Here is a 56879-nt window from a genome sequence, read left to right as displayed (position 1 = left end):
TCGTTTAACGCTTCCACCGTTGTTGTTGTCCGTCCATCCTTCGTTTCTTTTGCAATAAATAAATGCGTATCCGCCATCGCTGCCACTTGTGGTAAGTGCGAAATGCATAATACTTGCGAATGGCGTGCCACGCGATAAATTTTTTCCGCAATGGCTTGAGCGACGCGACCGCTTACACCGGTATCGACTTCATCAAAAATAATAGATGTGACACCTTGATGTTTAGAGAAAATGCTCTTTAAGGCAAGCATCATGCGCGACAATTCTCCACCTGATGCAACTTTCGCAAGCGGTTTTAACGGTTCCCCTGGATTCGTTGAAATGTAAAACTCCACTTCGTCCATTCCGTCTGCTTGCAACTTTACAGGCGTTCCGTCAAGCAATGGATCATCGTACGTTCCTTGCCTTTTTCGAAAAACAACATCAAACGTCGTTTTTTCCATGTATAAATCTTTTAGTTCTTGATGAATGTCGTCGATCAGTTGTTTCGCATATTGCATACGCAATTCGCTTATATGTTTCGCTTCAACTAATAAATCAGCCGTAATGGATTGAAGTTCGGTCTGCAATTTATGAATATGATCATCGCGGTGTTGAATCGTTTCAATTTCTTCTTCCACTTTCGCCGCATATTCTAAGATGTCACGTACTGTTTGGCCGTATTTGCGTTTCAAATGGTTAATTTCATTTAAGCGACTTTCAATTTCATCAAGTCGAAGCGGATCGTATTCTAATTGATCTAATTGCTCACGCAGTTGATGGGCCACTTCTTCTAACAAATAATAACAGTTCGATACAACTTCTTGGGCTTGTTTCAACGATGAATCGATTTCGCTCACATGATCTAAATGATTCATCGCTAATCCAATCCAATCAAGTCCGCGTTGCTCCCCGTAAAGCGCTTCATAGCTACTTTGTAACGCCTCGTATATTTTCTGGAAATTAACGATTTTTCGCCGCTCTTCCATTAGCTGTTCATCTTCATCTAACTGTAGCTCTGCTTTTTGAATTTCATCTAACTGAAAAGTTAATAAATCTAAACGATGCGCCATTTGTTGCTCATTTTCATTTAACTTTTGCAGTTGACGCTTGACTCGCTCGTATGCCGCATATAAAGCTTTATATTCCTCTAATGCGTCGCGAACACGCTCGCCTCCATATTCATCTAATAAATATAAATGCTTATTTTCATCAAGCAATTCTTGATGCTCATGTTGTCCGTGAATATCTACAAGTGTGGAGCCAATTTCACGCAATGTCGCGATCGTGACTAATTTTCCGTTTACGCGACAGACGCTTTTTCCGTTTATCGTTAGCTCTCGACGAAGCACAATCATCCCATCGCTTATATCGATGCCAAGCTCGGCACATTTGCTGTAACACGGGTGATCATCTTGTTCAAGCAAAAAAAGACCTTCGATTTCTGCTTTTGTTTCACCGTATCGAACAAATTCTGCTGAGCCGCGTCCGCCAATTAACAAATGAATGGCATCAATAATAATGGATTTTCCCGCTCCCGTTTCTCCAGTTAAAACGGTTAATCCTTTTTCAAACGAAAGCGAAAGGGATTCAATAATGGCAAAATTTTTGATAGATAACTCCGCTAACATCTTACGCTCACACCTTTATTACAGCATGTCCAACAATCGTTTTGAAATAACTTCTGTATCTTCTGGCGTGCGGCAAATAATTAAGCAAGTATCATCACCACAAATCGTGCCAACAATTTCATCCCATTCTAAATGATCGAGCAGTACACCGATAGCATGCGCATTTCCCGGCAGCGTTTTCATAACGAGCAGGTGACCTGCTCCATCAATTTTTACAAATGCATCCATGAGCGCTCGTTTTAACTTTTGGAGCGGATTAAATCGTTGATCGGCAGGTAAGCTATATTTATATCGCCCATCCATCATCGGCACTTTTACTAAATGAAGTTCTTTAATGTCACGAGACACCGTTGCTTGCGTGACGTTAAAACCTTCTTTGCGCAACATATCAACAAGCTCATCTTGTGTTTCAATATCATGATTTGAAATAATTTCACGAATTTTAATATGACGTTGTCCTTTATTCAACGAAAACACCTCTTTCGTGTGTATAACATATGCATATTTATACTTCTATGTTACCGAACGACAGACGAGCAAACAAGAGGGAATAACCGATCGTTATTCCCCCGCATGTTCTTTATTTTCTTTCAACTCGCTGTGTGCCCTGGCAACTACTTCTTCTGGAGAAACAGTCAAGCGATTTTCTCCTACTTCTTTGCCTTCCCAACGTAAATGAAGCAAAAATTCAATATTTCCGTCACCGCCTGTAATCGGCGAGTGGGTTAGCCCAATAATGTCGTACCCTTCTTGTTGCGCAAATGCAGTAATTGTTTCAAGTACGTGCACATGAACACGTGCATCGCGGACAATCCCCTTTTTTCCGACAAACTCTTTTCCCGCTTCAAATTGCGGTTTGACTAAAGCAACGATATCGCTATGCGGCACTAAAATCGTTTTTAAGACGGGTAAAATTAATTTTAATGAAATAAACGACACATCGATCGTTGCAAAGTTTGGTAAGCCGTGTTGAAAATCACTCGGCGTCACATAACGAAAGTTCGTCCGCTCCATGACTACAACACGTTCATCTTGGCGCAGTTTCCATGCGAGCTGATTGTATCCCACATCAAGAGCGTACGACAACTTCACTCCATTTTGCAACGCACAGTCCGTAAATCCGCCTGTCGATGCACCAATGTCAACCATAATCTTATCTTTTACTTCAAGCGCGAACATTTGTAACGCTTTTTCAAGTTTTAGCCCACCGCGACTCACATACGGTAGCGCATTTCCTTTCACCGTTAGCGGAATGTCCACGGGAACTTTTTCCCCTGGTTTGTCAAGCCGCATTTCGTTTGAATACACAAGGCCAGCCATAATTGTTCGCTTCGCCTTTTCGCGCGTTTCAGCCAATCCGCGTTCGACAAGTAATACATCTAAACGTTCTTTCTTCCCTTTCATCTCTCATGCCCTTTTTCTTTTTTTCGGAGTCAATAAACAAATTCGTTCCATTACATGTTCTGTCGTTAGTCCAATTTCTTCAAGAAGTTGCGACACACCGCCATGTTCAATAAAACGGTCCGGAATGCCCATTCGATCAATAATCGCCCCATGATACCCGTGATCATGAGCAAATTCAATTACAGCACTACCAAATCCACCTTGAAGTACCGCTTCTTCAATTGTAAGTAACGGCATGTTTTGTTGCAGTAGCGTATGCAACATCGCTTCATCAAGTGGCTTAATAAAACGGGCGTTGACGACTTGTACAGAAACGCCTTCATTTGCAAGACGTTCAGCTGCTTGGAGCGCCATCGGAATCGTCGTACCGAACGTTAGAATGGCAACGTCTATTCCTTCACGCAACACTTCCCACGTACCGATCGGAATTTTTTTCAATTGCTCATCCATCGGCACACCAAGACCGTTGCCACGCGGAAAACGCATCGCAATCGGGCCGTCATCGTATTGAATGGCCGTATATACCATATGTTGCCCTTCATTTTCATCTTTTGGCATCATTAATACGATGTTTGGAATGTGGCGTAAAAAGGCGATGTCAAACACACCTTGATGCGTTTCGCCGTCCGCACCGACGAGCCCTGCACGGTCAATACCAAGAAACACGTTTAAGTTTTGGCGACAAATGTCATGAACAACTTGGTCGTACGCCCGTTGTAAAAATGTTGAATAAATTGCTAAAAACGGTTTCATTCCTTGCGTCGCTAAACCAGCAGCCATCGTGGCAGCATGTTGCTCAGCAATACCGACGTCGTACATACGATCAGGGAATTCGCTTGCGAACGCTTCTAATTTTGAACCAACAGGCATCGCAGGCGTAATGGCAACAATGCGATGATCTTCGCGCGCTAATTTGCGCACCGTTTCACTCACAACCGCACTCCAAGATGGAGCAGATTGCTTTGATTGGATGAAATCACCCGTTTCAATTTTATACGGTCCTGTTCCGTGCCACGTTCCGACTTTGTCGCTTTCCGCTGGGTGATATCCTTTTCCCTTTTTCGTGATGACGTGAACAAGAACAGGGCCTTTCGCCTTTTTTGCATAATGTAAGTTTTCAAATAAGTCTTCAAAGTTATGGCCATCTACCGGTCCAAAGTACGTAAAGCCGAGTTCTTCAAAAAATACGCCCGAAACGAGCAAATATTTAATGCTGTCTTTGACACGTTCCGCTGTTGTAGCAAGCTTTCCACCGACAGCTGGAATTTTCTTTAACAACATTTCTAATTCATCTTTTACCCAATGATACTTTCCAGCTGTTCGCAGGCGACCAAGTACATTATGAAGCGCCCCGACGTTTGGAGCAATCGACATTTCGTTATCGTTTAAAATGACAATCATATCTTTTTTCTCATGTCCGATATGGTTTAACGCTTCTAGCGCCATTCCCCCGGTGAGCGCGCCGTCCCCAATGATCGGAACGATATATTCGTCCGTTCCTTTTAAGTCGCGTGCAATCGCCATACCCATTGCAGCAGATAACGATGTCGAGCTATGCCCCGTTTCCCATACGTCATGTTCGCTTTCGCTACGTTTTGGAAAGCCGCACAATCCTTTATACTGTCGCAACGTATCAAATTGACTAGCACGCCCAGTTAAAATTTTATGCACATACGACTGATGGCCAACATCCCAAATGAGTTTATCTTTCGGGCTATCAAACACTTTATGAAGCGCAATCGTCAATTCAACGACTCCGAGATTCGGACCAATATGCCCACCTGTTTTCGATAATTTCTCAATTAAAAATTGTCGAATTTGCTCGCTCAATTGAACGAGTTGTTCATTTGACATTTGCTTTAAAAATTTTGGGTTTTGAATCGCTGTAACATCCAACGCGATCACTCTCTTTCATGTAAGCTAAAACCTGATATCATACAATTTTATGTATTTTAATTATACAGATAAACATGTTTGTACGCAAAAAAGAGCCGCTTACACGAACGTGTGAACGGCTAACATTTCTTTTCCACTATACCACATGTTGCTTCTTTCCTCAACGCTATTAATGATCGCGTGTTTCGACAATATCACAAATATAATGTAATAGCGATGCATCAATTTTTGCTTCATCAAGAAGTTTGCGCGCTTCTTTCATATGATCGGAAAGTTTTTTCTTTGCTCCATCAAGCGTCAAAAGAGAAGGATATGTCGATTTATCATTTTCAATATCGCTTCCTACTTTTTTTCCGATCTTTTGTTCGTCTCCTTCAATGTCTAAAATGTCGTCGCGAATTTGAAACGCTAAACCGAGATGATCGGCAAATAATGTTAACAACGTTAATTGTTGTTCTGTTGCTTCACCTAATATCGCACCTGCTCGAACGCTATATTGCAACAACTTTCCAGTTTTATGGCGGTGAATGTATTCTAATTGTTGCAAACTAATTGTTTTTCCTTCTCCTTCAAGGTCGGCTACTTGTCCGCCAACCATTCCTTCGGGTCCAGCTGCTTTTGCTAATTCAGAAATAAGACGAACTTTTACATCCGATGAAATGGTTTTGTCATCTGCAACTACTTGAAAAGCGTATGTCAGTAACGCATCGCCTGCTAAAATCGCATTCGCTTCACCAAATACTTTATGATTTGTCGGTTTACCCCGCCGTAAATCATCGTTATCCATGCTCGGCAAATCGTCATGAATAAGTGAATACGTATGAATCATTTCAAGCGCACAGGCAACAGACATACCGATGCCAATTGGTTTACGAAATGCATGTAACGTTGAGAGCAACAAAAGAGGGCGAATCCGTTTTCCTCCTGCTCGCAACGAGTAGAGCATCGCTTCTTTAATTGTTTGAGGTGCTTGCAACGATTCAATATACGTCGGTAGCTGCTGTTCAATTTGCTCTTTATATTGTCGCAATAACCGTTCCACGTTTATTCCTCCTGCACTGTAAACGGTTCAAGCTGTCCATCTTCCCGTAAAATAAATTCCATTTGTTTTTCCACTTGTTGTAGTTTGTCGTGACAAAACTTCGATAATTTCATGCCCTCTTGAAAAAAATGAATCGCTTCTTCAAGCGGAACGTCCCCTTCTTCTAACTTTTGCACAATTTCTTCAAGTTTGTTCATCGCTTCTTCAAACGTCATACGTTCTCCTCCTCAGTATTTGAAACAATACAATGTGCGCGCCCGTCTTGAAAGCGGATTTGAACACGATCCCCTGTTTGCAATTGTTTTACTGTCTTAATGAGCGTTTCTTGCTCATCATACGCGAGGCTGTAGCCACGTTCCATAATTTTTAATGGGCTGAGCGCATCGAGCTTCGTCATCGTTGTTACAAGCGACCATTTTTTTTGTTTCATCACATCGTTCATATTACGAACAATTGTTTGTTGTAACGTACGAATGCAATCAGCCGCTTTTTCGATTCGCGATTGTGGATGATGTGCAAACAGTGTCAGTTGCAACTGTTGGAGTTTATGTTCTTTTTGTTTTAACATATCGTTCATTTGTCGTTGCAATCGGTCAACAAGCATATCTAACTGCTGCTCTTTTTGTTCGTAAAGCCGTTTCGGATAGCGAAACGCATACGATGAACGCAACGATTGAAGCCGTTTTTGTTCCGCATTTAACCGTTCTTTCGTCGCTCGAATGAGACGAGCTTGTTGGTCGGATACACGCGAAAGCAAATCTGCGACATGCGGCACAGCAAGTTCCGCCGCCCCTGTCGGCGTCGGCGCACGCAAATCCGCAACAAAATCAGCGATCGTATAGTCTGTTTCATGTCCGACGGCAGAAATAATCGGAACGCGCGAGGCAAAAATCGCCCGCGCCACGATTTCTTCATTAAACGCCCAAAGTTCTTCAATCGAACCTCCACCGCGTCCGACGATGAGCACGTCAATATATCCGATATCATTTGCTTTTTGAATCGATTGAACGATCGATAACGGAGCTTGCTCCCCTTGAACGAGCGTCGGAAATAGAATCACCTTTGCGAGCGGATAGCGGCGGCGAATCGTCGTTAAAATATCGCGAATCGCTGCCCCCGTTGGCGATGTTACAACACCAATATGTTGCGGGAATTTCGGAATCGGCTTTTTATGCTCTTTAGCAAATAGCCCTTCCTGCTCTAGTTTCTTTTTTAACTGCTCATACGCTAAATAAAGCGCACCAACACCATCCGGTTGCATCTCTTTTACGTATACTTGATACGTTCCGCTTGGCTCGTATACGGAGATTTCACCGCGAACAAGCACAGTCATTCCGTTTTCTGGTTTAAATGTTAGTTGGCGATTATGCCCTGCGAACATAACGGCTTGAATGCGCGCTTGTTCATCTTTTAACGTAAAGTACATATGTCCACGAGAATGATATGTAAAATTAGAAATTTCACCTTTAATCCATAAATCTTGTAAATGAGGATCAACTTCAAATTTCCGCTTAATGTATTTCGTTAATGCCGCAACCGTTACATACCTCATGTCTGCCACAAAAATAACCTCGCTTACTTATGTTGTTCACGCGCTGCTTGCACTGTATTGTGCAACAGCATCGTAATCGTCATCGGTCCGACACCTTTTGGCACAGGGGTAATATAGCTTGCTACTTGTTTTACATCATCAAAATCGACATCTCCGCATAACTTTCCGTTTTCTAGTCGATTCACACCGACGTCGATTACAATTGCTCCTTCTTTCACATAAGAAGACGTAATAAGCTTCGGTTTGCCGACCGCAACAATTAAAATATCTGCTTGGCGTGTGATCGCTTCTAAATCGTTTGTTCGGGAATGGCAATATGTGACTGTCGCATGTTCGCGCAAAAATAGTTGACCGACCGGCTTGCCGACGATATTACTTCGTCCAACGACAACGACATGTTTTCCTGTAATATCAACTTGCAAAGATTGAACCATATATAAAATACCATATGGTGTACAAGGCAAAAACGTTTGTTGCCCCGTCATCATTCGTCCGACGTTTAACGGATGGAAACCATCGACATCTTTTTCGGGCGCAATGGCTTCAATCACATGTAGCTCATTAATTTGTGGTGGCAACGGCAATTGCACTAAAATGCCGTGTATTGAGCGGTCTTTGTTTAGACGAGCAATTTGCCCTAGCAAAAACGATTCGGATATGTCATTTGGAAAAGTCAGCAAAACAGAACGAATTCCAATTTCTTCACATGCCTTTTGCTTCGCTTTTACGTACGATTGTGAAGCAGGATGATCTCCAACAAGAATAACAGCTAACGCTGGCTCAATACCTTCTCGTTTTAACTGTTCGACTTCTTTTGCTAACTGCGCTCGCTTTTCTTTTGCTAATTCAAAACCGTTAATGATTTGTGCTGCCATAAATCCTTCTCCCCCTTATTCTTTTAAGACAATGTTTCTTTTATTTTTGCAAGCACGCCGTTAATAAAGCGACTTGATTTTTCATCGCCAAATACTTTGGCTAACTCAATAGCTTCATCCATACTTACACTCAACGGGATATCATCCATATATTTCATTTCGAATACAGCCATACGTAAAATCGAGCGATCGACGTTTGCGACACGCTCTAACGTCCATTTTTCTAAATGTTGGCGCAATAAATCATCAATTTCTTTTTGGTATTTAACTACACCAAAAACAAGCATCTCCATAAACGGATCTGTTTCTTCTTCAATGACGTTCGCAACCGCTTCGTGTGGCTCAATGCCTCCTACGTCAATTTGAAACAATGCTTGTAACGCTTTTTCTCTTGCTGTATGCCGCTTCATGACCAAAACCCTTTCTATCATATTGTCGAAAATTATATCATGATCATAACATATTTCGACGAAAGAAAACACTCACCTATGGAAAAAGGGCGATCCCGTAAACGAGATTGCCCCCTCTTCTTTATTCGACTTCCGATTCTTGTTTCGATGACTCGAATTGAACGCCGACAATATGAACGTTCACTTCAGCTGTCTCTAGCCCTGTCATCGTCAACAATGCTTGACGAACGTTTTCTTGAATTTTTTGTGAGACGGTTGGAATGGACACACCAAAGTTCATGACACAATAAATATCAATGATAATGCCGCGGTCTGTTAAGTCGACTTTTACACCTTTACCGTGATTTTTTTTCCCTAATCGCTCTACAACACCGGCAGCAAAGTTGCCGCGCATTTGTGCTACACCCTCAATTTCAGATGCCGCAATGCCGGCGATGACTTCAATCACTTCCGGTGCAATTTCTACTTTTCCTAGACCGTTGTGGCCATTTTCCATTTCCAATACGTGTTCAGACATAACAAATGCCCTCCTTTATCATTAAGAGTTCATTACATCGTATGTTTCTAAAAACTTTGTATTAAAGTTTCCTTCGACAAACTTTTCATGCTCGAGCAATTTCAAATGAAACGGAATCGTTGTATGAACTCCTTCAATAACAAACTCACTCAATGCGCGTTTCATACGTGCGATCGCTTCTTCGCGCGTCGGTGCATGAACGATCAGTTTGGCAATCATCGAATCGTAATACGGCGGAATCGTATAACCTGGATAAGCAGCAGAATCCACCCGCACGCCAAATCCCCCTGGAGGCAAGTACATTTGAATTTTCCCAGCCGATGGCATAAAGTTTTTCGCAGGGTTTTCCGCGTTAATACGGCATTCGATAGACCAACCGTTAAACGTCACATCTTCTTGTTTCAGCGTTAATTTCTCACCAGAGGCAATGCGAATTTGCTCTTTAATTAAATCGACACCTGTCACCATTTCCGTCACAGGATGTTCTACTTGGATGCGCGTGTTCATTTCCATAAAATAAAACTGGCGATTGCGATAATCGTAAATAAATTCAACTGTTCCTGCTCCTGTGTATTGAACGGCTTGCGCTGCTTTGACAGCTGCTTCCCCCATTTTTTGCCGCATTTCTTCATCAAGTACAGGAGATGGAGTTTCTTCTAGTAATTTTTGCAAACGACGTTGAATTGTACAATCGCGCTCACCAAGATGAATCACATTTCCATATGAATCGGCTAACACTTGAATTTCCACATGACGAAAATCTTCGATGTATTTTTCAATATACACCCCTGGATTTCCAAACGCTGTTGCTGCTTCTTGTTGTGTGATCGTAATTCCTTTAATGAGCTCTTGCTCATTTCGAGCGACTCGAATGCCTTTTCCACCGCCACCTGCAGTTGCCTTAATAATAACAGGATACCCGATTTCGTTCGCTAGCGCAATTGCCTCGTCAATGCTTTCAATAATTCCTTGTGAACCAGGAACAATCGGAACTCCAGCTTGTCTCATCGTCTCACGTGCAACATCTTTCGTTCCCATTTTTGTAATCGCTTCCGGACTTGGTCCGACAAACGTTACGTTACACTCACGGCATAGCTCAGCAAAATCAGCATTTTCAGCTAAAAAACCATATCCTGGGTGAATGGCATCACATTGGGTTAACGTTGCCACACTCATGATGTTTGTGAAATTCAAATAGCTGTCTTTAGACGTTTTTGGACCGATACAATATGCTTCGTCTGCTAATTGAACATGAAGCGCTTCACGATCGGCTTCTGAAAATACAGCAACCGTCTCGATGCCAAGTTCTTTGCACGCCCGAATAATTCGAACAGCAATTTCCCCACGATTGGCGATTAACAATTTTTTTATCATCTCGATCGCTCCTTTATTCAGGCTTCACAAGGAATAAAGGTTGTCCATATTCAACGAGCTGGCCATTTTTCACAAGCACTTCTACAATTTCTCCATCGACTTCTGCTTCGATTTCGTTAAACAATTTCATTGCTTCAACAATACATACGATCGTATCTTTTTTCACTTTATCGCCAACTTTTACGTACGGTGCTGCATCTGGCGATGGCGCTGCATAAAACGTACCGACCATCGGCGAGGTAATCGTATGTAAGTTTTCTGTTGCAACAACTTGTTTTTCCGGTCTCGCTTCTTCTTTCACTTCCACCTTTTCAACGACTGGTGTCACCGGCGTCTGTTGTTGAACGACAGCTGCCGGCGGCACGTCTACTTTCGGTGGAGCAACGACGACTTGTTCAGCTGCTCCAGCTTTTTTCATTTTAATTTTGGAGCCATCGTGCTCGTATACAAACTCCACAATGTTTGACTCGTTTACTAATCGGATTAATTCGCGGATTTCTTGAATTTTCAACATCGACTTACACCCCTCGCCCCATCATTTGTAGAAAAGATTATACAATACCATGATACGACACACCTTTTCCATTATTCAATAAAATGATAAGAAAATGTTAGAAAATTTATATCTGGTCATAAAAACAATTATTATTATATAGTATTATAAAATTTATTTTCAACCGAAAAAAAATAACCGGATTTCCGGTTATTTTTGGAAACGAACAGCTACGTCTTGTACGCGGCCGAGTTCGCTTTGAACGAGCTGAATGATTTCATTCGCGGCTTTTTTCGAATGTTCTTTTGCTTTTACTGTAATATGCACTTGATTTTCGTGAACGCGAACGAGCGCATCGTCGTATCCTTTCGATTTAATTAACGTTTCTAACACTGCTTCTTTTTCTGCAATGTTCGATAGTTGTTGCAACTGATCAATCGCCTTGCTTTTTTCTTCGGCAGATACGTTATTGGAAGCGACAATGGCATTGAGTTCTTGACGTAACTTGCTTCGCTCATCCTCAATTTCGAGTCGAAGCGCCGTAAATAGATCGTCGCTTCCTGTATTCGTTTGTTCAACAGTCACGTCTTCCTCATTTGCGACTTCTTCTTTCATCGCTTCATCCGTCGGTGTTAAACCTTTTTCATTGTTTGCCTCTTCCTTTTGTTCAAACGCTACTTGCTCTGTAAGCTGAGGACTTGTTACATAATACACCGATAAAACGACAACTAAACTAAACATAGTTAACAACCAAACCGTTTGTTTTTTCAACATATGTTCTCCCCCTTACTTTTTTGGTAAAACAGCAACGCGATGACTTGGAACGTTCAACGTTCGCGTCACTGCTTCGACAATCCATTTTTTCACTTGCACTTGATCGGCTCCTTTCGCAACAACAAGCACACCACGAATTTCCGGCTTTTTCGTTTGCAAAACGAGAGGTGTTTCTTCGTCCCCTTTGCGCACGATCACAATTTTTTCGTCTGTTGATTCATCCTCGATTTGACGCTTTCCTCCTTCTTTATCTTCTTCCATCGTTCGCTTTTTTTGAACGGTTGCATTTTTTTCAAGTACGTTTCGCTCTGTGGCATCAACATTTACGATCACTTTTACTTCACCAACGCCAACAATCGCTTCAAGCGCTTCTTTTAGTTGTTGTTCGTATCGTTCTTCATAGTCGGCAATTTGCTTTAATTTTTTTTCTTCATCTGATTGGCGAAATACAGCTTGAGTTGCTTCTTGCTGAACTTGTTTGGAAGAAGAAAAGTTGAACACGTTGCCAAAAATCATAAACGATAAGCCGAAAACGAAAAGGATGGCGATCAATCCGTTTTTTTCAATCCATTGTTTCACCCCTCCCTACTCCCTCCTTTCTAGATGAATCGTAATCATCTCTGGATCCACTTCCCACATATGCGCTAAAAAGCGGGCAATGTCGTCATGTTGTTCCGTTGTTGATGGTGATGATTGAATGCGAATGGGCTTGACAACAGAAGTCGCTTCTTCTGCCAACTCTACCGTAATTGCCTCAATCGGAGGTGGGATTTGGTCTGATTCCCCAATCGTTAATGAAACGTCCGTCACCGTTAACCCATATGTGCGCATCAACTCCTCAGCCGCTGTGTTCTTTAGCTGGACAGCCATTTGTTCTAAAATATATGCACGTTGCGAGGCTTGTATTTCTTTTTTCTTTCTTTCAATGTCATTTTCAATCGTTTCGTTTTGTTGTCGCTGAATGGAAGCAAACCACGTATCTACGTTCCCGTGAAACAAATGAAGAAGCGGAGAAAATAAAATGAAAATAAACAATAGGCCGACGACCATTTTTACATACTTTTGAAACGAACCGTTTGGTAAAATCAATTCAATGACAACGGCTAGCAAAATAAATGTAATGAGATGAGAAATCCATTCTGTCAAGAGTCCCACAGCGTCCATTCCCCTTTCAGCGAACCATCATCGTTAAATTTCCTGCTGCAATGATGACGGTCATACTTAAAAAAAACATAAGCGATACGATCATCAAAGCAACAAGTACATACATAATGCTTTTGCCCATGATGCTTAAACAGGAAATGACGATGCCGCCTCCCATCGGTTGTAATATAGCAGCTGCTAGTTGATAAATAAGCGCGATGACTAAAATTTTGATCGCTGGAAACGCTGCAATTAAGAGCAATAAAGCGACTCCGAACAACCCAACTGTATTTTTTAATAAGACGGAGGCAGTGACGACGGTGTCAGCAGCATCAGTGAACATTCGTCCAATAATGGGAATGAAGTTTCCTGCGACAAATTTAGCCGCCCGTATCGCAATTCCATCGGCAATGGCGGTTGTCGCTCCTTTGACAGACAACACGCCGAAGAAAATCGTCAACATGATCCCGAGTGAACCGACGCTAATGTTGCGCAACAAATTTGCTAGTTTTGTTACTTTATAATGTTCGCTCAACAAGCTAACAATGCTTAAAATTGTCGCTAAAAACAAAAGCGGCAATGAAAAACGCTCAACGACCGTCCCTGTTATATTCATAAAAAACAGCACAATCGGATGGAAAAAGGCAACAGATACAACTCCCCCTGATGACGCCATAAGCGCCAGTAAAATGGGTAAAAGCGCAATCATAAAGCTTGTCATCGTCTGAATAGCTTCTTTCGCATACGTCACCGCAACATGAAAACTATTTAATGCGATAATCATAAGCACCATATACACAACCGCATGCGCCACTTTGCTCACAGCGTGATATGAAAATGCGTTTTGTAACGATTGTAAAAATAAGCTAAATATCGTTAGTAAAATAAGCATACTTAGCAATTTTCCATTCGCCATAAGCTCATACAATAAAAACTTTATAAACGCCTGCAACCATTCGCTGAGCGACAGTTCTTTTTCCCCGTTAATAAACTGCCAAAACGATCCTTTTTGACTTTCCGGCAGTAGCCCTCCGTATTGTTGAACGATATGATCCCAATATTGCTTGATCGACTCTACCCCAACTTGTTCTGCTTGTTGTTTGACTAGCTCATTTGTTGGCGGTGAAGCTTGTACAATAGAAGGCAAGAAAAAAAGAAGAAAGAAAAATAAGATCGGAGCGCGCTTCATGTCATCACCCCTTCATCGGAAGAAAACTCAAAATGGTTTCGATTAGAGCAGTTAAAATTGGGATGGCCATCGCTAAAATTAAAATTTTCCCACCAAGTTCAATTTTTCCCGCAATCGCTCCCTGTCCTGCATCTTTTGAAATTTGTGCACCAAACTCCGCAATATAGGCAATGCCAATAATTTTCAAAATCGTTTCAACGTACACCGTTTGAACGTGTGCTTCATTCGCTAACGTTTGAACCATGCGAAAAATGTCTTGGATGCGATCAATTAAGAATAAAAAAATAACTGTTCCGACAAACACAGTCAGCAAAAGCGAAATATTCGACTTATGTTCGTTTAAAATCGTCACTAAAAACGTGGCAATCAATCCAAGTCCAACAATTTGTAAAATATCAATGGGTATTCCCTCCTAACTTTGAAACAAAAAAACGGATTTAATTTTTTGAAATAAGTCTTGGACGATCGAAATAACTAAAAATAAAATATAAATAAACCCTAGTAATGTAACCCATTGAGCATATTCCTTTTTTCCGAATCCTTCTAACACCGTATGCAAAAAAGCAACGACAATGCCTACACCAGCAATGCGAAAAATTAAATCAACGTCAACGCCCATTTTGAATGTCCTCCTCTACATGAGTAAAAGCACGATGAGAATGCCCGTTAACACGCCTAAACTTTTCATCATTTTTTCATAGCGCTGTTGTTTTTCAATGGCATCCCCTTCTTCTCTCTCTAAATGCACCATCGTTAAGCGAATGTAATTTTGTTGAATTTCATGATCGTACTGTCCAAGCGTCTCGCCAAACTGCTTCATAATTTCCAATTCCCCTTCTTTTAAAGCGGTCATTTTCCATATTTCATGTAAACTTTCTTCCCAAGCTTGACGTGCGTTCATCGTTCCTTTTTGCAACTTTTGCGCAAACGATTCAAACAACCATGACAACGGTTTCGATAGTTGCTGGGATAAGCGAAAGGAGGCGTCTATTAACGGTGTATGCCCGTACATAATTTCTGCTTCAAGCGCCTGTAACGCCATTTTTAACTGACGCAACTGTTTTGTACGCTCTCGTAAAAGTCGCGATGCTTCAAAACCGGACCATGTCGTTGCTAATATGATGCATAATGCTCCGATCCATTTCATTTACATCACACTCATCTTTCGATATACATCACGACCGCTTGAATCGCGAATGGCTTGAATCGTCCCAGGACGTCCGATATTCGTCAATTCAACAAAGCGCTCAAATACAGCTTGTTCTATAATCGGACGCAGCGATGGACGCTTCATTAAATCGTCCAAATGGCGACCGTGCGCTGTCATAAATAAGCCAACTCCTGCATGAACCGCTTCTAAAATAGCCGTACAATCCGCTTCGCTTCCAATTTCATCGACAACAAGAACGTCCGGGCTCATCGAACGAATCATCATCATCATCCCTTCTGCTTTTGGGCATGCATCGAGCACATCGACACGGCATCCGAATGTAAATTGCGGAATGCCTTTGACACAACCGGCAATTTCTGATCGTTCATCGACAATGCCAACTTTTCGAGGAGCAATATGTTGCTCTGTCACTCCACTACTGACGATGCGCGCAATATCGCGAAGGAGTGTTGTTTTTCCTGTTTGCGGTGCGCCAATGATGATCGTATTCATCCATCGTCCGTCGTATAAGTAAGGAAGAAGTGGCTCAGCTATGCCGATTTGTTGACGGGCCATTCGGATGTTAAATGACGTAATATGTCGAATCGCTTTTACTTTTCCGTCTTCTACAATCACTTTTCCGGCTAAACCAACGCGATGCCCACCTTGAATGGTGATGTAGCCTTTTTTTAACTCTTCCTCGATTGTGTAAAGAGAATATTGACTTAGTTTATTTAATAGTTCGACACCTTCTTCCGTTTGTACAACATGCGGACATATGTACGACCTCCCACCAGCAATGACTTCCAGCGGCCGATGAATACGAATGCGAATTTCTTCAATCGTAGACTGGGGAAAAATAGAAAACGATTGAATGGCATCAACAAGCGTTTTAGGCAATATATTCAACACTGCTTGCATTCTCTTCCCCCCTCATTTCACAACATAAATACCGATCAATATACATACAACTCCAGCGCCGATCCATGCGAGCTTAAATAATGATAGCTCATTCGCTACTGCCACAAGCCCAATCATCATGACAACGAAAAAAATCGTCGGACCGACAACCGCAAGCAATGTGTTGACCGCAAGCGCCTTTTTTACGTCGTTGAACGACAACATAACGATCGCTGCGCTTAACTCAATCGCCGCAGATAAAAACCGTAAACCTGCCATCGTCCAAACAGTCGCATCAATTTTCATCGCATCCTCCTTGTACAACAGTGCTAGTACAACGTATGCAGAAATGAGACAATTCAGAAGTATAGAGAGGAAAATTTGTGGGGGATGTACAAATAAAAAATCGCCCTGCTTTTTTGCAGGACGATTACTTTTTATTATGCACGTGATACGTATGTGCCGTCTGTTGTGTTAATAATTAATACATCGCCTTCGTTGACGAAGAACGGTACTTGAACGACAAGACCTGTCTCTAACGTTGCTGGTTTAGAACCACCTGATGCTGTATCACCTTTAATACCTGGCTCTGTTTCAACAACTTTTAACTCAACGGTGTTTGGCAATTCAACACCAATCGTTTCACCTTGGTACATCATAATAAATACTTCCATGTTTTCTTTTAAAAACTTTAATTCATGTTCAATTTGTTTCGCAGGTAGTTCAATTTGCTCGTATGATTCCATATCCATGAACACATGTTGATCGCCGTTTGCATATAAATATTGCATTTTGCGGTTGTCGATTTGTGCTTTGTTTACTTTTTCACCGGCGCGGAACGTTTTTTCTTGAATCGCGCCTGTGCGCAAGTTACGAAGTTTTGAGCGAACGAACGCTGCACCTTTTCCTGGTTTCACATGTTGGAATTCGATGACGCGCCAAATGTCACCGTCGACTTCAATCGTTAAGCCTGTACGAAAATCGTTTACTGAAATCATGTTCATTTCCTCCTACGTCTATAAAATGATGAGTTCTTTTGGTGAAAGAGTGAGCCGCTCATTGCCGTTTTCTGTAATGACGATGTCGTCTTCAATGCGGACACCGCCTAATCCCGCTATGTAAATGCCTGGTTCGACAGTCACAACCATTCCCGGCTGTAGTACTGTATCCGAACGCATCGAAAGCGCCGGCATTTCATGCACTTCCATGCCAAGACCATGACCAGTAGAATGCCCAAAGTATTCGCCAAATCCACAAGCAGAAATGTAATCACGTGTGAGCGCATCTGCCTCTCGTCCTGTCATCCCTGGGCGAATGTGTTCAACACCACGAAGCTGGGCTTGCAGTACGACATCATATATGCGCTTTAACTCGTCGCTTACATCTCCAACTGCAACCGTTCTCGTAATATCAGAGCAATATCCTTTATAATATGCGCCAAAATCAAGCGTGACGAGCTCACCTTTTTCGATGACTTTCTCTGTCGCCACCCCATGTGGCAATGCTGAACGCACACCAGAAGCAACGATGATGTCAAACGATGAACTTGTCGCTCCTTGTTTGCGCATAAAAAATTCCAACTCATTCGCCACATCTATTTCACGCACACCCGGGCGAATAAAATCGAGAATATGGCGAAAAGCGGCATCGGCAATCTCGGCTGCTTCCTTTAATATCTTAATCTCTGCTTCCGACTTAATCAAGCGTAACTTTTCAACCGCGCCGGAAACAGGAACAAGCGTTGCTTTAATCGCTTTTTCATATGCTGAAAACGTTGCATATGAAAGATCGTCTTGTTCAAATCCGAGCTTTTGAATGCCTAATCGCTCGACTTGTTTCGCCACTTCTTCAATGAGCGTCTGCGTATGTTGCACAATTTCATATCCTTCAATTTGTCTTGTCGCTTGTTCAACGTAGCGAAAATCTGTAATAAATACGGCGTCTGTTTCGCTAATTAAAACAACACCTGCCGTTCCTGTAAAATTCGTCATATAGCGACGGTTATATTCATTTGTAATGAGAAATCCGTCAATGCCGTGTTCATTAAATTGTGCGCGAAGCTTTTGTAATTTATCCAACGTTATTTCCCCTTCCCTTCAACTATATCAAGCAACGCTAAAATCGCCAATCGATATCCGTTTACGCCAAGACCGACAATTTGCCCGGCTGTTACGGGAGCGATGACAGAATGATGACGAAACGGCTCCCTTGCGTGAATATTTGAAATATGTACTTCGATGACTGGCGTTTGTATGCTTGCAATTGCATCACGCAAGGCATAACTGTAATGCGTAAACGCTCCGGGATTGAAAATGATCCCGTCATATAACGACTCCGCCCGATGAATTTGATCAATTAACGCGCCTTCATAATTGCTTTGATAGCACGTTAACTCTACTTCATATTCACTAGCAAATTCTGTTAGCTGTTTTTCTAGTTGTGCAAGTGTCGTATGCCCATAAATGTGTGGCTCCCTCATGCCGAGACGATTTAAGTTCGGACCGTTTAAAAGGAGGAATCGAACCATTCCCCCTCTCCCCCCTTTGCTGATGAAAATACATATGGTTATTTTACCACATCGGCCTGTTTTTGTCGCCTCATCTCTGCTACTTCGAATGAAATGGAATAACCGATAAACATTCCATATAGAATGTAAAAGCATACCATCGTAACAACCGTATTTCGCTCAAGTTGTGGAACGGCTTTTAATTGAGGAAAAATCGGATTTAATACGTAAAAAACAAGCACCCATAACCCGATGCCGAAAGCGACGCCTGGCCAAATACCTTGACGATTTTTTAAAAAAGCATAGTATACAAACGCGGCAACGACAGAAGCAATCCCAATGAACAAAATCGCAATCGTCTGACCGAGCGCTCCGTTTTTCCAATCACCGATTGCCCATGGTTGCAAAATGAAATTTGGCGCTACTTCTGTAAAACGGAAAAAATAAGCACAGTATGCGAGGAAACTCCAAAACACACCTCCAATAAAACCAATCAATGCAACTTTTGCTAAAACAGGCATTGGCTTTTCTCTTTTGTTTTGTTCTAGTTGTGCATCTTGTTTCATTTTTGTTTGCACAGCAATCACCTCCGTTTTTATCTTGTCCAAAATGTTGCATCTCATGTGTATCGTTTCTCATTTTTGGAAACAATACGAATACAAACGATACATCGACCTAGAGGTTTTTATCGTTTTCTTGTAGAATATAAGAAAAAAGAAAATAGGTTGGTGTCTTCTTATGAGCAAAAACGTATATGGTGGGCAGGCGGTCATTGAAGGTGTGATGTTTGCTGGACGTCATCATTCTGTCACAGCCATTCGTCGCAAAGACGGTTCGATTGAATATTTTCATGTTCCACGTCAAGCAAACAAAACGCTTTCCTCGTTAAAAAAAATTCCGTTTCTTCGCGGCATCCTTGCCATTATTGAAGCAAGTGCAAACGGATCAAAACATTTGCAGTTTTCAAGTGAACGATATGATCTTGATCCACATGAAGATGAAACTTTGCAAGCGGAATCGCCATCGAAATGGACGATGATTTTAGGCGCGGCGCTAATCGGTGTTTTATCGTTCCTATTTGGAAAATTTATTTTCACACTTATTCCTGTATTTTTAGCTGAATTAACGAGACCGATTTTCCCGTCGAAAACGGCACAAATACTTGTTGAAGGCTTTTTTAAACTTCTTTTGCTTTTGGGCTATATTTATTTTATTTCACTCACTCCACTTGTCAAACGACTGTTTCAATATCATGGAGCTGAACATAAAGTAATTAATGCCTACGAAAATGGTTTGCCATTGACCGTTGAGCACGTACAACGACAATCTCGTTTTCATTATCGTTGCGGTAGCAGCTTCATTTTATTTACTGTCATCATTGGCGTATTCGTTTACATGTTCGTTCCAACCGAACCGCTTTGGGTGCGCGTATTAAATCGCTTAGCGCTCATTCCTGTTGTATTAGGACTATCGTTTGAAGTATTACAAATTACAAACGCGGTGCGACATGTTCCAATGTTACGCTGGTTCGGCTACCCTGGTTTATGGTTACAACGATTAACAACGAAAGAACCGACTAATGATCAAGTAGAAGTAGCGATCGCATCATTTCAACGGTTGCTTGAGTTAGAGGGAGAAGCGACGAAACAGCAAGAAGAAGTGGTGTAATGATGAAGGAGGTGGATCGATTGCGTCGGCGTCCATTCCCACTTATTACTTTGCTTATTGTATTAGCTATATTTGGCTTGACTTATCGTTTATGGAACGATCCGATTCAATTGTTGAAACAAGCGATGATCATCGTGCTCATCGTAGCTGTTTTTTACGCCATATACAAATGGATACAAAGACAGCGTTTCGATCATTCATATCAAAAAGCGGTAAAACAATCGAAAAAGCTTCACCATCAAAAAACAAAGCCGACGTCGAAAAAACAAACGCGCCCAACCGCTTTAAAGAAAAAGCACGCCACTCATTTAACAGTCATTGAAGGGAAAAAAGGGAAGAAAAAAAATCGGGCCTCTTTTTAACCCGATTTTTTTCTTTTAATACGTCCACATTTTTAAAAATTGTTCTGTCCGCTCTTTTCCAAACGAAATAAGCTTCTTTTTTTCTTCGTCCGTCACTGAGAAATCGGTGGCAATGACATGTTTGACAGGAAGGAAAACGATGTTTTTTTCATGGCGACGTGAAATGTACCGTTCATCGTGCGCCTCGCGCATCGTTTGAAACAACGCTTCATACAAATCAATGGCATTATTAATTTTCTTTTTGGCTTTTTGCGATTGTCTTGCGCTTAGTTTGATGCCTAGAACAGGTCGTTTTTTCCGTTCTTCATCAAACAAAAAAATCGGAAAATTGCTTAGTAAGCCACCATCAACGACAATATGCTTCCCTTCGTCCGTCTTTAACCGCACAGGCTCAAAAAAATAAGGAATACCGACACTCATTCTTACTGCTTTTGCGACGGAAAAGCGGAGAGGATCAATGCCATATTTCGGCAAGTCATCTGGCAAAATAAGCATTGTCCCATTCGTTAAATCGGAAGCGACGACGCGCAATCGTTCATGTGGCAAATCAGCAAACGTGTACACGCCTTTTTTACTTAACTGCTCGGCGATCCATCGTTCAAGCTTTTCTCCTTTATATAACCCCATTTTCCAATAAAGGACGAGCCATTTTAACCATGCATACGGAATGATTGTATGTCGCTCATCGAGAAAGTCCATTAAATTCATCTCTTCCATCATGTCCACGATTTCCTTGCTTGTAAATCCCGCTGCAATAAACGAAGCAATGAGCGCTCCTGCGCTCGTACCAGCAAGCCGTTTAAAGCGAAAACCTTTTTCCTCAATCGCTTCATATGCTCCAATTAGCGCAAAACCTTTGACGCCACCACCGGAAAACACACCGTCAATCTCCATCCTCTTCCCTCCTCGCCATATATGTATGAAAAACGAGAAGAGTTGAGCATAAAAAACAAAAAAGAACAAGCGTTTATGCCTGTTCTTGCTCGTTCTGTCTTTGAATGTTGCGAAGCGCTTCAAGACGTGACCGATCTTCTTCAAAATATTGTACTAAATCGCCAATGCGATCAATCGCATTCCAGCTTAAATGATGTTCGATTCCCTCAACATCACGATAAATATTTTCTTCATCTACACCAATGAGACGCATAAATTGTTCCAGTAGCTCATGGCGATACACGAGCCGCTTGCCGATTTTTTTGCCCTTTGGTGTAAGGACAAGTCCACGGTACTTTTCGTATACTAAATATTCGTCTTTATCGAGTTTTTGCACCATTTTCGTCACAGAGGAGGGATGAACGGACAATGCCTCGGCAATATCTGATACACGGGCATATCCTTTTTCTTCAATCAATATATAAATTTGCTCAATATAATCTTCCATGCTTGGTGTTGGCATACGTTTCCCTCCTAAACAAACATCCGTAATCATTATGATTATAACATGTTTACCAAGCATGACAACTATTTACGTAAATTTGCATGTAATCGTTCAAATAGCTCAAAATACCCTTCTTCCCAGCCGTCATGCATGTAAATTGGCGCGACGATAAAGCCGAGCGGATAATGAAGCGCTTCGGACTCAAAATAAACAAGCTGAGGAATACATGATTTCATTCGATCACCTCAATGTTAGTATGTTTGATTGTCATGAGGTGATGAAATACAATTTTTGTTATTATTCATAATAAAATAAGGAACGGGTTTTTCCCGTCCCTTTTTCCATTATAAACCACATTTTAATTGCGCTCCGCAACTTGTGCACGTGTTGCAGCCACCGATTTCTTCGACCGTTCCTTCACGGCATACCGGGCAAATGTTGCCGACTTCTGAACCGATCGTGACGTCCGTTGCGCGTAAATCTGGAATTGTTTCAACAAGCGCAACAGCCCGTTTTTTCGGTTCTGCTGGAAGGAGCTCCAGTTGTTCTTCAACCGCATGTTCTTCCGCTTTTAATGTTAATACTTGCGCATCGCGGCTACCGTCGACATAGACTGTTCCACCTTTTGCGCCGCCTCGCCATAACCGCTCGTACACTTTTTGTACTTGCTCAACCGTATAGCCGCGCGGGGCATTTACCGTTTTCGAGAGACTTGAATCCACCCAACGTTGAATAATGCACTGGACATCGGCATGCGCTTCTGGCGATAAGTCCATGGCGGTTACAAACCAATGCGGCAAGTTGTTCGGATCCGCTTCTGGATGTTTATCTAAATATTCTTGAACGATATCCGCCTTCACTTCAATAAACTTGCCTAGACGGCCGCTTCGATAATAAGAAAAGGAAAAATATGGTTCAAGCCCTGTGGACACGCCGATCATTGTCCCTGTGGATCCAGTCGGAGCAACCGTTAATAAATGCGAGTTGCGAATGCCGTATTTTAAAATATCTTGGCGAATATCGTCTGGCATGTTTTTCATATAACCGGTGTGAATGAACGCTTCGCGCAATTTCATCGTTTCTTCTTCCGTTTCGCCAACTAAAAACGGAAAGCTTCCTTTTTCTTTTGCGAGCTCAATGGACGCACGGTATGCCGTTGTCGCAATTGTTTTAAACAGTTCGTCAACTAACTGATTGCCTTCTTCCGAACCGTACTCTTTTTCGCAATAAATGAGCAAATCAGCTAATCCCATGACGCCAAGACCGACGCGGCGCTCCCCAAGCGCTTGCTTTTTATTTTCTTCAAGGAAGTATGGGGTTGCATCAATAACGTTATCTTGCATACGGACACCAACTTCAACCGTACGCTTTAATTTTTCATAATCAACGACTTTCTTTTCTTTATCGACCATATTTGCCAAATTAATCGCGGCTAAATTGCACACAGAATAAGGTGCGAGTGGTTGTTCCAGTTATGTTACCCTAGGGGCTTTTTATCCCCTAGTTCTAACGGTTCATTTCCCGTTAGCTCAGCATACATCTTCATTGCACACGCTTTTCATAAATTTAATTAACTCTTTCCTTCCCCGATCTTCTCCAAATACTGATTTTGAGATGACTCTGAGATCTTTAACTTGAAATTCCCTTTCAATATCCCTAATTAAGGATTGAATAGTAGTTTTGATTTTGTTTAAAGGTGTTTTAACAACTATATCTGAGTTTTCTCTTGACCATTTAATAATATATTCCCGTATATTATGGTGTACCTCACTTCTTATTTCAACATATGTGTTTGTGGCATGCCTAATTGCCCGATGACCTGCACAAGTTCGACTGCAAAACTTTTGTTTTGAAGTAATGATAACTTTAAATATCTTTCCACACTCTTCACAAGTTCTGGTTTCTCTTGGCTTTTTTATTTTTCCTTTCTGAGCTAAACCTGACTTTTTTAATCCTTCCAACATTCTTTGTTTTGCTATACCATTAGATAGCCATAAGCTTCTAGTATGCTCTCCTATTTTCTTTTTAGTTTCCTCGTCATGTTTTAAATTATAATGACCATTGAGTTCACCATAAGCGACTTTACTAATAGTGGTATTTTCTGATTTTATCCATTCCTCAATAGTTGATGTTAAAGAAAAAGGCAATGTTTTATACAAGTCAAGCAGCTCTTCATAAGAGATTAGTTCACACTTTATATGATGCTGTTCCTCAATAATATTCAATGCTTCTCTCGCATTCTTTTTTGCGTCTTTACTTCTCGATTTAATTTCCACTATTTTAACAAGTTTTCCTTTTTGATCATATAAGAAGAAGTCGGGTTTATACAATTTATATCCAATATCAAATACACAATCTTCGTAGCTCCAAGGAATTGAGTGATGATCAAGATATTTGGCATACGCATATTCATATGAGCTTCGTAAATAATGTCCTTTATAAAAACCTGCATATCCCCTGTTCATAACGCCACCTTAATTCTCTTTAAATACGAATAATAATTAAAGCGTGTGCAATGCTGCGGCCTCGTGGGTGGATTATATTCTGCTTTCGCAGGTTCACCACCTATGCGTTGCCCCTGACTGAGTTTTTAGGCTCAGCCTTCGGTTCGGGTTAGCATCTCAGCCTCCCCGCTTAATTCCGCAGTTTTTTACGTGAGGCGATTATTCACCACACGGATTTGTTGCGACTACTTTTTGTCCGTACGCTCTTGCATTCGTCATGTCGTTGGCGTTGTCGATAAAGAAAATGCCTGGTTCTGCTGAATACGTTGCGCAAATGTTAATGAGCTTCCATAGCTCTCGCGCGCGAATTTTTCGATAGACGCGAACGCGATAGCCCATTTTCTCCCATTCGCGCACATCGCCGACTTCGTGCCATTTTTCGTTGTAGATGCGCATTTCTTCTTCTGAATACGTTTCAACATCTGGGAAGCGCAATTCGTATTCTTCATCGTTTTCTACTGCCTGCATAAACTCTTTCGTTAAGCAAACAGAAATGTTCGCTCCTGTTAAAAAGTCCGGATTATGCACGCTGTACGTGCCGCCTGTCCGCAACTTTTCTTCCGCGTCTTTAATTATTTTTTCCGTGAAACCACCATAACCTGGTATGTTTTTGTAATTGACAATCCCTTGATACATCGCGCGCTCTTGTTCGGTAAGCGGCGTAAACTTTAATTTTTCTCTCGCTGCTTTTTGAATGCCTTCATCCTCTGTATTTTCAAGCAAGTAGCGCAAAATGCGCGGATTTTGCATTTTCGAAATAATGAATTCAATGATGTCCGGGTGCCAATCGGCTAGCATAATCATCTGAGCGCCACGGCGCGAGCCACCTTGTTCGACAAGATGGGTTAGTTTTGCAATGTCGTCTAGCCATGACACCGATCCGGACGATTTTCCGTTCACTCCGCGCGCGAGTGTATTGCGTGGACGAAGAGTCGAACCGTTCGTTCCTACACCGCCACCGCGGCTCATAATTTCCATCACTTGTTTTCGATGTTCAGAAATGCCTTCGCGAGAGTCTTTCACAAACGGCATGACGTAACAGTTAAAGTACGTCACTTCTGTCCCAGAACCTGCTCCGTACAGCACACGTCCAGCTGGAACAAAATTCAGGCTGACGAGCTGTTCATAAAACTTTTCAAACCACTCTTTTCGTTTTTCTTCTGTTTTTTCAACAGCGGCTAGCCCGGTTGCGTTCCGCTTCGCAATTTGTTCATAAAAAATTTCGAGTGGCTTTTCAATGACATCGAGCGAGCGAACAACAACGCCTGTTTTCGCTTCCTCTCCTTCCAACACATGACGATATTCTTCTTCAACGAGCACGTGTGCTTTTTTATTTTCCCAGTCCAGCTCAACGATAAATCCAAGGCCACGCGCTGGAAACTTCGGATCTTCCTTCACGGTTAAAACGACAAAATCTCCGACGCTTAACGTCAACTTTTCCGTATCTTTAAACGAATAGCGATCAAGCATCACTAAACGCGACACACCCTTATATGTAATGTGCATCTCAGGGGTAATCGGGTGCACTTGTGGAAAGAGACGAATATCTTCGTTCAACTTGTCCACATTCACCGTCATTTTTTCAGAAAACGCAACCGTCATTTTTACCTCTCCTCTACCAACATAATCTTACTACATTAAACTACCATATATCGACAACAATAATCAATAAAAAAATCAATATGTAGTATGATTTTTTTAAAAACACATACTACATATTGATAATTAAGTCAAGCATTTTTTACTTGTCAAGAAAAAAATTTACCGTTTAAAATTCCATTCATCTGTTTCGTATTTGTTTTTCGCAAGTTGCTGAACGTAGAAAAGCTCATCATCTGTTAATTCATATCGTTCAAGCTGAACATTTAACCCTTTTTCAAATCCTTTGAAAAACGCTTCTTTTGCCTCATTGATCGTAATGTTTCGATCCGTTAATTCATTAATGGCGACTGCTTTGTTTTTAAAGTTTTGCCTTAATCGTTCTTTCACTCTTTCATTCGGATACTTAAATAGACTAAAGAGCATGTCTTCGTCTAAATCTAATAAAATCGATCCGTGTTGTAAAATGACACCTTTTTGCCGCGTTTGTGCACTGCCTGCTACTTTTCTCCCTTCAACAACGAGCTCATACCAAGACGGTGCATCAAAACAAACAGCCGATCGCGGATTTTTTAAATCTGCTTTTTCTTCTTCTGTTTTCGGCACTGCAAAATACGCATCAAGTCCGAGAAAACGAAATCCTTCTAAAATGCCTTGCGAAATGACGCGATACGCCTCCGTCACCGTTTGTGGCATGTTTGGATGCGCTTCAGACACGATGACGCTATACGTCAACTCTTGATCATGAAGCACGCCACGACCACCTGTCGGCCGTCTTACAAAACCAAGACCATACTTTTTGACCGCTTCCATATCAATTTCTTTTTCCACTTTTTGAAAATAGCCAATCGAAAGCGTCGGTGGATTCCAACCGTAAAACCGAATCGTCGGCGGAATTTTTCCTTCGCTATGCCATTCTAACAACGCTTCATCAAGCGCCATATTAAACGCTGGAGAACAATTGCCTGAGTCAATAAAACGCCATACTTCTTTTTCCATCTACTCCACCCTTTCCTCTATCATTTTATAGTGTAACAAACATAATAAGTCAATGGAAAATGCTTTGCTTCTTGCCTAAAACATTTATATAATAGACATGGCAACGATGAAAAAAAGGAGGGGCATCATGACAATCGCTCTTATTATTCTCGGAGCAATTATTGTGTACGCGGTCATTACATACTTTTACCAAAAGCGAATCGTTCAAACGTTGACGGAAGAAGAGTTTCGCGCAGGCTATCGAAAAGCACAACTCATCGATGTTCGCGAACCCGATGAATACGCGGCAGGTCATATTTTAGGAGCTCGTAACATTCCGCTTTCTCAATTACGTTTACGCATGAAAGAATTGCGTAAAGATCAGCCAATTTACTTATATTGCCAAAGCGGAATACGTAGCAGTCGCGCGGCACAAATGTTGTATCGCAACGGCTATCGGGATTTATACCATTTAAAAGGCGGATTTAAAATGTGGACAGGAAAAGTAAAGAAAAAAGGATAGCAATCAAATGGAAAAAGGATAGACCAAGCGGAAAATGGCTTGATCTATCCTTCTCTGTTGTCTGTTCTTTTCCATTATGAAAACTATTTCTTGTGTGCGAAAGTTGAGCATTAATTAAGAAAAAACAATATGAAAAACCATAAAAATGCCCGATATCAATAATAAACCCATATGGGTTGCGCGAATAGAAGAGTTTCTTTTATTTTTGGCAAGTACCATACCAACAACAGCAGCAGCGGTCATCAATCCAACAGCAACCATCCCCACATATTCGTTAGCCGTTAATTCTCCCTCTGCCATGTACATCAAAATTCCGTGCGCAGCAGCTAATGTAACAGCAATTGCGCCAATTGATATATGCCATTTTGTTAATAACCGTAATAGCTGAATAAAAAATGGTTTCCCATTAGGCATAATCTTTGTGAAAAAACTAACTTTCCGCCGCAAAAGAAATAGGGTTCCCGCGGCTGCTGTGGCGGCAACCGTTCCCCATCCTAACACTTCTCCGCCTTCTTCTACAGCTTCATTTTCTTCCTCCAACTCATGCTCTTCATATTTTCTGTACTCATCATCGTCAGCAAAAACAGGCTGTTTGAAAACGATAGTAACCATTAGAATCAATCCAATCATCATCATTACTTTTCTCATAAAACTCCCTCCCATCGAAAATTATTGAATAGGTTGTGGCAGCGTAACGATAAAACAGCTTCCTTTTCCTTCTTCGCTTTGTACGCTAATCGTTCCGCCATGAGCATCAACAATCCATTGCGCAATCGAAAGTCCAATCCCATTTCCCTCATGCTGGCGCGATCTTGCTTTGTCCACGCGGTAAAAACGTTCAAAGATGCGATGCTGATGTTCTAACGGTATGCCAATCCCCGTATCACTTACTTCCATCTTTATGCTTTCCGCTTCACGCCATATATTCATCCGAACCTGTCCGTTCTCCACGTTATATTTTAGGGCGTTATCGAGCAAAATAAAAAGTAATTGCTTAATCCTTTCTTTATCGCCAAATATCGTTATGTTTTCTTGGATATTCGTAAGGAATTCTATATTTTTTTGTTCCGCTAAAGGATGGCATTTTCTTATAAGCTCACTAATCATTGGTTCCAACACAAACCATTCTTGGTTTAACTGAACAACATCGGCATCAGAGCGAGCAAGCAGCAACAAGTCATTAATTAATTTCGTCATTCTTTTCACTTCATCTTTCATGTCATACAGTATTTGCAAGGAAAATTCACTCATCTTCTCTACTTCCTCTGCTTCGATCACTTCGAGGGATGATTGAAAAATACTGATAGGTGTACGCAGTTCATGAGACGCGTTGGCAACAAACTCTTTTTGCTTCTGAAAGGACCTGACAATCGGAACCATCGCTTTTCCAGACATATAATAGCCAAGCAAGGCAGACAATCCTATAAATACGAGAGAAATCAAAATTAATATGATTAGTAGAGTTTTTACAATGTAAATTTGCATCGTAATATTGGTTCCAGTATAAATGGTTCCGATATATATACCATTTTTAAAAACGGATTTACCGGAAAGCAGCAATGATATCGTCTTTCCGCCTTGCACTTTGATTGTTTCGCGACGTACTTCTTCATTTTTCGGAATCCACTTGCGAATGATTTTTAAAATATCTTTACGCAAATCTGGAAAAGATTCATCTCCATCCAATATTTTTCCATTAGGTGTTATAACATAATAAAAGAAAGGAGCTTCCGGATTGTACTCAAGATAATCATTTCTTGCTTTTTTGCTTCTCTCATTCTTTGTGTAATAATACCAATAAAAAAGATCGTCTTTATGTTCGGCATATTCCGCTTCAGCTAATGCAATCACTTGCTGTTTTTGTTTATTTGTAATCAGTGATAACAGCAGACTATAGCTTAAGACAGTGAACGATATTAAAAAGATGACAATTAAACCTGTAAAAAGAAGAGTGAGCCGAAAGCGGATTTTTTTAAACATTTTGTCGTTCATCGCTAAGTTTATAACCTACCCCTCGAATATTTTGAATAAGAGTGCCATCGTCCCCAAGTTTTTTTCGTAAAAGACGAATAAAAGAGTCAATATTATTGCTTGTAATATCGGCATCTAACCCCTAAATGCGTTCAATAATCAGTTCACGCGGCAAAATTTGATTTGGATTGCGCATGAAAAGCTCCATTAATTGAAATTCACGATTCGTTAATTGAATCCTTTTTTCTCCTCTTTTTATGGAATGTCCGTTTAAATTAAGAGTCAAGTTTCCGATAGAAAGCTCTTCTGTTTGAAACGGTTTTGTCGCTCTTCTTGATAAAGCGCGAATTCGGGCAAAAAGCTCGGAAAACTCAAAGGGTTTTACAATATAATCATCTGCTCCTAAGTCTAGGCCGGTAACGCGGTCTTCGAGAGCATCTCTCGCTGTCAACATGAGAATTGCGCCGCTAAAGCCTTCATTGCGCAATGTCCTGCAAACTTCCGTTCCTTCTTGAATCGGCATCATCCAATCGAGAATCAGTAAATCATAGTCTGTTTGTTTTGCGAAATAATATGCGTCTTCCCCATTTTGCACCCAATCAACAACATGATTCTCTTTTTTCAGCATATGGACAACCATTTTGCCAAGCCGTACGTCATCTTCTGCCAAGAGAATATACATCTCTCCCACCTTCAATTTCAATAATTTTCAAACATCTTTTTCGATTTTGCAAAAAACCGAAAAAAATTCAATAGTAAAAAAACAAATATCGCGCTTGCATAAACGATTTTACTCCATGTTTCATCTGTATCGCTTCCGATAAAAAATCCATGTAAGCTGGCAAGAATAAAACTTGGCAAAATAAGAAGATGAATGATTTTCCAAACATTTCTCCCGACTTGTTTCAATAAATCGGTTGATAGAAATATTAAAAACATCGAATAAAAAGAAATGATTCCCAAACCTGTAAAAATCGGTTGATATTTCGATTGGAAAGGGATAAAAATTTCCAATATTGAAAAGGGCTGATAATCATCAAAATAGAGCAAAAAGCCGTGAAAAAACGCTAACAAAAAAGCGAACCATCCAGCTGTTTGATGTGCAATCAACAAATATCGGCCAATGCTTTTAGAAATGAAGCCCATCTTCTGCATCATCCCGAAGCAAATCGATATGAAAAGGAGAAAATAGGCGCTCCATCCAGAGGCGCGAATCCATTCCCAAGTAGAAAATTCGGTCATGGTTACATCACCATTCTTTCAACATATCGCGAAATAGAAGGAGTAATCAGCAATCGGCTGTTTTGGGTAACGATCATACACGCTGACTGTGGGAAATTTCGTTTTAGCCATTGAATGCCTTCATCAGAAGGAAGCATGCAAAGCACTTTTGCAATCACCTCCGCTTCGGTAACGCATTCAGCAAATGCGGTTGCTTGCACGACGTCGCTGTTCGGATTTTTTCCTGTCCGACCATGAATAATATGATGCCTGGTTTCTCCATTTATTTTCCATCTGCGATAAAGAACATTCGATGTCGCTACTGCACCGGAAGAAATAAAAAATTGCGCAATATCTTCATTTTCATTAAAAGGATTCGTCACCCCCACTTTTCTACCGACATCTCCCCAAATCAACATATCTCCCCCAGCATCAATGATTCCTGCGTTGATTCCTAAATCTTTCAACAGATGATACACTTGATCGACGCTCCATCCTTTACCGATTCCTCCGAGGTCTATTTCCTCGGTTGTATGTTTCATAACTGCTTTTAATGCAGGAAAAAACGATAAACTTTTTTCAGATGGAACACGAAATAAACTTGCACGCTCTTTATGCTCGCGCAAAATACCTTGTTTATGAAAGGAGTCCGCATAGCCGATATTTTTCATGACCGTTCCCACAAATGGATGAAAATAAAAATTTGTCTTTATCGCATATTCGAATGCGGCTTGTAGTACGTCATACAAAATAGGATGAATTTGTATCACCACGTCCACTGGAGACTGATTCAATTTTGTTAATTCACTATCATTCAAGAAACGAGAACAAACCTTTTCAAACATAGTAAACCAAGTTTGCATCAGTTGCTTCCAATTGAGCGATTGCTCATCCCCCGTTACTTGCACTTTAATAACGGTTCCCATGCCATTCATTATTAAAAATTGTTCCACGTTCATCACTACGATCTCCTTGTGCGGTTTTCTGCCGGTTGCAATCGGGAAGTTTCCGTTTTTGGTGTCGCAATAATGACTTCATTGGAATATTCGACATCCCAATTTCCTTCATTCCAATCCAACGACAAAAGTTGTTGTTCCCGCTGCTGTTTTGCCTCTTCCGTTTCATTCTGAAATGAAGCCGTTTCTTCTTTTAACATCATTTCGTTTTGTTTATTGTTTTCTTCTGAATCATTGACGAGTTGAAGAAAACTTGTAAATACAGTAATACCGCCAATTCCAATCATCCATTTTATCCACTTGTTTCCTTTCACAAAAATTCCTCCTCATTCATAAACGAATATTTGCTGATTTTTCCATGTTACTTGAAAACCTAATCCATTAGTTAAGACACTAATTGGAATATAGAGCTTTTCATTTTTCTCAAAGATTGGGTGAGGCATCGGTGTCTTTTTCATATTTTCGTAAACAGCCCTTGAACCGTTCTTAACAATCAATAATTTGTCGTTCAGTTGGATTTCAGCGATTTTCGAGGCTGGATACAAAATGACCGAAGCTCCCAAGTATTGCGCGGTTTCCTCGAGCGGAACAAATAACTGTCCTTTCATTGGAATAACATTTGTATAAAGCGGTTCCTTCTCTTGAAATTGTATTGGCACCGTTTTTTCGGAAGAGATCGGTGTTTCAGCATACTTTTCAGGTATATCAGTAGAGCGAGACCACTTGTACCAATATTCTTGCTTGATGACAATGGGTTTTTGTTGAGCGTTTTGGTTCCGCTTGTCCTCTCTACCGAACTCTTCATCATGCTCATCTTCCATTTCATATTTGTGTCGCTCTTCCTCTTCGTGTTCGTAACGTTCTTCATCGTAATGATCATTTTCGTCTTCATGATCGTACTCTTCCATTCTTTCTTCATATTCATCATCGTCAGCTAAAGCAAATAGGCTATTTATGCTGTATGCCGTAACAAACAAAAAACAGAGGCTTAAAATTAAAATAAACTTTCGCATGGAAGGCATTGCTCCTTTCTACTCTTTCTGCGTTCATTTTAGAGAGTTTTTCTGAAAAAAAAATGAAAAATAAAAATTAACCAAAAAATTTTTTGTAATATTAAAAAAGGATGACCCAAACGTAACAGGCCATCCCTAACACTATAACTACATATTGCGGCTATGCCTTTTCAAGAGAGACGAACTTTTTGATTGACTTTCTTTTTTCATTTTCAATTATTTTTGATAGCGCAAGATTGGCTTGCGTGCCGCAGTTGTTTCATCTAACCGCTTGACAACGGTTGTGTGCGGAGCTTCTTGAACGATCTCCGGATTTTCTTCCGCTTCTTTTGCGATTTGAATCATCGCATCAATAAATGCATCGAGCGTCTCTTTTGACTCAGTTTCGGTCGGCTCGATCATCATGCACTCTTCGACGATGAGCGGAAAATAAATTGTCGGCGGATGGTAACCAAAATCAAGCAAACGCTTCGCAATATCAAGCGTACGTACCCCTAATTTCTTTTGTCGCTTTCCTGACAAAACAAATTCGTGTTTGCAATGACGGTTGTATGGCAAGTCGTAATACTCAGCCAATCGGCGCATCATATAGTTGGCGTTTAATACCGCATATTCTGTCACTGCTTTTAAGCCATCCGGCCCCATCGAACGAATATACGTATACGCACGAACGTTAATGCCAAAGTTTCCATAAAACGGCTTCACACGCCCGATCGCTTGTGGTCTATCGTAGTCGAAATAGTAGCCGTTTTCTCCCTTTTCCACCGTTGGCTTCGGTAAAAACGGAATGAGATCCGCCTTCACGCCGACAGGACCTGAGCCAGGACCACCGCCACCGTGTGGACCAGTAAACGTTTTATGAAGGTTTAAATGCACAACGTCAAAGCCCATATCGCCAGGGCGTGCTTTGCTTAACACCGCATTTAAGTTCGCGCCGTCGTAATACAATTTTCCACCTGCATCGTGGACAATTTTGGCCATTTCCAAAATATTTTCTTCAAAAAGGCCAAGCGTATTCGGGTTGGTGAGCATCAATGCCGCTGTATCCGGGCCGACGACGCGGCGTAAATCGTCTAAATCGACAAGCCCTTCTTCCGTCGATTTCACCGTAATCGTCTCAAACCCTGCGACCGTAGCCGAAGCAGGATTCGTACCGTGAGCCGTATCAGGAACGATCACTTTTGTGCGATTATAATCGCCATTCGCTTCATGATAGGCGCGAATCATCATCAGTCCTGTCCATTCGCCATGTGCTCCGGCCGCAGGTTGTAACGTCACCGCATCCATACCGGTGATTTCTTTTAAGTGCTCTTGAAGGTCATACATCAATTCAAGCGCGCCTTGTACGGTTTCTTCTGGCTGAAGCGGATGAATATGCGCAAATCCAGATAGGCGGGCAACGTTTTCATTGATTTTCGGATTGTATTTCATCGTACAAGACCCAAGCGGATAAAAGCCGGAATCGACCCCATGATTGCGCTTCGATAACGCTGTGTAATGGCGCATAATATCAAGCTCCGACACTTCTGGAAGCTCAGGTGCTTCTTGACGAATGTAATCGGTTGGAATGACTTGTGCAACATCGATGGCTGGCACGTCTAGCTTCGGTAAGCTATACCCAATTCGCCCTGGCTTACTTAATTCAAAAATAAGCGGTTGGTCTTTATGCATGACAATCCCCCAATTCTTTTACAAGCGTGTCGATTTCTTCTTTCGTGCGTAGTTCCGTCACTGCAATTAACATACAATTTTGTAGTTCTGGATAATCACGCCCGAGATCATAGCCACCAATGATTCCTTTTTCCAATAGCTTTTTATTTACTTCTGCTATCGGTTTGTTCAAGCGGATGACAAACTCATTGAAAAACGGTCCTGTGAATACGACATCAAATCCATGATTGACAAACGTCTCTTTTGCATAGTGTGCTTTTTGAATATTCATCGTTGCCATTTCTTTTACGCCGTTTTTACCAAGCGCAGTCATTGCCACCGACGCTGCAAGCGCGTTTAACGCTTGGTTCGAGCAAATATTCGATGTTGCTTTGTCGCGGCGAATGTGTTGCTCGCGCGCTTGTAATGTCAACACAAAACCGCGGCGACCTTCTTCGTCTGTCGTTTGTCCGACAAGACGTCCCGGAATTTTGCGCATGAGCGCTGATTTCACCGCAAAATAGCCGCAATGCGGACCACCAAATTGCGTTGGAATACCAAACGGCTGCGCATCGCCAACGACGATGTCCGCCCCGAATTGGCCTGGCGGCGTTAATACCCCTAATGCAAGCGGATTGCTGGCGACAACGAACATTCCTTTATGCGCATGAGCGATTGGCTCGATGTCTTTTAGCGGCTCGATTTGCCCGAAAAAGTTTGGATATTGCACGATGACGCACGCGACGTCTTCATTCATTTCTTTTTGCAAGGCGTCCACATCCGTCACGCCGTTTTTGTACGGAATTTCTACTACTTCAAGCCCCGGGCCTTTCGCGTATGTTTTCACGACGTCGCGGTATTCTGGATGCACCGCGCTTGATAACAACACTTTTTTCTTTTTCGTATGCGCCGCGCTTAATAACGCTGCTTCTGCTAGCGCTGTTCCACCGTCGTACATCGATGAATTTGCCACATCCATGCCTGTTAGCTCGCAAATCATCGTTTGAAACTCGAAAATGGCTTGCAATTCCCCTTGCGAAATTTCTGGTTGATACGGTGTATATGCCGTATAAAACTCGGAACGTGAAATGACGTGATCCACAATCGTCGGAATGTAATGATCGTACACCCCTGCTCCTAAAAACGACGTGTGTGTCTTCATATCCGCATTTTTTTCCGCTAGTGCCATTAATTCTTTCATTAACTCCGGTTCTGATTTTGCCGGCTTAATGTTGTACTCTCCTTGAAAACGGACGCTTTCCGGGATGTCAGAAAACAATTCGTCAATGGACTGTACCCCGATCGTTTGTAACATTTGCTGCTTATCTTCTTCTGTCATCGGCAAATAACGATGAAGCATAACTCTCTCTCCTCACATTATTTTGTACGCTTGTAAAACGGTGTTGCCACCACTCTTGCTTTTAACCGCTTCCCACGAACGTCTACTTCTACTTCCGTATCAAGTGCCGAAAACGCAGTAGAAATAAGCGCTAGTCCGATATTTTTTTTAAGCGTTGGCGATTGTGTTCCGGTCGTGACGAAGCCAATTTGCTCATTGTTGACATACACCGCATATCCGTGACGCGCAATGCCTTTGTCAATCATTTCGATTCCGACAAGTCTCCGTGGCGCTCCTTCTTCTTTTTGCTTCTTCAATACTTCTTTTCCGAAAAAGTCGACATCTTTATTCGTTTTTACTGCAAATCCAAGCCCTGCTTCAATTGGGGTAATGTCTTTGGCCAGTTCTTGTCCATATAGTGGCAAGCATGCTTCAAAACGAAGTGTATCGCGTGCACCGAGCCCGCACGGAAGTACCCCTTCTTCTTTTCCTGCTTCTAAAATGGCGCGCCAAAGCGTTGGGGCATCTTCTGCTCGACAATATAGCTCAAATCCGTCTTCTCCTGTATATCCTGTTCGGGACACGAGCGTTTGAACTCCTGCAACATCAACATGATCTGCAAAAGCGAAAAACTTCATCGTAGATAAATCGACCGTCGTTAATTGCTGTAATACTTTTTCCGCAAGTGGGCCTTGTAGCGCAAGTTGCGCAATATCGTTTGAAATATTGACAAGTTCGACATCCCCAACAACATGCTCAGAAAGCCAAGCAAAATCTTTCCCGATATTGGCAGCGTTTACGACGAGAAGATAATGATCGTCCGCTTTTTTATAAACAAGTAAATCATCAACGGTTCCCCCATCTTCATAACACATCAACGTGTATTGGGCGCGACCGTCCGTTAACTTCGCAACGTCGTTTGTCATCATTTTTTGTAAAAAAGCAAGACTATCTTTTCCTTTCACTTCAAACTCGCCCATATGGGACACATCAAATAACCCTGCACGCGTTCGTGCAGCTTCATGTTCTTCTTTAATGCTAGAAAATTGCACAGGCAACTCCCAGCCACCAAAATCAATCGTTTTTGCGCCATACTCTGCATACAGAGGAAATAGCGGTGTTCTTTGTAACATATGCTCCCTCCTTGTTCATAAAAAAAAGACAGACGACCCCCATATTGTCATATGGTAGTCTCTGTCCTTTCACCTGAAAGTTTCCCTAAGAGTAATTAGGTGTCCTCGTGGGTGGTTCACGTTTGTGAACGCTCTCCAGAGCTGCGTCAAACAAGAGTTCTTTTGCCTGAGAGATTCGTGTTGCCACTTGCTCCTTCGGCGCTACATGCTGTAGTCTCTCCCCTTGTTCTCATCCGCCCGTATACAATTGTCATTCTTGTGCCACACTATATGTGAACACATCAATGAAGGAATTTTACAAACTTTCTTACGTTTTTTATTATCTTATAACTTCTCATTTGGCGCAATACCTTTTTATAAATAAAATACGTAAGTTTATTTAGTTTCAAACAAAAATGTTCGGAAAATGAGGGATGCTTGATGAACATCACCATGCATTGGGAGAGAAGCTGGAAAGATGAATTTGCCAAACGTATTGAACGTGACGGCCCGTGGTCAAATTGGGAATTATATGAGTTAGCGCTTGAAGCAACGAAATCGTTAGCTATCCCTCAATTTGATGGGCTACAAGCGCCAAATCATTTACCACATGTCACCATTTTACCTCATCAATACGACGTTGCCCGTCAAGTCGTTGAACAAATGAACGGAAAAGCCATCTTAGCTGATGAAGTTGGACTCGGGAAAACGATTGAAGCAGGATTGATTTTAAAAGAGTATATGATTCGTGGACTTGTGCAGAAGGCGCTTATTCTCGTTCCAGCCTCTCTCGTGTCACAATGGGTGCAAGAATTGAACGAGAAATTTTTTATTCCTGCTGTTGCCCAAAGGAAAAGTTACGTATGGGAACAATGTGACATTGTTGTTTCATCCATTGATACGGCAAAAAAACAACCACATCGGGACATCATTTATGGACAAACGTACGATATGGTCATTATTGACGAAGCACATAAGTTAAAAAACAATAAAACAAAAAACTATGAATTTGTTCAAGGACTGAAAAAAAAGTTTTGTTTACTATTGACAGCAACACCGATTCAAAATCGTGTAGAGGAAATTTTTCATCTTGTCTCTCTACTGAAACCAGGACATTTAGGAAATGCCGAACAATTTCAAAAAAAGTACGGAAAATTGCGGACATTACACGATGACGCCCATTTAAAAGAGCTCATTCGCAAGGTAATGATTCGTCATCGTCGCCATGATACAGGTATTGGGTGGACAAAACGGCACGTTGAAACGTTTTTTATTGATTTCTCGGAAGCGGAGCGAAATGTATATGAAACGATTCAACAGTTGAAGACTCATTTTTCAGATACATCGCTGTCACATATGACATTGTTGCGTGAAATATGTAGCAGCAAAGAAGCACTTTTTTGCACGTTGAAAAACATGTTTGAACAAAAACCTCATCTCGAAACGACAATCGGGGCATTGTTGCAAAAAATGAACGACATCACCGACCATACAAAAGCGAAAAAAGCGTTAGAGCTTATTCAAACAATAAACGATAAAGTTATTGTATTTACAGAATACCGCGCCACACAGTTTTATTTGCAATGGTTTTTTAAACAGCACGGCATTTCTTCTGTGCCGTTTCGCGGTGGGTTTAAACGAAGTAAAAAAGATTGGATGAAAGAGTTGTTTCAACATCGCGCACAAGTGTTGATCGCAACTGAGGCAGGAGGGGAAGGGATTAACTTGCAATTTTGCCATCATGTCATTAACTACGACTTACCATGGAACCCGATGCGTCTTGAACAACGAATCGGGCGCGTCCACCGTCTCGGACAAACGAAAGATGTCCACATTTATAATTTTGTCGTGCGCAATACGATTGAAGAACATATGTTTACGTTATTGTACGAAAAAATTCAACTATTTGAACGAGTCGTTGGTGAGTTAGATGATATTTTAATGAAATTACAATCTCCTACATTTTCAAATCATTTAGAACGCATAATTGCTCAGTCGAAAAGCGAAGGAGAGCTAAAAATTAAAATACAAAATTTTGTAGAAATTTTTACAAATATGGAGGATAATGTACATGCAGCAACATGACATTCAATCTTTTCTCGAACGTTTTTTTACCGCTACCCATTGCACAATTTTAGAACATAGTGATGGTCATATACGCGTTCAACTTACCGTCGATATGGATAAACAATTAATGAATCGTCCTTTTTATTGGCATTATGTTGAACGCATCGGAGCCATAGGTGAACCACTGCAATTATCGCTTATGACAAGACAATCAGCTACGAAAGAAGGGGAATATATTCATTTCGGTTCACCGCGGCTTCACCAAATTTTTTCAATCGCCAAAATGAACGGACGATTCGTTCGCCTTTATGAACAAGTATGTGAACGTTCTGTTGCGCTTCATCCGTGGCTTCATACAAACATATTGCTCTCTTATGAGTGTGATCGAAAACAAGATCGTTTATTATCGTTAGGTATTCATCTCATTAGTGGAACGATTATTGAATCATTTTACGACGTGTTAAAAGAAAAACAGTGGACGGCAACAGTCCCTGATTACTGTTTTACCATTTCTCCACTTATTAAACCGCTGAGCGGACTTGCCCGACTTGAAGCTTTTGTGGAGCGTCTCATCTCCTCTGAAACACATCATTGGGCGGATGAAGCGCGAGCACGCTGGAAAGAAGAACTAGCATTATTGCAACATTTTTACGAAGGCGTAGAGGAAAAACGAGAAGAATATGAAAAAGAAAAAGAAGCATTGCGACAAAGGTATGAACCGAGAATTCACATATCCATTATCAATGGCGGTTTATTTTATTTGCAAGCGAAATAAGGCTAACGTGAGCCTTATTTTCGCTTGAATAAAAGGATAACAGCATACGGAATGACGCCGAACCAGCGATATAAAAACGGTTGCTTTTGTTGTTTTTTAAACTCTTTTTTTTGTTGTCTTTGTTTTTTTCGTTCGTCTCTCGGTTGGTCTAAATATTTTACGACTTGTTCGGTCATAAATTTCACATAATCGTTTCCTGCCATCGTTCATCACCTCGATGCTAGTATCGTCAAAAACGAGGCGTTTTAAGCAAGGAGACGATGTTTTCTACGATGTCATCTATTGTGCGATTTGTTGTATCAATGGTCATATGCGCTTCTTGATAAAACGGAAGACGCTGTTCAAATAGCTGTTTCATTTGCTTTTGTTTATTTCCCATCAGTAACGGTCGGGTCTCATCATCAGCTAAACGCCGAAACAATTCATTTAGCTCACAATGCAAATAAATGACGATTCCATGCTCGCGCATAAATTGACGATTTTCTTCTTGAATGACAATCCCGCCACCTGTTGTAATAATCACATGTTCCTTTGGAAGCTTCTTTAATGCGTCTCGTTCATACGCTCGAAACGTCTCTTCCCCCTCTTCTGCGAAAATCTTTGTAATCGTTTTTCCGACTTGCTGTTCAATATATGCATCTGTGTCAATCACAGGCAATTGCAATACTTCTCCTAAACGTCTACCAACTGTCGTCTTTCCTGCTCCCATAAATCCTGTTAAATAAATCGCTTTCATGTTCCCTCTCCCTTCTAGTATACTTCTCGCCACACTGATATGTTGTTTGTTGAAGCATCGAATTGAAATTGGACGTCGTAACGAAATTGTGCATTCGTTATGCACGATACAGTTACAGACCATACATCAGGCTCAATACGTGTTGCGCGATATGTTGCTTGCCCATGAACAAATGAAACCGTTTGGGTTAATGATGACACGTTTTCTGGTGTACTGGCAAGCGTTTGTTTCACATAAGTAAGCGCTTGTTTCATTAAGTAATCTGCTTCGTACCATTTCTTTTCTTCTTCAAAAAATTGTATTTCTGTATGATACAATGCAACAGCATGCAAAAAAAGAGCGCTCATGAATAACGCACACATGACGGTAAAGGGAAAAACAACTCCCCGTTCATGTTTCAAGCGAACGAAAAGATGGAATGAACGCTTCATATGCATCCCCCTTGTCTGTCAATACACGAATACGGATGCCTGCTCCCTCTTTTTCATATGATATTTGTTGAATAAACTGAAGCATAATTTCATGACCGGTATCATTCACACGTCGACGAATGATCGTTCCGTACTTTTCATACGTTACGCGCTCCCCTGTCCATTTATCGAATTGAATCGTCGTTCCGTATATACGAACATCTTTCGATTCCCTTAGTTCCATTTTTGCTTGTTGAATAAAAACAAGCCATTCAAAATAGTGAAAGTTTCCACGTTTGGCTGTATAGTTTGCTGCTAGATGAAATGCGGGTGTCAATAAAGATAAAATGATGAACAAAACGATAAGAGACATGAGTATTTCGATTAATGTGAATCCTTTCTCTTTTTGAATCATTGTCCTAACGACTCACATCTTTCTTTTGTTCGTTTCAACCTATCTTCCCACCGCACACATTGCTCATTTGAACGCATAAACAGTGAAAATGTATGTGTACCTCGCACCACGACCGTTTCGTTTCCAATCTGCCCGTTCATCATCACCTCATATAAAATTTGATTGGCGATCGTTTCCGCTTTTTTGTTTTCTCGCTCTATCATAATGATTGTCCAATGAGCGATGATCATAACGATTACCCCACTCCACACACTAAGCGAAATAAGCAGTTCAAAAAATGTAAAACCTTTACAATTTTTGTACATACAATCGCCCTTTCCCTAATTGAAAAACGATTTTATATTTTTTGCTTCCATACGCAACAAGCAATGTTCCCGCCTTATTGATATTGCCATTTGGATAATAAAACAACGGTGGAGATAGTGTAGCCATTTGAAATCGAAAAGGGGAAGGGAAGGAACGAGCGATTAATTCCTTCCCAAACGTCCCACCTTCTTTTACTTGATAGCGACATGTATCGAAATAAAACATAATCGCTACCGTTTTCTTTCGACTAATCGCATATTGTTGGGCATATAACATATCGTTACTAAACTGTTCTAAAAAATATTGTAACTGCCGCTCAGCTAACGTTTGTTGAAGCGGTGGAACGGTAAAAACCATGATCGTTGTGACAATAAAAAGAACGATCAACATTTCTACAAGCGTAAACCCTCGTTCATTCACCTTCTAAAACGTCTCCTTCATTTGTAATAACAATCTCTTTTCCATTTGGGCAACGGTTGCTCTCAATATATTTTCCATCTACTAATTGTTGCACAGTCGGGATTGTACCGTGCTCCATTTCGTATGCTTTCACTTGGGATTGAACCATTTTTATAAAAGCCGAACACCCTTTGTTGTTAATCATGCTGTTATGTTTTGTCACATTTGGAATCGTAATTAAAATTAAAATTGTGATAACCATTAGCACAATTAACATTTCAATTAATGTAAACCCTTTCTCATTTCGCATATACATCCCCCATTATATGTGATTTAACAATTGAAAAACGGGCCATAGCATCGCCATATACATGAGAATAACGAAAATACCAATGAAACTAAGCAACAGTGGTTGAATGATATATATCATTTTCTTCAGACGTTTTTCTAGTTTTTGCAATGAAAACTGACTATAATGCAATAATTCTTGAACTAATTCTCCATTCGACTGACCGTGACGAATGACGAAAGGTAGTTCCTTCTCGTAATATTTCCGCTGTTCGATGATTTCATCTAATTTTTCACCTGCGCATAGCTGTTGTTTCATCAATTTCGCTTCCTCTCTCAGCAACGGAAGGTGAGATTGATGCTCAAAAATTTGGATCGCCTCATAAATCGATAGTCCCCCTTTCAACAAATGGCTTAATTGCAATGAAAATACTTGCGTATGAAAAGAAACGATCCACGAGCGAACAATTGGGATGTTCATAAATAGATTCATTTGTCTATAAATAGGCCATGAACGAACGACAAAAAAGTAAAACAATACGAAGAAAATGAACACGATGAGCGCAATAGAAAAAATGCGAGGAAGCCATACCGCAACAGAAAAAATGAACGTAGAAAAAGCAGAACGAGCATGAAATGAAGAAAGAAGATGAGAAAACTGTGGAGCTAATACTTGTTGAAATATGAAAAACATGGCGATACAAAAACTAAAAAGAAACAATGGGTAGCGTAACATACGCTTCACTTGCTCAACGTAATGTGCCCGCATTTGTCCGATTTCCCCCGCTTCAATAAACCCGTGAGCAAGTTGGCCGTGTTGTTCAGCGAAAAATATATATCCTAAAAGATGAGAATGAAATTGCATGCGTGAAAAAGTTTCATGAATCGGTACACCGGCTCGCAATGCTTGCATGCAATCATCTAAATCTTTTTGTTTTACTACAGGTTGCTGAATTTGTAAAAACTCAATCGCCTGAGCAAGCGAATACCCTTTACTGAGCAATTTTCCAAGTTGGATGAAAAACGAACTTTGCTCTTGTAACGACCAATTACGACGTCGCTTCATCTAACAACCAACTTTCAATGACATGCTCGTGTAAAAAACCGAGCGCAATGCCTTTTTTAATCACATCTTTTAACCGAGTATACACGTATGTCGCTTGCTCCCCTTTCGCTGCACGCATCGCTTGTGCCAGTTCACTTCCGTATAATAATTCATAAACACCGACTCGACGAACAGGTCGATACTGTCGGCAAAAAGGTGAGCACTCCGCTTCACAAAACGGACATTTCAATTGCACAAGACGTTGGGCTGTCACAGCGACTAACGTTTGCGCCATTTCTTGAAATGGTACACCAAACTCAAGAAGACGATAAATCGCTCCAACCGCATCCTTCGTATGCATCGTTGTTAGCACAAGATGTCCTGTAAGCGCTGCGCGTACAGCTATTCGTGCCGTTTCGGCATCACGAATTTCTCCTACCATAATCACATCGGGATCGTGTCGCAAAATCGCTTTTAATCCTGCAGCATACGTAATGCCAGCTTTTTCGTTTACTTGTACTTGCAACACATCTTCCGCCCGCTTTTCAACCGGATCTTCTAACGTAATGACATTTCGTTGAAAATGATGGCGACATACGTTTAACAAACTGTATAACGTTGTTGTCTTTCCCGATCCTGTTGGTCCTGTGAAAATCATAAGCCCATGGGAATAGTTTAATAGCGCGAGCAACTTTTTTATCGTTGAAGGAAATAATGCGAGTTGCTTGAGCGGAAGAGATGAATGTAACGGGAGCAAGCGGATAACTAAGCTTTCGTCGTAAATCGTAGGCAATGTCGATAAACGAAGATGGACAGTTGTGTGGGCAACGTTCATTTCCATTGCTCCGCTTTGCGGGCGGCGACGTTCACCAATATCCATATCAGCGAGAAACTTGAAATGAGCAAGCAAACGTTCACACATTTGTTTAGATAGCACATGCTTTGTAACAAGCATCCCTCCTAACCGAAATTGAACAAGCGCATCTTGCTTACGCGGAACGATATGAATGTCAGAAGCTTGAAGAATATACGCATCCTCAACGAGTCGGTCCGCCAATTGCTCGATTGTTTGCAAAACGATCCTCCTTCCTCCATTTTCTCGCCATCATTATTCAACATCTTTCGTCAAATTCCTGCTTCATTCACAAAAAAATTCAAAAAAATATTTACCCATAGGGTGAATGTTACGAGACAAAAACACGACGATATTTTTTCGCGATGTTTTTTAATGGTAAGCATGGAGACACACCCCTCTCTTCACTTTTTATACATGTTGTATAACTTTTGTTTAATTTTTGTGCATTAATTTGTTTTAAAACTTTGTGAACATTGCAAAAGAGATAGAAAAAAAGACCTATATATGCATTTCCATTGTGGAAATACATGTATTATAATGTAAATGAATGAACATATAGGAGTGAGACATAATGGACCAAGTACTGAAAATTACAAGCGTCCTTGCTGATCCGACTCGTTATGAAATCTATCAGTATATCACTAGAAAACATCAAGAAGTAACCGTTCAAGAAATTGCTGATGCTTTTCATATTCACCCAAACGTCGCGCGTCTTCATTTAACAAAGCTAGAAGATGTAAATATGCTTGTATCGGAAACAAAAAAAACAGGAAAAGGTGGAAGACCGAGTCGATTATACCGTCTATCTGACGATGTGATTCAGCTCCATTTTCCGTTTCGCGACTACCAGCTGTTATCAAAAATTGCAATCCATGCGATGATGAAACTTGGAGAAGTAGGGAAACAAGCGTTGTATGAAACAGGAAAGTTATTTGGTCAAGAACTTGTACAACAACACGTCCAATCGATGCAAGCGCTTGAACAGTTAAGTGTGGAAGAAAAAATGAACATTTTACAAAAAGCAGCGGAAGCCGCTGGATTTTATCCGACATTCCATTACAGTGAAAATCAAGGGAAAATTTACTTTGAAATTTTCAACTGCCCGTTTAAAGAACTCGCATTTGCACATCCAGATTCTGTCTGTTATATGCATAACGCCTTTTTAAAAGGAATGTTAGAAGTATTATTTACAAACGCTGAACTTGTGACTGAAGAAATTATGCCATCAGGCTGTAATTCGTGTACGTATCAAGCCATTCTTAAAAAATAGAACGTTTACACAACCATTTCGAGTACATTATAATAAGTAAGGGAAACGGTCAGAAAAGGAGGGATACATATGGATCGTATGTTCCGCGTCTTGTCATTTTGGACAGGAATTTTTGCTGTCATGTTCTATCTTGGCCATATGCATACAACATCATTATTGTTCCTCGGCCAAACAGGATTCTTTCTTTTGTTAAGCTACTTAAAATTAACAGAAAGAATGTACATTTACATTTTCGGTGCGTACTTAACGGTCTTTTTTGCCGGATTTACGTACTGGACAACCTTTATGATGGTTCCTGGTATGGGCGAATAAAAAAGCGATGAGTGTACCTCATCGCTTTTTTATGTAAAAATAGGAATATTCATGTTTTTTTGTTGCACCATCACATGAAACGCCCTGGCGATATCGCTCATGACTAGCGAGCGAATAGCACGATTATGACGCTGTTGCTCAGAAAACGGATTTGGATCATGGTGGGCCATCAAATGATTTAAAATGCCTGCCTGCAATAAAAATTCATCTTGGCGCCATAAATGAGTATATGTCCACCCTGCTTGTTCTCCATAAAATCGTAACGCATCCCATTGAATGTGTGTGGTGAGATCCATCTCACCTGGATAACGAAGCGCATTGTCGATGAGCTGATGACGATAATAACCGCGCAAGCTCCCACGTTTTCGCGCTGGGTGTTTCCATTCCTCATCCGTATATCCATAATCTACTGTAAAAATAATTGCTTTATCGATTACTTGATTGAGCTGAAAAATAAACTTTTTCATCGCTAACGGAATTTCAAATCGCTGCCCGTCAACGAGCTGAATATTCCGTTCAACGATATATTGAGCAATTTGCTCATTTTCAAGCGGAACACATTTCTCAACAAGCTGATCGTTTTCTACTTCAATAAAGCACTCGTATATGTGACCTTCTCGTTTCTCAATGACATGAACAGGAAACGCATCAAATAGCTCATTGCTAAATACAATACCAGAAAAAGAATCAGAAAGCTCAGCAAAACTGGAGATGATACGAACGTAATCAATAAACGGAGCGAGCGTTTCCGCTTGTTTTTCCCGATGGTACGGACTTGCTTCGATCATTATATATTGTCCTTGTGAAAACGTTTTAGATGATTGACGTTTCCATTGTTCTAAAACAGCATAAGCAAATCGTCCTGTCCCCCCACCGATTTCACAGATGAGCGGTGGAACATGATACGTTTCTATCAAGCGAACAAACACATCTGCAAATACATGCCCAATGATATGCCCAACGTTACTCGTCGTAATAAAATCCCCTTCGCGTCCAATTTTTTCTTTTTTTCTCATATAATATCCATACTGTTCATCGTACAATGCTAATTCCATGTATTGTGCATACGATAAACGTTTATTTCTCATTTTTTCTAACATTTTTTCATTCGCACCCTTTTTCACTATTGACATAGTGTTAAATTTGTTATATCGTTAATGTAGTAGCTTAACTATATCCCCTCCCATTATAGGAAATAAAACATCCCCCAAACCCCCTTCTCTGTATAGAGAAGGGAATTTTTTTGTCTAAAATCCATTTAAAAAAGGGTTTGTATCCATTTCCGCTCCAATCGTTGTTTCTGGTCCATGTCCACATAGTACAATCGTTTCTTCAGGGAGAACAAGCAACTTACGATGTATACTTTGTAGCAATTGTTCGTAATTTCCTCCTGGTAAATCGGTGCGACCAATACTTCCTGAAAACAGTACATCTCCTGATACGATCACTTGAGCGTCTTCGATATAGTATGATACACTACCCGGTGAATGCCCTGGTGTTTCGAACACTTGAAGTGAGAAATCGCCAATCGTCAACGTTTTCTCTCCTTCAAGTAACACATCGGCATCATTTGTAGTAATTGCTTCTCCCATAAATAATAAAGAACCATTTTTCATTGGATCAGTTAGCCAATTTTTTTCTTTTTTATGTACATACACAGGAATGAACCACTTGTTTTTTACGTCGTCAACCGCTCCAATATGATCAAAATGAGCATGTGTAAGCAACACCGCAAGCGGCGTCCAGCCGTTCGTTTCAATATAATGAATGAGTTTTTCTCCTTCGCTGCCGGGATCAAAAATTAAACATGTCCCATTTTCATGAACAAGCACATACGCATTCGTTTGTAACGGCCCTAATGGGATTCGGTTCCATTTCATTTTATTTCCTCACCTTTCTCCTATATTCTATTCTCATTGTACACGAACAATATACGTTTTGCACCTCGACAAACGTAACAAAAACGATTACAATGAAAAAGGAATAATCGGTGTACATAAGGAGGGGAAGTTATGCCGACAGGAGTTATTTTGGTTGTGATCTTTACATTAGTTACGTTGCTTGCCGCTTACGGCACGATCCGTTCATTACGTGAGAAAAATTTCCTTGGTGTGCTGTTCGGAATCGGAACGGTTGCTGTATTTGGTTGGTTTACAATTATGACTGTCATTCATCACGGATATCCAGTTGCCCATTAAAAAGACGCCAATATAGTGGCGTCTTTTTACGTGCGGGCAAGAGCTGTCACAAAAATACCGATGCTGTCTTTATAAATATTATGGAATTGAGAGAATGGAAGCGGATTTACCCCTTCACCAAGTTCAATCGTATACCCACATCGCTTCCAATTAAAAATAAACCAATCGCGATATCCAGCATGGCTATCGATATACCGAACAGGTACATAACCGCTCCATTTCGCAAATTCATTCACTTCTTCTTCTGCTTCGGGTGGCTCACATCGTTCATATCCCCAATAAATTTCTTTTCCTTGTGTATGAAATGCGAGCACCTTAAAAAAATCACGTTCTTTTGTCAACGTTGCTATCGCTTGTGCTTCTGGTTCGGTTAACGGAGAAAATCCAGGAAAATCACGCGGTGCGGGTGCTTTTGGAATTTTTCTTTCTTTCTCCACTTCCCATTTCGCAGGAAATTGATTGTTTAAATCAACCCCGCGAATATTTGCTTTCCATTGTGAGAAATCTTCACTTCCCCCATTTATGCGTACCACTTCATCTTCATAATGTTGTGCCGCTTTTTTTCCGTGTAATACAAGATCCACTCCATCGGGATTTACCATCGGAACAACGGATAAAGTCGTTCTTTTATACAATTGTTGTACATCATAGCCACAAAGATGCTGTTTGTTCTGTAGCGCTTCCACATATTCACGAACAAACGCCATCACAACTGCCGAAGTAATCCACTCGTTCGCATGAAACGAGGCATTCATATGCACATATGTTTCACCTTCTCCAATTTGTAACTCAACAATCGGTTTTTTTAACACACTTTGCCCAATTTCTTGCGTGCGGACGAACGAATGACACCGCAATTGATCGAGATCATGCATTAAAGTTGAAAAATCGTACATCGCTCTCCCCCCTTGTTTCATCGTATGAACAGTACATTTGTACATATGTATGTAAAAAAGCTAGCTCTGTCACAAGAGCTAGCTTTATCGTTTGTTTTCTTGTTGTTTATTGTAGAAACGCAATAAGTCACCATATACAATTTTGTCGGAGTAATCAAGCTCCTGACGTGCTTTTTCCATATACGGTTCACAATGAGACGCGTCGACTTCTACCCCTGTTTTCTTATCGTAGCATGCGTTTTTCGTATATACATAATCTTTTGTCACGAAGCTACCATCACGAAGAACAACGAAGTCCAGCTTATCTTTTGAGAATAAATCTTCACCAAAATGAATTTGGTTGCGTGTATTAATGCCAAGCAAATGAAGCAATGTCGGTTTCACATCAATTTGCCCTGATACTTTTGAAATGACTTTTGGATGCTTATCTGTTACGCCTGGAATATGGATGATCAACGGAACGCGTTGCAATTGAACGTGATCAAATGGCGTAATTTCATCCCTACCTAAATATTGAGCCATCGCTTTGTTGTGATTTTCAGAAATACCGTAATGGTCTCCGTAAAGGATGATAATAGAATTTTCATACAATCCTTCTTTTTTCAGCTGCTCAATAAACACTTTCAGCGCTTCATCCATATATCGAACCGTCGGGAAATAACGGTTTAACGTCCGACTATTTGACGTGTACTCTGGAACCATTTTATCCTCTTCCCCTAATTCAAACGGGAAGTGGTTCGTTAATGTAATAAACTTTGTATAAAATGGCTGCGGCAACGTTTTTAAATGTTGCACAGATTGCTCAAAAAACGGAATGTCTTTTAAACCCCAACCAACTGAATTTTCCTCCGTAATGTTATAGTCCGTCATCGAGAAGAAACGATCGTACTTCATCGATTGGTACATTACATCACGGTTCCAGAAACTTTTATTATTTGCATGGAATACAGCTGAATAGTAACCGTAGTTTTTCAATATTTCTGGCGTTGCGTTATACTCGTTTGTCGCATGTGTGAAAAAGACCGCACCGCGTCCAAGAGGATATAACGAGTTTTCAATAATAAACTCCGCATCTGATGTTTTTCCTTGTCCTGTTTGATGATAAAAGTTATCAAAGTAATAACTTTGTTTAATAAAGTCATTCAAAAACGGCGTAATTTCTTGTCCGTTCACCGTATTGTTAATAACGAAGCTTTGTAATGACTCCATCGACACAATGATCACATTACGGCCTTTGGCAATACCAAATAACTCTTTATTCGGCGCTTTTTCATTCGCATTAACGTAGTTTTGAATATCCGCCAATTCGCTACTATCCGCTAATGCACGTTGCGCTTTAGAGCGCGACTGTAAAATAATATCATATACATGGTAATTGTATATACCTAAGTTTTTAATTAACATTTCACGGTCAAACGTGCGCGTTAACAGCTCTGGACGTTCCGTTTCCGCTAATCCTAAGTTAAATAAAGCAATGGCTACTGTTGCAAGGAAATAGGTGCGGCGAAAGCGTTTTGTCGCTGGTACGTATTGCGCAATAGACACTTTTTTATACGCCATCCAAGCCAGCAATGCGACATCAAGGAAAAAGAAAATATCCGAAACATTCATCAATTCAAACACACTATTTCCTAAATCACCCATGTTATTCGTTTGGAACAGCACAGGAATTGTAATGAAATCGCTAAAAAAGCGATAAAACATGACGTTCGCATACAAAACAAATGAAACGATAAAACTCGTGATGACAATATAGCGATTCCGTCGTTTTTCGCTCATAAATAATGCAAGCCCAAAAATAAATAACAGGAAGCTTAACGGGCTAATGAACAAAATAAACTCCTGCTTCCATGACTCAATTTTTATATCAAAACTATTTTTATAGACTAAATACGTCTTTAACCATAAAAGCAATACCGTTAACAAAACGAAACGGTAGTTTTTCATATACTCCCCCTCCTTTAATCCATCCACATCTGTCTATTCTATGCTGTATGAGGTACATACGTTTTTTTACATTTTTTTATCTTAACCATAGACAATATTAATACTTTCTTAATAAAAAAGCAACTGTTATCTTAAACTATAAACGGTATAATAGACAAGTCGCACGTCCACATATGACTGTTTTACACCTTTTCTTCTGAAAATGCAAGACGTTTTTTTCCGACAAATTTTCGACAAAAAAAACAGACGAGCGCTTCGTCTGTTTTTACAACATATTTGTTTTGACTAGCCATGCGCCACCGATCACACCGGCATCGTTTCCAAGCGTTGCAATGACAATTTCAGCCGCTTCAGCAACACGCGGAAATGCAAATCGTTTAAAATGACGAGCAACTGCTTGTGCCAACATGTCCCCTGCTTTTGATACGCCCCCACCGATGACAATTTTCTCTGGATTTAAACCGTTCGCTAAATGAGCGAGTGCTAAACCGAGATGAAACGTCACTTCATCAACAATTTGTAGCGCTAATGCATCGTTTTCTTTCGCGGCATCAAACACATCTTTCGCAGTAACGACTCCTGTTTGTTTCCATACGTCGCGCAACCGGCTTGGCTCATCGGTTTGTTGCAAGCGCTCTGTCGCGATACGTGCAATACCTGTTGCTGAAGCAATCGTCTCTAAACATCCTGTTTTGCCACAATTACAAGATGCCCCTCCTTCTGGAATGGACGTGATATGGCCAATTTCTCCACCAGCACCGTTTGCCCCATGCACGATTTGACCGTTTACGATCACACCGCCACCAACACCTGTGCCAAGCGTGACGAGAATTAAATTTTTCGCGCCATTGCCCGCCCCTTTCCACATTTCTCCGATCGCTGCAATGTTCGCATCGTTATCAACAACGACAGGAAGACCTGTTTCCATTTCCAACCGATCTTTCAAAGGGAAGTTTTTCCATCCTAAATTTACTGCTTCATAAATATCTCCTGTCGCCATATTAACAGGTCCTGGTGCACCGATGCCAATGCCGATCAACCGTTCTTTTGATTCATCTAATTCACGTAACTTTTCATCAATCGCTTTTGCAATGTGTGTTGTAATATGTTTCCCTTGTTCGGATTTATCCGTTGGAATCTCCCATTTACAAATGATTTCCCCATACATGTTCACAAATGCTAATTTGACTGTCGTTCCGCCTAAATCTACACCGACTAACCATTGTTCCATTGTTCCTTTATCCCCTTTTCTCTTTTTTCTCGTTCGATTTGCGCTTCATGACGCAAAATAAGAAGCGCCATTTGATAATCTTTTACGTCAATGAGCTGCGCTTGAAATAATTCTTTCAGTTCGTCTTCCATCAATTCTAAATCAGCGAGACGGTCACCGACGTAAATAATCGTTCCATATTTTTTTAATAACTGTTGTACATCATATACAGATTTCATTTTCTTCACCTATCGTGTATAAGCGTTTTCAATCTTCATATTCTAAATGTATAAAGAAAACAAAAGGGCGTCAAGAACTGAACAATGACTTTGCGACATTTTTCACATTTTATCGATCCGGATCTTTCGGATGCAAGACAGTCGGTCGTCGATTTTTTAACGGAATTGGGGAACGGATGAGCACATCGCGCATCCCGCGATATGAAAACGGAATAAACGGCCATAAATATGGGACGCCAAACGATTGCATGCGAGCAAGCATAACTAACCATGCAGTAATACCAACAACGTAGCCAATGACACCAAATAATGCTGTAACAACGAGCAAAGCGAGGCGAACGAGCCGATTGGCTAGTCCTAGCTCATAACTCGGTGTCGCAAACGTCCCGATCGTCGCCATCGCAAAATATAAAATGACTTCGTTAGAAAATAAGCCAACCTCAACCGCAATTCCACCAATCATCAATGCTGCAACAAGCCCAAGTGCTGTCGCTAAGGCAGAGGGGGTGTGAATAGCTGCCATTCGCAACATATCTAATCCAAATTCGATCAGTAAAATTTGTCCAAACAACGGAATATTCCCTTCCGTTGATTTTACGACAAACGATAATGCATGTGGCACGAGCTCTGGTGTTTTCATCCACATATACCAAAGCGGTAATAAAAAAATCGATAGCCATACCGCAAGAAACCGAACAAAGCGCAAATATGCACCAACAATTGGTTTATTTCTATATTCTTCTGCATGCTGCAGATGATGCCAAAATGTTGCAGGTGTAATTAACACGCTCGGAGACCCATCGACAAAAATGAGAACATGTCCTTCATATAAATGAGCTGCGGCCGTATCTGGCCTTTCTGTATAACGAACGACAGGATATGGGTTGAAGTGCCTGCCTGAAATAAATTCTTCTACCGTTTTTTCCCCCATTGGCAAGCCGTCTGTATCAATTTTGGCTAATGACTGTTTCACTTCTTCCACAATGTGTGAATTCGCAATATCTTCAATATAACAAACACAGACATCCGTTTTTGAGCGGCGACCAATTTGCATATATTCCATTCGTAATGAACGATCTCGCACGCGCCGTCTTGTTAGCGCTGTGTTAAATACAATCGTTTCCACGTATCCATCGCGTGCACCTCGAACAACACGCTCCATATCTGGCTCTTGAGGTCCTCGCACAGGATATGTGCGTGCATCAATTAAAATCGCTTTTGCCATTCCATCAACGAACAAAGCTGTCGGTCCTGCCAACACACCATCAATTACCCGTTCGAAATCATCTGTTTGATCCAACTCTACATACGGAAGATGTGTTTTTAATAATTTATCTAACGGTTGTTCATCTAATGTTCCATTTGGTAGCTCAGATAACAATTTCATTAAATAATGAAGAATGTCATCTTTCACAAATCCGTCAATCATAAATAACGCCATATCTTTTCCGGCATAATGCACGTCTAAGTAAATGACGTCAAAACTTTTCCCTACTCCAAGCTTTTCCTTCATATATGAAACGTTTTCTGAAAGACGTGAAGATACTCGTTCCACTCCAATCACCTACCTTACATTCATTACCATCCATCTTTGACACATGTAAATGTATTCATACATATTTCCTGTCATATGCACATACATTTTTTATAAATGTAAGCTTGACCGGAGGAATAAGATGAAACGTTTATTATCGATATGCATATTTCTTTTGTCATTTGTCATCATCATACAAGCGTTGAAACGGCCAGCGCATGAAGCGATTATGTTTTTCCCGATCGATCCGACCGTTCGCTTTACAACTGCCGAAACAAAATTATCACTACAGCCCAAAAAGAAGGAAACACGCTATGTCGTCGATTGGATCGTCACTTCATCGCTTGATCGAACTGCTTATCTTCGGCAAGATGTTTCGTTGTTATTTGCTAACGGAAGGCTTGTTGCTACACAAACGAAATGGAAAAAAAACAGGAAAAGTCTCATTCAGCAAAAACAGCTCAAACAAAAAGGAAGTCGATTATTTCAAGCCATCTCATATCACCAAGGAGAATTGCATAATGGCAATGACATTCGAAGCAGTCAAAAAATGAGTGGGGACGTATTATACGTCATCGACTCATCCTTCGCACCACTTCAATCGTTTCGTAAACCAACGACAGCCGAACAAAAAACATGGGCAAACACATTAAATAAACAAACGCAAACGATCGTAAATAAAACCGCTAATCAAATGGGGAACATATTGCCAGCAGACGATTATTACCATTTGTATTTACCGGAGCTCGTTCAATATAATGAGCAACCGTTTATGGATTTGACAACAAATGAAACGGAAATGATGATCGGAAACTTATGGGAAGGGTTGTACAAAAATTATTTTTTAGGCATAAAAAAACAGAACGGTTCGATTGAATCTCCAATCGGTAGCACCGTTCCGCTTATTTTAATCAAAAAGGATTACAGTAAACTGTTTGTCGTAACAGAAACAGCAGACAGAGAACTCGTCATATTAAAGCAACTGCTCGAGTTCACGCAATAATCGTTGATATTGCTCATTATTTGGTTCAAGCTGCAACGCACGCTCTGCAGCTTGTTTTGCTTTTTCATAGTTTTTTTCTTCCGCATATAATAACGCTAAATAATAATACGCTTCATGAAAACGGTCGTTTTTTTTGATGGCATCATATAAATATTGTTTTGCATCATCGTAATCTTTTTGTTGTATGTGAATATAGGCACGCAAAAAATCTGCCTTATATGCTTCAGCATCTTGTTCATGAATGAGTGTTAACATTTGCTCTGCTTGGCCGTATTCCCGTTCATCAATATATTGCTTGGACAACGCAAGAATAAGTTGTGCTTGATCTGCTGGCGGTCGTTGAAAGCCAATATATAAGCAAATGAGCGTAACGACCGCTGTGAACAAAGCAGCAAACCATTGTCCAAAGCGAACACGTTCCTTTGGGAAATGAACGATATTTGCCGCTAAAAACCCACCAATTAAACCGCCAATATGACCCGCATTATCAATATTAGGAACGACGAGACCGAACGCTAAATTGATGCCGATGACAGTGATGACGTTCATTCCAATTGTTCGAAAAAATATGTGCGGTTTTGCTTTTCCGAAGTATAACAAAGCCCCAAAACATCCGAAAATGGCACCAGACGCCCCGGCAGATACGGATGATGAAAATAAAAAACTAGCAAGCGAACCTGCAAAACCAGCGAAAAGATAAATAAATAAAAAACGAAACGAGCCGTACAATTTTTCAACAAGTGAGCCTAAATAATATAGCGCAAACGTATTCATGAACAAGTGTAAAAAACCGATATGCAAAACAATAGGGGTGAAAAAGCGCCACCATTCTCCTTGCAAAATAAGCGGATTAAACTTTGCGCCATATTGAATGAGCGTCAACGTATTTGTACTTCCACCGTTCCATTCTAAAATAAAAAACATCACTATTTGTAAAGCAATAAACACATATGTAAATCTCGCTTTTCCACGTTCAAATATGCGCCGTTCATTTTCATACATGCGCTCTGCAAATGATAGCACGTGTTGTTTAAACGTTTGTAATTCTTGTTGCAACATTGGAGAATCATCAGGTACGTACACTTTTAATGATTGATGGAACTGCGTGCTTAGCTTATGCAAGACGTCATACATATTGTAAAGATGCATCACATATGTTTGCATATGCACTCGCTCAGTCGTGAATGGTCGTTCAACATACAGTTCCCAATCGTCAACAGGGGGATACATCATGACATAAACGTTGATGACTTGCAGTTGGCGGCGAAATTGTCGCTTGCGCCATTCATCAACAGCGACTAGCGCGCGATTCATATCATTTTTTAATGACACACCCCAATCCATATCAGTGCGAACAAGGCGTACAAGCGGCGCTTTTCGTTCCCTCGTAGATTGCAACCAAACCTCCCGCTCATCAGGTGACAAATAAACGATTTCATAGTTCATCTGTAACAATTGAAACATCATTTGCCAATATACAAAATCAAAGCGAATGCCCAACCTTCCCTCTCCCTTCGCTATCATACCCTTCTTTTATCACACTCTCTTACAAAGCGCAACTATTTGTACTTTTGTAAAAATAATGTAGGAACAATGCGCTGGCGAATAAACGGAACGGACATTCCCCATTGTACCACTCGTTTTTGAACCGCTTCTCGTTTCAATATTTCGTTCAATAACCGATAACGAAACCGATAAAGAACGAGCCCTGCCATAACGGCAACGATCAACGTTTTTCCATTCAACATCATCACCCTCCCTCATATTTACCGTTCCCTTTTCGTGTTGAAATTATAAAAAGGTTGCCTCATCATGAGACAACCTATTGCAATCCAACGCGTTTCATTACATCTTTTAATACAGT

At 40.8% G+C, this 56879-nt stretch carries 66 protein-coding genes, 4 pseudogenes and 1 riboswitch (2 of these 71 only partly in view); of the genes and pseudogenes, 9 read left to right on the top strand and 61 right to left on the bottom strand.

Annotated elements, in window-relative coordinates:
- From recN to NSS60_RS05295, 25 genes are all read right to left on the bottom strand, one after another.
- On the bottom strand, positions 1-1610 hold the 5' portion of the coding sequence (gene recN / locus NSS60_RS05415; protein WP_004889609.1) for a DNA repair protein RecN. Its footprint begins 121 nt before the window's first position; 1610 of the gene's 1731 nt are visible here — the first part of the coding sequence; its start codon is at positions 1608-1610; its stop codon lies beyond the left edge, outside the window.
- A gap of 18 nt (positions 1611-1628) precedes the next feature.
- Positions 1629-2078 (bottom strand): transcriptional regulator AhrC/ArgR, encoded by a 450-nt coding sequence (ahrC, locus tag NSS60_RS05410; protein ID WP_004889608.1) that lies wholly within the window; start codon positions 2076-2078, stop codon positions 1629-1631.
- 93 nt (positions 2079-2171) lie between these two features.
- Complete coding sequence (locus NSS60_RS05405) at positions 2172-3014, bottom strand: TlyA family RNA methyltransferase (RefSeq protein ID WP_064214090.1); 843 nt, start codon at positions 3012-3014, stop codon at positions 2172-2174.
- A 3-nt stretch (positions 3015-3017) separates the two neighbouring features.
- Positions 3018-4910 carry a 1-deoxy-D-xylulose-5-phosphate synthase gene (dxs, locus tag NSS60_RS05400; protein ID WP_340720697.1) on the bottom strand — a complete coding sequence of 631 codons (1893 nt, stop codon included), beginning with the start codon at positions 4908-4910 and terminating at the stop codon, positions 3018-3020.
- 169 nt (positions 4911-5079) lie between these two features.
- The gene (locus NSS60_RS05395; protein WP_004889604.1) at positions 5080-5952 is read right to left on the bottom strand and encodes a polyprenyl synthetase family protein; all 873 of its coding nucleotides are present in this window, start codon (positions 5950-5952) and stop codon (positions 5080-5082) included.
- Between the two features lie 2 nt (positions 5953-5954).
- A complete protein-coding gene (locus NSS60_RS05390; RefSeq protein WP_004889602.1) occupies positions 5955-6167 on the bottom strand; it encodes an exodeoxyribonuclease VII small subunit in 213 nt (70 codons plus the stop codon).
- Entirely contained in the window at positions 6164-7504 is a 1341-nt protein-coding gene (gene xseA, locus NSS60_RS05385; protein ID WP_192949517.1) for an exodeoxyribonuclease VII large subunit, read from the bottom strand. The genes NSS60_RS05390 and xseA overlap by 4 nt, the downstream gene beginning before the upstream one ends.
- A gap of 23 nt (positions 7505-7527) precedes the next feature.
- Complete coding sequence (folD, locus tag NSS60_RS05380; RefSeq protein ID WP_004889600.1) at positions 7528-8379, bottom strand: bifunctional methylenetetrahydrofolate dehydrogenase/methenyltetrahydrofolate cyclohydrolase FolD; 852 nt, start codon at positions 8377-8379, stop codon at positions 7528-7530.
- Positions 8380-8402: 23 nt separating this feature from the next.
- Entirely contained in the window at positions 8403-8789 is a 387-nt protein-coding gene (nusB, locus tag NSS60_RS05375; RefSeq protein ID WP_004889599.1) for a transcription antitermination factor NusB, read from the bottom strand.
- A 121-nt stretch (positions 8790-8910) separates the two neighbouring features.
- A complete protein-coding gene (locus tag NSS60_RS05370) occupies positions 8911-9306 on the bottom strand; it encodes an Asp23/Gls24 family envelope stress response protein (RefSeq protein ID WP_004889598.1) in 396 nt (131 codons plus the stop codon).
- A 21-nt stretch (positions 9307-9327) separates the two neighbouring features.
- Complete coding sequence (accC, locus tag NSS60_RS05365) at positions 9328-10680, bottom strand: acetyl-CoA carboxylase biotin carboxylase subunit (RefSeq protein ID WP_064214086.1); 1353 nt, start codon at positions 10678-10680, stop codon at positions 9328-9330.
- Between the two features lie 13 nt (positions 10681-10693).
- Positions 10694-11194, bottom strand: a complete 501-nt coding sequence (gene accB, locus NSS60_RS05360; RefSeq protein WP_004889596.1) for an acetyl-CoA carboxylase biotin carboxyl carrier protein — start codon at positions 11192-11194, stop codon at positions 10694-10696.
- Between the two features lie 189 nt (positions 11195-11383).
- Positions 11384-11947, bottom strand: coding sequence for a SpoIIIAH-like family protein (locus tag NSS60_RS05355; protein WP_004889595.1), 564 nt, complete (start codon positions 11945-11947; stop codon positions 11384-11386).
- A 12-nt stretch (positions 11948-11959) separates the two neighbouring features.
- Positions 11960-12526 carry a stage III sporulation protein AG gene (gene spoIIIAG, locus NSS60_RS05350; RefSeq protein WP_340720696.1) on the bottom strand — a complete coding sequence of 189 codons (567 nt, stop codon included), beginning with the start codon at positions 12524-12526 and terminating at the stop codon, positions 11960-11962.
- A gap of 6 nt (positions 12527-12532) precedes the next feature.
- Positions 12533-13111, bottom strand: a complete 579-nt coding sequence (gene spoIIIAF / locus NSS60_RS05345) for a stage III sporulation protein AF (protein ID WP_004889593.1) — start codon at positions 13109-13111, stop codon at positions 12533-12535.
- Positions 13112-13118: 7 nt separating this feature from the next.
- Positions 13119-14279 (bottom strand): stage III sporulation protein AE, encoded by a 1161-nt coding sequence (spoIIIAE, locus tag NSS60_RS05340; RefSeq protein WP_064220659.1) that lies wholly within the window; start codon positions 14277-14279, stop codon positions 13119-13121.
- 4 nt (positions 14280-14283) lie between these two features.
- A complete protein-coding gene (gene spoIIIAD, locus NSS60_RS05335) occupies positions 14284-14685 on the bottom strand; it encodes a stage III sporulation protein AD (RefSeq protein ID WP_268915724.1) in 402 nt (133 codons plus the stop codon).
- A 6-nt stretch (positions 14686-14691) separates the two neighbouring features.
- Positions 14692-14898, bottom strand: a complete 207-nt coding sequence (gene spoIIIAC / locus NSS60_RS05330) for a stage III sporulation protein AC (RefSeq protein ID WP_004889589.1) — start codon at positions 14896-14898, stop codon at positions 14692-14694.
- Positions 14899-14913: 15 nt separating this feature from the next.
- The gene (gene spoIIIAB, locus NSS60_RS05325; protein ID WP_340720695.1) at positions 14914-15426 is read right to left on the bottom strand and encodes a stage III sporulation protein SpoIIIAB; all 513 of its coding nucleotides are present in this window, start codon (positions 15424-15426) and stop codon (positions 14914-14916) included.
- A complete protein-coding gene (gene spoIIIAA, locus NSS60_RS05320) occupies positions 15427-16350 on the bottom strand; it encodes a stage III sporulation protein AA (protein ID WP_340720694.1) in 924 nt (307 codons plus the stop codon).
- A gap of 12 nt (positions 16351-16362) precedes the next feature.
- Entirely contained in the window at positions 16363-16635 is a 273-nt protein-coding gene (locus NSS60_RS05315) for a YqhV family protein (RefSeq protein WP_006318004.1), read from the bottom strand.
- A 134-nt stretch (positions 16636-16769) separates the two neighbouring features.
- Positions 16770-17327 carry an elongation factor P gene (gene efp, locus NSS60_RS05310; RefSeq protein WP_004889583.1) on the bottom strand — a complete coding sequence of 186 codons (558 nt, stop codon included), beginning with the start codon at positions 17325-17327 and terminating at the stop codon, positions 16770-16772.
- 18 nt (positions 17328-17345) lie between these two features.
- On the bottom strand, positions 17346-18407 hold the full coding sequence (locus NSS60_RS05305; protein ID WP_064220662.1) for a M24 family metallopeptidase: 1062 nt from the start codon (positions 18405-18407) through the stop codon (positions 17346-17348).
- Positions 18408-18409: 2 nt separating this feature from the next.
- Positions 18410-18856, bottom strand: coding sequence for a type II 3-dehydroquinate dehydratase (gene aroQ / locus NSS60_RS05300; RefSeq protein WP_064220663.1), 447 nt, complete (start codon positions 18854-18856; stop codon positions 18410-18412).
- 38 nt (positions 18857-18894) lie between these two features.
- On the bottom strand, positions 18895-19458 hold the full coding sequence (locus NSS60_RS05295) for a YqhR family membrane protein (RefSeq protein ID WP_004889579.1): 564 nt from the start codon (positions 19456-19458) through the stop codon (positions 18895-18897).
- Positions 19459-19573: 115 nt separating this feature from the next.
- Between NSS60_RS05295 and NSS60_RS05290 the strand changes: the two genes are divergently transcribed.
- Together NSS60_RS05290 and NSS60_RS05285 are read left to right on the top strand one after the other, a co-directional pair.
- Positions 19574-20503 (top strand): DUF1385 domain-containing protein, encoded by a 930-nt coding sequence (locus tag NSS60_RS05290; RefSeq protein WP_064220664.1) that lies wholly within the window; start codon positions 19574-19576, stop codon positions 20501-20503.
- Between the two features lie 20 nt (positions 20504-20523).
- Complete coding sequence (locus NSS60_RS05285; protein WP_035018545.1) at positions 20524-20865, top strand: SA1362 family protein; 342 nt, start codon at positions 20524-20526, stop codon at positions 20863-20865.
- 15 nt (positions 20866-20880) lie between these two features.
- On the opposite strand, the gene NSS60_RS05280 is transcribed toward NSS60_RS05285, so the two are convergent.
- The 7 genes and pseudogenes from NSS60_RS05280 to NSS60_RS05250 form a co-directional block, all read right to left on the bottom strand.
- Positions 20881-21759, bottom strand: coding sequence for a patatin-like phospholipase family protein (locus NSS60_RS05280; RefSeq protein WP_004889575.1), 879 nt, complete (start codon positions 21757-21759; stop codon positions 20881-20883).
- 73 nt (positions 21760-21832) lie between these two features.
- Positions 21833-22261, bottom strand: coding sequence for a transcriptional regulator MntR (gene mntR, locus NSS60_RS05275; protein ID WP_004889573.1), 429 nt, complete (start codon positions 22259-22261; stop codon positions 21833-21835).
- Positions 22262-22332: 71 nt separating this feature from the next.
- A pseudogene (locus tag NSS60_RS05270) lies at positions 22333-22428 on the bottom strand (spore photoproduct lyase family protein); the annotation flags it as partial.
- Between the two features lie 159 nt (positions 22429-22587).
- Positions 22588-23712, bottom strand: a pseudogene (locus NSS60_RS05265) (vitamin B12-dependent ribonucleotide reductase); the annotation flags it as partial.
- Between the two features lie 60 nt (positions 23713-23772).
- Positions 23773-24708 carry a hypothetical protein gene (locus NSS60_RS05260; protein WP_004889570.1) on the bottom strand — a complete coding sequence of 312 codons (936 nt, stop codon included), beginning with the start codon at positions 24706-24708 and terminating at the stop codon, positions 23773-23775.
- 201 nt (positions 24709-24909) lie between these two features.
- Positions 24910-26349, bottom strand: a pseudogene (locus NSS60_RS05255) (vitamin B12-dependent ribonucleotide reductase); the annotation flags it as partial.
- A gap of 159 nt (positions 26350-26508) precedes the next feature.
- Positions 26509-27345 (bottom strand): lipoate--protein ligase family protein, encoded by an 837-nt coding sequence (locus NSS60_RS05250; RefSeq protein WP_004889567.1) that lies wholly within the window; start codon positions 27343-27345, stop codon positions 26509-26511.
- 127 nt (positions 27346-27472) lie between these two features.
- Here NSS60_RS05250 and NSS60_RS05245 point away from each other — a divergent pair, with 127 nt between their 5' ends.
- Positions 27473-27847: a rhodanese-like domain-containing protein gene (locus NSS60_RS05245; protein ID WP_004889566.1), complete on the top strand. Its 375-nt coding sequence runs from the start codon at positions 27473-27475 to the stop codon at positions 27845-27847.
- 114 nt (positions 27848-27961) lie between these two features.
- On the opposite strand, the gene NSS60_RS05240 is transcribed toward NSS60_RS05245, so the two are convergent.
- From NSS60_RS05240 to gcvT, 10 genes and pseudogenes are all read right to left on the bottom strand, one after another.
- Entirely contained in the window at positions 27962-28495 is a 534-nt protein-coding gene (locus NSS60_RS05240) for a hypothetical protein (protein ID WP_035018544.1), read from the bottom strand.
- Between the two features lie 21 nt (positions 28496-28516).
- Positions 28517-29839 carry a sensor histidine kinase gene (locus NSS60_RS05235; protein WP_035018543.1) on the bottom strand — a complete coding sequence of 441 codons (1323 nt, stop codon included), beginning with the start codon at positions 29837-29839 and terminating at the stop codon, positions 28517-28519.
- A pseudogene (locus NSS60_RS05230) lies at positions 29820-30500 on the bottom strand (response regulator transcription factor). Before NSS60_RS05230 ends, NSS60_RS05235 begins: the two are co-directional and overlap by 20 nt.
- Positions 30501-30517: 17 nt before the next feature.
- Complete coding sequence (locus NSS60_RS05225; RefSeq protein WP_004889562.1) at positions 30518-31060, bottom strand: ferric reductase-like transmembrane domain-containing protein; 543 nt, start codon at positions 31058-31060, stop codon at positions 30518-30520.
- Positions 31061-31062: 2 nt separating this feature from the next.
- The gene (locus NSS60_RS05220; RefSeq protein ID WP_340720693.1) at positions 31063-31998 is read right to left on the bottom strand and encodes an FAD:protein FMN transferase; all 936 of its coding nucleotides are present in this window, start codon (positions 31996-31998) and stop codon (positions 31063-31065) included.
- A gap of 2 nt (positions 31999-32000) precedes the next feature.
- Positions 32001-32309: a hypothetical protein gene (locus tag NSS60_RS05215; protein WP_004889559.1), complete on the bottom strand. Its 309-nt coding sequence runs from the start codon at positions 32307-32309 to the stop codon at positions 32001-32003.
- Positions 32310-32321: 12 nt separating this feature from the next.
- Positions 32322-33008, bottom strand: coding sequence for a copper amine oxidase N-terminal domain-containing protein (locus NSS60_RS05210; protein ID WP_004889558.1), 687 nt, complete (start codon positions 33006-33008; stop codon positions 32322-32324).
- A 216-nt stretch (positions 33009-33224) separates the two neighbouring features.
- Positions 33225-34679, bottom strand: coding sequence for an aminomethyl-transferring glycine dehydrogenase subunit GcvPB (gene gcvPB, locus NSS60_RS05205; protein WP_004889556.1), 1455 nt, complete (start codon positions 34677-34679; stop codon positions 33225-33227).
- A complete protein-coding gene (gcvPA, locus tag NSS60_RS05200) occupies positions 34672-36018 on the bottom strand; it encodes an aminomethyl-transferring glycine dehydrogenase subunit GcvPA (protein ID WP_004889555.1) in 1347 nt (448 codons plus the stop codon). Before gcvPA ends, gcvPB begins: the two co-directional genes overlap by 8 nt.
- 17 nt (positions 36019-36035) lie before the next feature.
- Positions 36036-37130, bottom strand: a complete 1095-nt coding sequence (gcvT, locus tag NSS60_RS05195; protein WP_004889554.1) for a glycine cleavage system aminomethyltransferase GcvT — start codon at positions 37128-37130, stop codon at positions 36036-36038.
- Positions 37131-37274: 144 nt separating this feature from the next.
- A riboswitch (glycine riboswitch) is annotated at positions 37275-37363 on the bottom strand.
- 187 nt (positions 37364-37550) lie between these two features.
- On the opposite strand from gcvT, the gene NSS60_RS05190 reads away from it, so the two are divergent.
- The gene (locus tag NSS60_RS05190; protein WP_004889553.1) at positions 37551-39194 is read left to right on the top strand and encodes a DEAD/DEAH box helicase; all 1644 of its coding nucleotides are present in this window, start codon (positions 37551-37553) and stop codon (positions 39192-39194) included.
- On the top strand, positions 39181-39951 hold the full coding sequence (locus NSS60_RS05185; RefSeq protein WP_004889552.1) for a YqhG family protein: 771 nt from the start codon (positions 39181-39183) through the stop codon (positions 39949-39951). Before NSS60_RS05190 ends, NSS60_RS05185 begins: the two co-directional genes overlap by 14 nt.
- A 14-nt stretch (positions 39952-39965) precedes the next feature.
- Here the strand turns inward: NSS60_RS05185 and NSS60_RS05180 are convergent, their stop codons facing one another.
- The 9 genes from NSS60_RS05180 to comGA are packed head-to-tail and all read right to left on the bottom strand — an operon-like array spanning position 39966 to position 44625.
- Positions 39966-40154, bottom strand: coding sequence for a YqzE family protein (locus tag NSS60_RS05180; RefSeq protein ID WP_004889551.1), 189 nt, complete (start codon positions 40152-40154; stop codon positions 39966-39968).
- 26 nt (positions 40155-40180) lie between these two features.
- Positions 40181-40687: a shikimate kinase gene (locus NSS60_RS05175; RefSeq protein ID WP_004889550.1), complete on the bottom strand. Its 507-nt coding sequence runs from the start codon at positions 40685-40687 to the stop codon at positions 40181-40183.
- A 14-nt stretch (positions 40688-40701) separates the two neighbouring features.
- Positions 40702-41118 (bottom strand): competence type IV pilus minor pilin ComGG, encoded by a 417-nt coding sequence (gene comGG / locus NSS60_RS05170; RefSeq protein WP_035018541.1) that lies wholly within the window; start codon positions 41116-41118, stop codon positions 40702-40704.
- Positions 41078-41512 (bottom strand): competence type IV pilus minor pilin ComGF, encoded by a 435-nt coding sequence (gene comGF, locus NSS60_RS05165; protein WP_004889548.1) that lies wholly within the window; start codon positions 41510-41512, stop codon positions 41078-41080. The genes comGG and comGF overlap by 41 nt, the downstream gene beginning before the upstream one ends.
- Positions 41509-41817, bottom strand: a complete 309-nt coding sequence (comGE, locus tag NSS60_RS05160; protein WP_004889546.1) for a competence type IV pilus minor pilin ComGE — start codon at positions 41815-41817, stop codon at positions 41509-41511. Before comGE ends, comGF begins: the two co-directional genes overlap by 4 nt.
- Positions 41801-42238, bottom strand: coding sequence for a competence type IV pilus minor pilin ComGD (gene comGD / locus NSS60_RS05155; RefSeq protein ID WP_004889545.1), 438 nt, complete (start codon positions 42236-42238; stop codon positions 41801-41803). The genes comGE and comGD overlap by 17 nt, the downstream gene beginning before the upstream one ends.
- Positions 42231-42527: a competence type IV pilus major pilin ComGC gene (comGC, locus tag NSS60_RS05150; RefSeq protein ID WP_006317959.1), complete on the bottom strand. Its 297-nt coding sequence runs from the start codon at positions 42525-42527 to the stop codon at positions 42231-42233. Before comGC ends, comGD begins: the two co-directional genes overlap by 8 nt.
- A 12-nt stretch (positions 42528-42539) precedes the next feature.
- A complete protein-coding gene (comGB, locus tag NSS60_RS05145; protein WP_004889541.1) occupies positions 42540-43571 on the bottom strand; it encodes a competence type IV pilus assembly protein ComGB in 1032 nt (343 codons plus the stop codon).
- Positions 43555-44625 (bottom strand): competence type IV pilus ATPase ComGA, encoded by a 1071-nt coding sequence (comGA, locus tag NSS60_RS05140; protein ID WP_004889540.1) that lies wholly within the window; start codon positions 44623-44625, stop codon positions 43555-43557. Before comGA ends, comGB begins: the two co-directional genes overlap by 17 nt.
- 352 nt (positions 44626-44977) lie before the next feature.
- Between comGA and NSS60_RS05135 the strand changes: the two genes are divergently transcribed.
- Together NSS60_RS05135 and NSS60_RS05130 are read left to right on the top strand one after the other, a co-directional pair.
- The gene (locus NSS60_RS05135) at positions 44978-45676 is read left to right on the top strand and encodes a helix-turn-helix transcriptional regulator (RefSeq protein WP_004889538.1); all 699 of its coding nucleotides are present in this window, start codon (positions 44978-44980) and stop codon (positions 45674-45676) included.
- Between the two features lie 69 nt (positions 45677-45745).
- Positions 45746-45988, top strand: a complete 243-nt coding sequence (locus NSS60_RS05130) for a DUF2626 domain-containing protein (protein ID WP_004889537.1) — start codon at positions 45746-45748, stop codon at positions 45986-45988.
- A gap of 29 nt (positions 45989-46017) precedes the next feature.
- On the opposite strand, the gene NSS60_RS05125 is transcribed toward NSS60_RS05130, so the two are convergent.
- Both NSS60_RS05125 and NSS60_RS05120 read right to left on the bottom strand, forming a co-directional pair.
- On the bottom strand, positions 46018-47121 hold the full coding sequence (locus tag NSS60_RS05125; RefSeq protein WP_004889536.1) for a class I SAM-dependent methyltransferase: 1104 nt from the start codon (positions 47119-47121) through the stop codon (positions 46018-46020).
- A 114-nt stretch (positions 47122-47235) separates the two neighbouring features.
- Entirely contained in the window at positions 47236-47868 is a 633-nt protein-coding gene (locus tag NSS60_RS05120) for an MBL fold metallo-hydrolase (RefSeq protein ID WP_004889535.1), read from the bottom strand.
- A gap of 132 nt (positions 47869-48000) precedes the next feature.
- On the opposite strand from NSS60_RS05120, the gene NSS60_RS05115 reads away from it, so the two are divergent.
- Positions 48001-48186 carry a DUF2759 domain-containing protein gene (locus NSS60_RS05115; RefSeq protein WP_004889534.1) on the top strand — a complete coding sequence of 62 codons (186 nt, stop codon included), beginning with the start codon at positions 48001-48003 and terminating at the stop codon, positions 48184-48186.
- A gap of 26 nt (positions 48187-48212) precedes the next feature.
- Here NSS60_RS05115 and NSS60_RS05110 read toward each other — a convergent pair whose 3' ends face one another.
- The 5 genes from NSS60_RS05110 to NSS60_RS05090 form a co-directional block, all read right to left on the bottom strand.
- Positions 48213-49082 (bottom strand): M14 family metallopeptidase, encoded by an 870-nt coding sequence (locus tag NSS60_RS05110; protein ID WP_230456172.1) that lies wholly within the window; start codon positions 49080-49082, stop codon positions 48213-48215.
- 84 nt (positions 49083-49166) lie between these two features.
- A complete protein-coding gene (locus NSS60_RS05105) occupies positions 49167-51029 on the bottom strand; it encodes an LTA synthase family protein (RefSeq protein WP_064214526.1) in 1863 nt (620 codons plus the stop codon).
- A 265-nt stretch (positions 51030-51294) separates the two neighbouring features.
- Complete coding sequence (locus NSS60_RS05100; RefSeq protein ID WP_004889530.1) at positions 51295-52260, bottom strand: ROK family glucokinase; 966 nt, start codon at positions 52258-52260, stop codon at positions 51295-51297.
- Positions 52245-52478, bottom strand: coding sequence for a YqgQ family protein (locus tag NSS60_RS05095; protein ID WP_004889526.1), 234 nt, complete (start codon positions 52476-52478; stop codon positions 52245-52247). Before NSS60_RS05095 ends, NSS60_RS05100 begins: the two co-directional genes overlap by 16 nt.
- Before the next feature lie 109 nt (positions 52479-52587).
- Positions 52588-53991 (bottom strand): spore germination protein, encoded by a 1404-nt coding sequence (locus NSS60_RS05090; protein WP_051035147.1) that lies wholly within the window; start codon positions 53989-53991, stop codon positions 52588-52590.
- A gap of 163 nt (positions 53992-54154) precedes the next feature.
- Here NSS60_RS05090 and NSS60_RS05085 point away from each other — a divergent pair, with 163 nt between their 5' ends.
- On the top strand, positions 54155-55015 hold the full coding sequence (locus tag NSS60_RS05085) for a hypothetical protein (RefSeq protein ID WP_004889523.1): 861 nt from the start codon (positions 54155-54157) through the stop codon (positions 55013-55015).
- Here the strand turns inward: NSS60_RS05085 and NSS60_RS05080 are convergent.
- From NSS60_RS05080 to NSS60_RS05070, 3 genes are all read right to left on the bottom strand, one after another.
- On the bottom strand, positions 54986-56539 hold the full coding sequence (locus NSS60_RS05080) for a rhomboid family protein (RefSeq protein WP_004889522.1): 1554 nt from the start codon (positions 56537-56539) through the stop codon (positions 54986-54988). The two genes, NSS60_RS05085 and NSS60_RS05080, sit on opposite strands and share 30 nt — an antisense overlap.
- Before the next feature lie 35 nt (positions 56540-56574).
- Positions 56575-56766 (bottom strand): hypothetical protein, encoded by a 192-nt coding sequence (locus tag NSS60_RS05075; protein ID WP_004889520.1) that lies wholly within the window; start codon positions 56764-56766, stop codon positions 56575-56577.
- 71 nt (positions 56767-56837) lie between these two features.
- Positions 56838-56879: the end of an L-lactate dehydrogenase gene (locus tag NSS60_RS05070; protein WP_004889519.1), read on the bottom strand. Its footprint extends 909 nt past the window's final position; only the last 42 of its 951 coding nucleotides appear in the window; the start codon falls outside the window, past its right edge — the gene reads right to left on this strand; its stop codon occupies positions 56838-56840.

This window comes from Anoxybacillus sp. FSL W8-0382 (assembly GCF_038003845.1).
Classification (GTDB): Bacteria; Bacillota; Bacilli; order Bacillales; family Anoxybacillaceae; genus Anoxybacillus; species Anoxybacillus flavithermus_G.
Note: the sequence above shows the minus strand (reverse complement) of the source record. Positions and strands in the feature narration are given on the sequence as shown.

Coding starts and splice junctions, on each gene's coding strand:
- NSS60_RS05405 (WP_064214090.1), bottom strand. CDS start 3,014: ATGAAAGGGAAGAAAGAACGTTTAGATGTATTACTTGTCGAACGCGGA.
- NSS60_RS05390 (WP_004889602.1), bottom strand. CDS start 6,167: ATGACGTTTGAAGAAGCGATGAACAAACTTGAAGAAATTGTGCAAAAG.
- xseA (WP_192949517.1), bottom strand. CDS start 7,504: ATGAGGTATGTAACGGTTGCGGCATTAACGAAATACATTAAGCGGAAA.
- folD (WP_004889600.1), bottom strand. CDS start 8,379: ATGGCAGCACAAATCATTAACGGTTTTGAATTAGCAAAAGAAAAGCGA.
- nusB (WP_004889599.1), bottom strand. CDS start 8,789: ATGAAGCGGCATACAGCAAGAGAAAAAGCGTTACAAGCATTGTTTCAA.
- NSS60_RS05370 (WP_004889598.1), bottom strand. CDS start 9,306: ATGTCTGAACACGTATTGGAAATGGAAAATGGCCACAACGGTCTAGGA.
- accC (WP_064214086.1), bottom strand. CDS start 10,680: ATGATAAAAAAATTGTTAATCGCCAATCGTGGGGAAATTGCTGTTCGA.
- accB (WP_004889596.1), bottom strand. CDS start 11,194: ATGTTGAAAATTCAAGAAATCCGCGAATTAATCCGATTAGTAAACGAG.
- NSS60_RS05355 (WP_004889595.1), bottom strand. CDS start 11,947: ATGTTGAAAAAACAAACGGTTTGGTTGTTAACTATGTTTAGTTTAGTT.
- spoIIIAF (WP_004889593.1), bottom strand. CDS start 13,111: ATGGACGCTGTGGGACTCTTGACAGAATGGATTTCTCATCTCATTACA.
- spoIIIAE (WP_064220659.1), bottom strand. CDS start 14,279: ATGAAGCGCGCTCCGATCTTATTTTTCTTTCTTCTTTTTTTCTTGCCT.
- spoIIIAC (WP_004889589.1), bottom strand. CDS start 14,898: ATGGGCGTTGACGTTGATTTAATTTTTCGCATTGCTGGTGTAGGCATT.
- spoIIIAB (WP_340720695.1), bottom strand. CDS start 15,426: ATGAAATGGATCGGAGCATTATGCATCATATTAGCAACGACATGGTCC.
- spoIIIAA (WP_340720694.1), bottom strand. CDS start 16,350: ATGCAAGCAGTGTTGAATATATTGCCTAAAACGCTTGTTGATGCCATT.
- NSS60_RS05315 (WP_006318004.1), bottom strand. CDS start 16,635: ATGAAAATTGATGCGACTGTTTGGACGATGGCAGGTTTACGGTTTTTA.
- efp (WP_004889583.1), bottom strand. CDS start 17,327: ATGATTTCAGTAAACGATTTTCGTACAGGCTTAACGATTGAAGTCGAC.
- aroQ (WP_064220663.1), bottom strand. CDS start 18,856: ATGGTTCGATTCCTCCTTTTAAACGGTCCGAACTTAAATCGTCTCGGC.
- NSS60_RS05295 (WP_004889579.1), bottom strand. CDS start 19,458: ATGAGATGCAACATTTTGGACAAGATAAAAACGGAGGTGATTGCTGTG.
- NSS60_RS05290 (WP_064220664.1), top strand. CDS start 19,574: ATGAGCAAAAACGTATATGGTGGGCAGGCGGTCATTGAAGGTGTGATG.
- NSS60_RS05280 (WP_004889575.1), bottom strand. CDS start 21,759: ATGGAGATTGACGGTGTGTTTTCCGGTGGTGGCGTCAAAGGTTTTGCG.
- mntR (WP_004889573.1), bottom strand. CDS start 22,261: ATGCCAACACCAAGCATGGAAGATTATATTGAGCAAATTTATATATTG.
- NSS60_RS05260 (WP_004889570.1), bottom strand. CDS start 24,708: ATGAACAGGGGATATGCAGGTTTTTATAAAGGACATTATTTACGAAGC.
- NSS60_RS05250 (WP_004889567.1), bottom strand. CDS start 27,345: ATGGAAAAAGAAGTATGGCGTTTTATTGACTCAGGCAATTGTTCTCCA.
- NSS60_RS05245 (WP_004889566.1), top strand. CDS start 27,473: ATGACAATCGCTCTTATTATTCTCGGAGCAATTATTGTGTACGCGGTC.
- NSS60_RS05240 (WP_035018544.1), bottom strand. CDS start 28,495: ATGAGAAAAGTAATGATGATGATTGGATTGATTCTAATGGTTACTATC.
- NSS60_RS05235 (WP_035018543.1), bottom strand. CDS start 29,839: ATGAACGACAAAATGTTTAAAAAAATCCGCTTTCGGCTCACTCTTCTT.
- NSS60_RS05225 (WP_004889562.1), bottom strand. CDS start 31,060: ATGACCGAATTTTCTACTTGGGAATGGATTCGCGCCTCTGGATGGAGC.
- NSS60_RS05220 (WP_340720693.1), bottom strand. CDS start 31,998: ATGAACGTGGAACAATTTTTAATAATGAATGGCATGGGAACCGTTATT.
- NSS60_RS05210 (WP_004889558.1), bottom strand. CDS start 33,008: ATGCGAAAGTTTATTTTAATTTTAAGCCTCTGTTTTTTGTTTGTTACG.
- gcvPB (WP_004889556.1), bottom strand. CDS start 34,679: ATGCATAAAGACCAACCGCTTATTTTTGAATTAAGTAAGCCAGGGCGA.
- gcvPA (WP_004889555.1), bottom strand. CDS start 36,018: ATGCTTCATCGTTATTTGCCGATGACAGAAGAAGATAAGCAGCAAATG.
- gcvT (WP_004889554.1), bottom strand. CDS start 37,130: ATGTTACAAAGAACACCGCTATTTCCTCTGTATGCAGAGTATGGCGCA.
- NSS60_RS05190 (WP_004889553.1), top strand. CDS start 37,551: ATGAACATCACCATGCATTGGGAGAGAAGCTGGAAAGATGAATTTGCC.
- NSS60_RS05185 (WP_004889552.1), top strand. CDS start 39,181: ATGCAGCAACATGACATTCAATCTTTTCTCGAACGTTTTTTTACCGCT.
- NSS60_RS05180 (WP_004889551.1), bottom strand. CDS start 40,154: ATGGCAGGAAACGATTATGTGAAATTTATGACCGAACAAGTCGTAAAA.
- NSS60_RS05175 (WP_004889550.1), bottom strand. CDS start 40,687: ATGAAAGCGATTTATTTAACAGGATTTATGGGAGCAGGAAAGACGACA.
- comGG (WP_035018541.1), bottom strand. CDS start 41,118: ATGAAGCGTTCATTCCATCTTTTCGTTCGCTTGAAACATGAACGGGGA.
- comGF (WP_004889548.1), bottom strand. CDS start 41,512: ATGATTCAAAAAGAGAAAGGATTCACATTAATCGAAATACTCATGTCT.
- comGE (WP_004889546.1), bottom strand. CDS start 41,817: ATGTACAAAAATTGTAAAGGTTTTACATTTTTTGAACTGCTTATTTCG.
- comGC (WP_006317959.1), bottom strand. CDS start 42,527: ATGCGAAATGAGAAAGGGTTTACATTAATTGAAATGTTAATTGTGCTA.
- comGB (WP_004889541.1), bottom strand. CDS start 43,571: ATGAAGCGACGTCGTAATTGGTCGTTACAAGAGCAAAGTTCGTTTTTC.
- NSS60_RS05135 (WP_004889538.1), top strand. CDS start 44,978: ATGGACCAAGTACTGAAAATTACAAGCGTCCTTGCTGATCCGACTCGT.
- NSS60_RS05130 (WP_004889537.1), top strand. CDS start 45,746: ATGGATCGTATGTTCCGCGTCTTGTCATTTTGGACAGGAATTTTTGCT.
- NSS60_RS05125 (WP_004889536.1), bottom strand. CDS start 47,121: ATGTCAATAGTGAAAAAGGGTGCGAATGAAAAAATGTTAGAAAAAATG.
- NSS60_RS05120 (WP_004889535.1), bottom strand. CDS start 47,868: ATGAAATGGAACCGAATCCCATTAGGGCCGTTACAAACGAATGCGTAT.
- NSS60_RS05115 (WP_004889534.1), top strand. CDS start 48,001: ATGCCGACAGGAGTTATTTTGGTTGTGATCTTTACATTAGTTACGTTG.
- NSS60_RS05110 (WP_230456172.1), bottom strand. CDS start 49,082: ATGTACGATTTTTCAACTTTAATGCATGATCTCGATCAATTGCGGTGT.
- NSS60_RS05105 (WP_064214526.1), bottom strand. CDS start 51,029: ATGAAAAACTACCGTTTCGTTTTGTTAACGGTATTGCTTTTATGGTTA.
- NSS60_RS05100 (WP_004889530.1), bottom strand. CDS start 52,260: ATGGAACAATGGTTAGTCGGTGTAGATTTAGGCGGAACGACAGTCAAA.
- NSS60_RS05095 (WP_004889526.1), bottom strand. CDS start 52,478: ATGAAATCTGTATATGATGTACAACAGTTATTAAAAAAATATGGAACG.
- NSS60_RS05090 (WP_051035147.1), bottom strand. CDS start 53,991: ATGAAGGAAAAGCTTGGAGTAGGGAAAAGTTTTGACGTCATTTACTTA.
- NSS60_RS05085 (WP_004889523.1), top strand. CDS start 54,155: ATGAAACGTTTATTATCGATATGCATATTTCTTTTGTCATTTGTCATC.
- NSS60_RS05080 (WP_004889522.1), bottom strand. CDS start 56,539: ATGATAGCGAAGGGAGAGGGAAGGTTGGGCATTCGCTTTGATTTTGTA.
- NSS60_RS05075 (WP_004889520.1), bottom strand. CDS start 56,766: ATGATGTTGAATGGAAAAACGTTGATCGTTGCCGTTATGGCAGGGCTC.